The organism is Qipengyuania sp. (assembly GCF_048550555.1).
Taxonomy (GTDB): domain Bacteria; phylum Pseudomonadota; class Alphaproteobacteria; order Sphingomonadales; family Sphingomonadaceae; genus Qipengyuania.
The window spans coordinates 1-56489 of sequence record NZ_JBLYYF010000028.1 but is presented as its reverse complement, the minus strand read 5'-3'; the positions used below and the strand labels follow the sequence as shown (position 1 = coordinate 56489).

55 protein-coding genes and 1 tRNA gene (1 of these 56 running past the window's edge) are annotated in these 56489 nt (G+C 65.7%); 22 read left to right on the top strand and 34 right to left on the bottom strand.

Annotation, left to right across the window (positions count from 1 at the left end):
* On the top strand, positions 1–272 hold the final stretch of the coding sequence (locus tag ACN4E0_RS07065; RefSeq protein ID WP_419566809.1) for a carbonic anhydrase. The gene continues 367 nt to the left of window position 1, outside the view; 272 of the gene's 639 nt are visible here — the last part of the coding sequence; its start codon lies beyond the left edge, outside the window; it ends in the stop codon at positions 270–272.
* Positions 273–308: 36 nt separating this feature from the next.
* Positions 309–1028 (top strand): NYN domain-containing protein, encoded by a 720-nt coding sequence (locus ACN4E0_RS07060; protein WP_419566808.1) that lies wholly within the window; start codon positions 309–311, stop codon positions 1026–1028.
* Positions 1029–1091: 63 nt separating this feature from the next.
* On the opposite strand, the gene ACN4E0_RS07055 is transcribed toward ACN4E0_RS07060, so the two are convergent.
* Entirely contained in the window at positions 1092–2390 is a 1299-nt protein-coding gene (locus ACN4E0_RS07055) for a hypothetical protein (RefSeq protein WP_419566807.1), read from the bottom strand.
* A gap of 304 nt (positions 2391–2694) precedes the next feature.
* On the opposite strand from ACN4E0_RS07055, the gene gyrA reads away from it, so the two are divergent.
* Together gyrA and ACN4E0_RS07045 are read left to right on the top strand one after the other, a co-directional pair.
* Positions 2695–5529, top strand: coding sequence for a DNA gyrase subunit A (gene gyrA, locus ACN4E0_RS07050; RefSeq protein ID WP_419566806.1), 2835 nt, complete (start codon positions 2695–2697; stop codon positions 5527–5529).
* A complete protein-coding gene (locus tag ACN4E0_RS07045; RefSeq protein WP_419566805.1) occupies positions 5526–6368 on the top strand; it encodes a TauD/TfdA dioxygenase family protein in 843 nt (280 codons plus the stop codon). The genes gyrA and ACN4E0_RS07045 overlap by 4 nt, the downstream gene beginning before the upstream one ends.
* Here ACN4E0_RS07045 and ACN4E0_RS07040 read toward each other — a convergent pair.
* Positions 6365–7033, bottom strand: coding sequence for a lysoplasmalogenase family protein (locus ACN4E0_RS07040; RefSeq protein ID WP_419566804.1), 669 nt, complete (start codon positions 7031–7033; stop codon positions 6365–6367). The genes ACN4E0_RS07045 and ACN4E0_RS07040 overlap by 4 nt on opposite strands.
* A gap of 53 nt (positions 7034–7086) precedes the next feature.
* Here ACN4E0_RS07040 and trmFO point away from each other — a divergent pair, with 53 nt between their 5' ends.
* Positions 7087–8454, top strand: a complete 1368-nt coding sequence (gene trmFO, locus ACN4E0_RS07035) for a methylenetetrahydrofolate--tRNA-(uracil(54)-C(5))-methyltransferase (FADH(2)-oxidizing) TrmFO (protein WP_419566803.1) — start codon at positions 7087–7089, stop codon at positions 8452–8454.
* Here trmFO and ACN4E0_RS07030 read toward each other — a convergent pair.
* The 7 genes from ACN4E0_RS07030 to ACN4E0_RS07000 form a co-directional block, all read right to left on the bottom strand.
* Complete coding sequence (locus ACN4E0_RS07030; protein WP_419566802.1) at positions 8451–8909, bottom strand: hypothetical protein; 459 nt, start codon at positions 8907–8909, stop codon at positions 8451–8453. The two genes, trmFO and ACN4E0_RS07030, sit on opposite strands and share 4 nt — an antisense overlap.
* A gap of 23 nt (positions 8910–8932) precedes the next feature.
* Positions 8933–9595, bottom strand: a complete 663-nt coding sequence (locus ACN4E0_RS07025; protein WP_419566801.1) for a hypothetical protein — start codon at positions 9593–9595, stop codon at positions 8933–8935.
* A gap of 16 nt (positions 9596–9611) precedes the next feature.
* Positions 9612–10997 (bottom strand): pyruvate dehydrogenase complex E1 component subunit beta, encoded by a 1386-nt coding sequence (locus ACN4E0_RS07020; RefSeq protein WP_419566800.1) that lies wholly within the window; start codon positions 10995–10997, stop codon positions 9612–9614.
* Between the two features lie 3 nt (positions 10998–11000).
* Complete coding sequence (gene pdhA, locus ACN4E0_RS07015; protein WP_419566799.1) at positions 11001–12077, bottom strand: pyruvate dehydrogenase (acetyl-transferring) E1 component subunit alpha; 1077 nt, start codon at positions 12075–12077, stop codon at positions 11001–11003.
* Positions 12078–12217: 140 nt separating this feature from the next.
* A complete protein-coding gene (locus ACN4E0_RS07010; RefSeq protein ID WP_419566798.1) occupies positions 12218–12532 on the bottom strand; it encodes an FtsB family cell division protein in 315 nt (104 codons plus the stop codon).
* Between the two features lie 63 nt (positions 12533–12595).
* Positions 12596–13225: a carboxymuconolactone decarboxylase family protein gene (locus tag ACN4E0_RS07005; RefSeq protein WP_419566797.1), complete on the bottom strand. Its 630-nt coding sequence runs from the start codon at positions 13223–13225 to the stop codon at positions 12596–12598.
* Positions 13225–13749: a VOC family protein gene (locus tag ACN4E0_RS07000; protein WP_419566796.1), complete on the bottom strand. Its 525-nt coding sequence runs from the start codon at positions 13747–13749 to the stop codon at positions 13225–13227. Before ACN4E0_RS07000 ends, ACN4E0_RS07005 begins: the two co-directional genes overlap by 1 nt.
* 152 nt (positions 13750–13901) lie before the next feature.
* Between ACN4E0_RS07000 and hppD the strand changes: the two genes are divergently transcribed.
* The 4 genes from hppD (at position 13902) to ACN4E0_RS06980 (ending at position 17789) form a co-directional block, all read left to right on the top strand.
* On the top strand, positions 13902–15023 hold the full coding sequence (gene hppD / locus ACN4E0_RS06995) for a 4-hydroxyphenylpyruvate dioxygenase (RefSeq protein ID WP_419566795.1): 1122 nt from the start codon (positions 13902–13904) through the stop codon (positions 15021–15023).
* The gene (locus tag ACN4E0_RS06990) at positions 15020–15592 is read left to right on the top strand and encodes a VOC family protein (RefSeq protein ID WP_419566794.1); all 573 of its coding nucleotides are present in this window, start codon (positions 15020–15022) and stop codon (positions 15590–15592) included. The genes hppD and ACN4E0_RS06990 overlap by 4 nt, the downstream gene beginning before the upstream one ends.
* Before the next feature lie 64 nt (positions 15593–15656).
* Complete coding sequence (locus ACN4E0_RS06985; protein WP_419566793.1) at positions 15657–16535, top strand: mechanosensitive ion channel family protein; 879 nt, start codon at positions 15657–15659, stop codon at positions 16533–16535.
* Between the two features lie 75 nt (positions 16536–16610).
* Positions 16611–17789 carry an MFS transporter gene (locus ACN4E0_RS06980; protein ID WP_419566792.1) on the top strand — a complete coding sequence of 393 codons (1179 nt, stop codon included), beginning with the start codon at positions 16611–16613 and terminating at the stop codon, positions 17787–17789.
* Positions 17790–17908: 119 nt separating this feature from the next.
* Here ACN4E0_RS06980 and ACN4E0_RS06975 read toward each other — a convergent pair.
* The 4 genes from ACN4E0_RS06975 to grxC all read right to left on the bottom strand — a co-directional run bounded on the left by ACN4E0_RS06975 (position 17909) and on the right by grxC (position 19575).
* Positions 17909–17985: transfer RNA gene (locus tag ACN4E0_RS06975), tRNA-Arg, on the bottom strand.
* 38 nt (positions 17986–18023) lie between these two features.
* On the bottom strand, positions 18024–18485 hold the full coding sequence (locus ACN4E0_RS06970; RefSeq protein ID WP_419566791.1) for a DUF1178 family protein: 462 nt from the start codon (positions 18483–18485) through the stop codon (positions 18024–18026).
* 8 nt (positions 18486–18493) lie between these two features.
* The gene (locus tag ACN4E0_RS06965; protein WP_419566790.1) at positions 18494–19312 is read right to left on the bottom strand and encodes a carbon-nitrogen hydrolase family protein; all 819 of its coding nucleotides are present in this window, start codon (positions 19310–19312) and stop codon (positions 18494–18496) included.
* Positions 19312–19575, bottom strand: a complete 264-nt coding sequence (grxC, locus tag ACN4E0_RS06960; protein WP_419566789.1) for a glutaredoxin 3 — start codon at positions 19573–19575, stop codon at positions 19312–19314. The genes ACN4E0_RS06965 and grxC overlap by 1 nt, the downstream gene beginning before the upstream one ends.
* A gap of 165 nt (positions 19576–19740) precedes the next feature.
* Between grxC and ACN4E0_RS06955 the strand changes: the two genes are divergently transcribed.
* Positions 19741–20217, top strand: a complete 477-nt coding sequence (locus ACN4E0_RS06955) for an Hsp20 family protein (RefSeq protein WP_419566788.1) — start codon at positions 19741–19743, stop codon at positions 20215–20217.
* A gap of 328 nt (positions 20218–20545) precedes the next feature.
* Here the strand turns inward: ACN4E0_RS06955 and ACN4E0_RS06950 are convergent, their stop codons facing one another.
* The 3 genes from ACN4E0_RS06950 to tpiA all read right to left on the bottom strand — a co-directional run bounded on the left by ACN4E0_RS06950 (position 20546) and on the right by tpiA (position 23481).
* Positions 20546–22180: a CTP synthase gene (locus ACN4E0_RS06950; RefSeq protein ID WP_419566787.1), complete on the bottom strand. Its 1635-nt coding sequence runs from the start codon at positions 22178–22180 to the stop codon at positions 20546–20548.
* Between the two features lie 104 nt (positions 22181–22284).
* Positions 22285–22641 carry a preprotein translocase subunit SecG gene (gene secG / locus ACN4E0_RS06945; protein WP_419566786.1) on the bottom strand — a complete coding sequence of 119 codons (357 nt, stop codon included), beginning with the start codon at positions 22639–22641 and terminating at the stop codon, positions 22285–22287.
* Positions 22642–22719: 78 nt separating this feature from the next.
* Positions 22720–23481 (bottom strand): triose-phosphate isomerase, encoded by a 762-nt coding sequence (gene tpiA / locus ACN4E0_RS06940; RefSeq protein ID WP_419566785.1) that lies wholly within the window; start codon positions 23479–23481, stop codon positions 22720–22722.
* Between the two features lie 195 nt (positions 23482–23676).
* Between tpiA and ACN4E0_RS06935 the strand changes: the two genes are divergently transcribed.
* From ACN4E0_RS06935 to lexA, 8 genes are all read left to right on the top strand, one after another.
* Positions 23677–25611 carry a SurA N-terminal domain-containing protein gene (locus ACN4E0_RS06935; protein ID WP_419566784.1) on the top strand — a complete coding sequence of 645 codons (1935 nt, stop codon included), beginning with the start codon at positions 23677–23679 and terminating at the stop codon, positions 25609–25611.
* 7 nt (positions 25612–25618) lie between these two features.
* Positions 25619–27118, top strand: coding sequence for an anthranilate synthase component I (gene trpE, locus ACN4E0_RS06930; RefSeq protein WP_419566783.1), 1500 nt, complete (start codon positions 25619–25621; stop codon positions 27116–27118).
* Positions 27115–27951, top strand: coding sequence for a phosphodiester glycosidase family protein (locus ACN4E0_RS06925; RefSeq protein WP_419566782.1), 837 nt, complete (start codon positions 27115–27117; stop codon positions 27949–27951). Before trpE ends, ACN4E0_RS06925 begins: the two co-directional genes overlap by 4 nt.
* Entirely contained in the window at positions 27948–28910 is a 963-nt protein-coding gene (gene pip, locus ACN4E0_RS06920; protein WP_419566781.1) for a prolyl aminopeptidase, read from the top strand. Before ACN4E0_RS06925 ends, pip begins: the two co-directional genes overlap by 4 nt.
* Before the next feature lie 76 nt (positions 28911–28986).
* Entirely contained in the window at positions 28987–29601 is a 615-nt protein-coding gene (locus ACN4E0_RS06915; RefSeq protein ID WP_419566780.1) for an anthranilate synthase component II, read from the top strand.
* Positions 29598–30590, top strand: coding sequence for an anthranilate phosphoribosyltransferase (trpD, locus tag ACN4E0_RS06910; protein WP_419566779.1), 993 nt, complete (start codon positions 29598–29600; stop codon positions 30588–30590). The genes ACN4E0_RS06915 and trpD overlap by 4 nt, the downstream gene beginning before the upstream one ends.
* Position 30591: 1 nt before the next feature.
* Positions 30592–31377, top strand: coding sequence for an indole-3-glycerol phosphate synthase TrpC (gene trpC, locus ACN4E0_RS06905; RefSeq protein ID WP_419566778.1), 786 nt, complete (start codon positions 30592–30594; stop codon positions 31375–31377).
* 143 nt (positions 31378–31520) lie between these two features.
* Positions 31521–32210, top strand: a complete 690-nt coding sequence (lexA, locus tag ACN4E0_RS06900) for a transcriptional repressor LexA (RefSeq protein ID WP_419566777.1) — start codon at positions 31521–31523, stop codon at positions 32208–32210.
* A 15-nt stretch (positions 32211–32225) separates the two neighbouring features.
* On the opposite strand, the gene ACN4E0_RS06895 is transcribed toward lexA, so the two are convergent.
* Positions 32226–34409, bottom strand: coding sequence for a ComEC/Rec2 family competence protein (locus tag ACN4E0_RS06895; protein WP_419566776.1), 2184 nt, complete (start codon positions 34407–34409; stop codon positions 32226–32228).
* A gap of 28 nt (positions 34410–34437) precedes the next feature.
* Here ACN4E0_RS06895 and gltX point away from each other — a divergent pair, with 28 nt between their 5' ends.
* From gltX to ACN4E0_RS06880, 3 genes are read left to right on the top strand one after another with little or no spacing between them, the layout of a single operon-like run.
* Positions 34438–35886, top strand: a complete 1449-nt coding sequence (gltX, locus tag ACN4E0_RS06890) for a glutamate--tRNA ligase (protein WP_419566775.1) — start codon at positions 34438–34440, stop codon at positions 35884–35886.
* A gap of 10 nt (positions 35887–35896) precedes the next feature.
* Complete coding sequence (locus ACN4E0_RS06885; protein WP_419566774.1) at positions 35897–37183, top strand: citrate synthase; 1287 nt, start codon at positions 35897–35899, stop codon at positions 37181–37183.
* Between the two features lies 1 nt (position 37184).
* On the top strand, positions 37185–37376 hold the full coding sequence (locus ACN4E0_RS06880) for a hypothetical protein (RefSeq protein ID WP_221603984.1): 192 nt from the start codon (positions 37185–37187) through the stop codon (positions 37374–37376).
* On the opposite strand, the gene ACN4E0_RS06875 is transcribed toward ACN4E0_RS06880, so the two are convergent.
* From ACN4E0_RS06875 to ACN4E0_RS06860, 4 genes are all read right to left on the bottom strand, one after another.
* Positions 37377–38777, bottom strand: coding sequence for a sensor histidine kinase (locus ACN4E0_RS06875; protein WP_419566773.1), 1401 nt, complete (start codon positions 38775–38777; stop codon positions 37377–37379).
* A gap of 2 nt (positions 38778–38779) precedes the next feature.
* Positions 38780–39742 (bottom strand): hypothetical protein, encoded by a 963-nt coding sequence (locus tag ACN4E0_RS06870; RefSeq protein WP_419566772.1) that lies wholly within the window; start codon positions 39740–39742, stop codon positions 38780–38782.
* 35 nt (positions 39743–39777) lie between these two features.
* On the bottom strand, positions 39778–40956 hold the full coding sequence (locus ACN4E0_RS06865; protein ID WP_419566771.1) for a hypothetical protein: 1179 nt from the start codon (positions 40954–40956) through the stop codon (positions 39778–39780).
* Positions 40957–41043: 87 nt separating this feature from the next.
* Positions 41044–41340 (bottom strand): Hpt domain-containing protein, encoded by a 297-nt coding sequence (locus ACN4E0_RS06860; protein WP_419566770.1) that lies wholly within the window; start codon positions 41338–41340, stop codon positions 41044–41046.
* Positions 41341–41410: 70 nt separating this feature from the next.
* Here ACN4E0_RS06860 and ACN4E0_RS06855 point away from each other — a divergent pair, with 70 nt between their 5' ends.
* On the top strand, positions 41411–44035 hold the full coding sequence (locus ACN4E0_RS06855; RefSeq protein WP_419566769.1) for an ATPase: 2625 nt from the start codon (positions 41411–41413) through the stop codon (positions 44033–44035).
* On the opposite strand, the gene ACN4E0_RS06850 is transcribed toward ACN4E0_RS06855, so the two are convergent.
* From ACN4E0_RS06850 to ACN4E0_RS06790, 13 genes are all read right to left on the bottom strand, one after another.
* The gene (locus ACN4E0_RS06850; RefSeq protein WP_419566768.1) at positions 44036–44308 is read right to left on the bottom strand and encodes a DUF1467 family protein; all 273 of its coding nucleotides are present in this window, start codon (positions 44306–44308) and stop codon (positions 44036–44038) included.
* Positions 44309–44319: 11 nt separating this feature from the next.
* Positions 44320–45969 (bottom strand): ribonuclease J, encoded by a 1650-nt coding sequence (locus ACN4E0_RS06845; RefSeq protein ID WP_419566767.1) that lies wholly within the window; start codon positions 45967–45969, stop codon positions 44320–44322.
* Positions 45966–46739 (bottom strand): type III pantothenate kinase, encoded by a 774-nt coding sequence (locus tag ACN4E0_RS06840; protein ID WP_419566766.1) that lies wholly within the window; start codon positions 46737–46739, stop codon positions 45966–45968. The genes ACN4E0_RS06845 and ACN4E0_RS06840 overlap by 4 nt, the downstream gene beginning before the upstream one ends.
* Before the next feature lie 3 nt (positions 46740–46742).
* Positions 46743–47465, bottom strand: coding sequence for a biotin--[acetyl-CoA-carboxylase] ligase (locus tag ACN4E0_RS06835; RefSeq protein WP_419566831.1), 723 nt, complete (start codon positions 47463–47465; stop codon positions 46743–46745).
* Entirely contained in the window at positions 47462–48925 is a 1464-nt protein-coding gene (nuoN, locus tag ACN4E0_RS06830; RefSeq protein WP_419566765.1) for an NADH-quinone oxidoreductase subunit NuoN, read from the bottom strand. The genes ACN4E0_RS06835 and nuoN overlap by 4 nt, the downstream gene beginning before the upstream one ends.
* On the bottom strand, positions 48925–50481 hold the full coding sequence (locus ACN4E0_RS06825; RefSeq protein ID WP_419566764.1) for an NADH-quinone oxidoreductase subunit M: 1557 nt from the start codon (positions 50479–50481) through the stop codon (positions 48925–48927). Before ACN4E0_RS06825 ends, nuoN begins: the two co-directional genes overlap by 1 nt.
* Positions 50481–52541, bottom strand: a complete 2061-nt coding sequence (nuoL, locus tag ACN4E0_RS06820; RefSeq protein WP_419566763.1) for an NADH-quinone oxidoreductase subunit L — start codon at positions 52539–52541, stop codon at positions 50481–50483. The genes ACN4E0_RS06825 and nuoL overlap by 1 nt, the downstream gene beginning before the upstream one ends.
* 6 nt (positions 52542–52547) lie before the next feature.
* A complete protein-coding gene (nuoK, locus tag ACN4E0_RS06815; RefSeq protein ID WP_221603997.1) occupies positions 52548–52853 on the bottom strand; it encodes an NADH-quinone oxidoreductase subunit NuoK in 306 nt (101 codons plus the stop codon).
* Positions 52850–53473 (bottom strand): NADH-quinone oxidoreductase subunit J, encoded by a 624-nt coding sequence (locus tag ACN4E0_RS06810; RefSeq protein WP_419566762.1) that lies wholly within the window; start codon positions 53471–53473, stop codon positions 52850–52852. Before ACN4E0_RS06810 ends, nuoK begins: the two co-directional genes overlap by 4 nt.
* Positions 53474–53499: 26 nt before the next feature.
* Positions 53500–53988 carry an NADH-quinone oxidoreductase subunit NuoI gene (nuoI, locus tag ACN4E0_RS06805; protein WP_419566761.1) on the bottom strand — a complete coding sequence of 163 codons (489 nt, stop codon included), beginning with the start codon at positions 53986–53988 and terminating at the stop codon, positions 53500–53502.
* Positions 53985–55049: an NADH-quinone oxidoreductase subunit NuoH gene (nuoH, locus tag ACN4E0_RS06800; RefSeq protein ID WP_419566760.1), complete on the bottom strand. Its 1065-nt coding sequence runs from the start codon at positions 55047–55049 to the stop codon at positions 53985–53987. Before nuoH ends, nuoI begins: the two co-directional genes overlap by 4 nt.
* Entirely contained in the window at positions 55046–55210 is a 165-nt protein-coding gene (locus tag ACN4E0_RS06795; RefSeq protein ID WP_419566759.1) for a hypothetical protein, read from the bottom strand. The genes nuoH and ACN4E0_RS06795 overlap by 4 nt, the downstream gene beginning before the upstream one ends.
* Positions 55210–56489 (bottom strand): molybdopterin-dependent oxidoreductase (locus ACN4E0_RS06790; RefSeq protein WP_419566758.1); only part of this gene is annotated, 1280 nt, incomplete at its 5' end. The genes ACN4E0_RS06790 and ACN4E0_RS06795, both read right to left, overlap by 1 nt.

Sequence of the window (56489 nt, the reverse complement as noted above, 5' to 3'; positions counted from 1 at the left end):
GCGACGGCGGCTTCGTCGCGCACTGGATCGACATGCTCGACGAGGTGCGCGATCCGATCGCCGCGGACATGGGCACGAGCGGGCGCGAGGCCGAGCGCGCGATGGAGCTGGCAGCCGTCAAGGTGAGCCTGGCCAATCTGCGGACCTTTCCCTGCGTGCAGGAAAAGGAAAAGCGCGGCAGCCTCAATCTGCGCGGCGCCTATTTCGCAATTTCGGACGGCATTCTGCACTTGCTCGACGAAGACAGCGGGGAGTTCCTGCCCGTCTCGTGACTTGCGCGCGCTACGCCATGCCGCCATGGGGGGCGCATGTCGGAATTTGAACAGCGCAACATCGCCCTTTTGATCGACTCGGACAATGCGAGCCCCTCGGGGATCGACCCTGTCCTGACGGTTCTCGCCGAGCTCGGGCAGGTGAACATCCGGCGTGCCTACGGCAATTGGCGCAAGACCAGCCTCAAGGGCTGGGTCGATCTCATGCATCGCTACGGCATCGAGCCGCAGCAGCAGTTCGACCTGACCAAGGGGAAGAACGCCACCGACATGAAGATGACCATCGACGCGATGGACCTGCTCTATCGCGGGCGAGTGCACGGCTTCGGGATCATGAGCTCCGACAGCGATTTCATGCCGCTCGCCATGCGCTTGCGGCAGGATGGCCTGCCGGTTTACGGGTTCGGCGGGGCCAAGACGCCCGAGGCGTTCCGCCAGGCCTGTACGCGTTTCATCGACGTCAACGCGCTGATCAGGGCGGAGAAGGAAACGCGCAAGGAAGGTGGGCCGAGCAGCGAGTCCAACGTACTCGACCAGGAATTGCTCGACCTCCTGTTCGACGCCTATGCCGCGAGCAAACGCGACGAGAAAGGCTTCGCCCGCCTCTCCGAGGTGGGCCAGCGGGCCGGCAATCGCTCCAGCTTCGACACCCGCAACTACGGCTTCGCCCGGTTGACCGACCTGATCGAGACGATTCCCAATTTCGCCGTCGAGCGCCGCGCCAACGGGCAGAGTTTCGTCAAGCGGCTCCGCTGACGAACACGAAAAAGGGCGCGAACCGAAATTCGCGCCCTTCCCGATTTTCAGGATGTTTCCCGCTTACATCGCGGCGCCGTCCGCCTGCTGGGCAGCGTAGATGGCCCAGAGGTTGGCGATCGCCTTGCGGGCGCCTTCGACCTTGTTGAAGGTCGCTTCGGACTCGGCATACTTGCCCTGATCGAACTGCGCGATACCCAGGCGGGTCAACACCATCGGCGTATTCGCGCTCGGCATGCTAAGGGCCTTGGCATAGAAGGGTTCGGCATCCGCTGGGCGGCCCTGGCCGAGCAGAGTATCTCCGGCCGCCAGGACGGTTGCCAGCGTCGCACCCGACTTGTTGGCATCGGCTATGAGCTTGTCGATATCCGCACGGTCGGTCGCGGCACGCTCCGCCGCCTGGCGGCGTGTATCGGTGACGTAGGGGTCGGACTTGTCGAGCTTGCCAGCGGCATAGCCTTCGTCGATCACCGAAACCACCTCGGCGGGCAGACGACGATAGTCCGCGGCATCGACATATTCGAGATAGAGCTTGCCGTCGCGCAGCACGCCGACCCGCTTGCCGAGACGCAGAAGGTCGAGGATTTCGGGATTCTGGTAGCCGCCCGTGTTGAGCAGGATGGCAACGGCGTCGCCCCAGCTGTCCTCGCCCGGATACTGCTTGACGTACCAGCTCGAGTACTTGTTCGCTTCGGCGTTCAGATTGTTGTTGTACGCCTGTGCCAGACCGCGCTTGAGCCAAGCTTCATCTACGGTTTCACCGGCAGCCATCTTGGCGTTGATGAGGTCGCTGAGATAGGTCAGGCCCTGCTGCGCCTGGTCTTCGGCGAAATAGCTTTCCGCGACGAAGATCAGCGGGTCGTTGTCGGTATAACCGGCATCGGCAGCCGCCTGGAAATAGGGTCGGGCCTTGGCATAGTCGTTGGCCGCATAGGCCAGCTGGCCGGCGACGAAATTGAACTGGCCGACATTTTCCGCCGGAACCTTGCCGCTCTTCAGCATCATCTCCATGCCCTGAAGTGCCGTCGCCTGGTCCTGCTGCTTGGCAGCGTTCGCATAGATGAAGCTACCTGCAGCATAGCGATCGTCGTCGTTCTCGAGCGCTGCCAGCAGCGTCGGGAAACCCGCCTTGAGCGCGGCGTAATCGACCGGCTCGGCCTTCGCGAGCTCCTCGAGCGGCTTGTAGGCCGCAACGAAGGCCTTCGAATAGGACGGCTTTGCCGCCTTTTCTTTTTCTTTCTTCGCAGCATGTGCCGGCGTGTCGAGCACGGTCGCACCGACGACGCCGCCGGCGGTCAGAGCCAGGGCAAGAGCGAGGGTCGAGGCCGCACCATTCTTGCGGGCAAGACGGGTGAAAATCATGTGATAAGCTCCCAAGAGTGGAAAGGGGTCTGAGCGCACCGTGCGCCGGTTGAATTCGGGCTGGGCGGCACATGCCGCGTGTGGGCTCTCATTGCAAATTCTTCTACCGAAATGCGGCTGAACGCGCTTTGAATGCGCCTCCGCCCAACCGTTCATGGTTCCCATCGCAGGCGACAGTACCCATATGTGGAAAAAGCGCACGAAACCGGGCTTTGGTTCCCTGCGCGAGTGGCGCTTTGCCCCCCCATCGCCTAGGCTCCACGCAATCACGACATAAGCAGTTCGCAGTACGGAAACACACGTTTTGTCCGACGATACCGATATTCTGGATACCCCCGCCCCCGGCGGTCACGATTACGCGCGCATCGACATCGTCGATGAGATGAAGACGAGCTACCTCGATTACGCCATGAGCGTGATCGTCAGCCGTGCGCTGCCCGACGTGCGCGACGGCTTGAAGCCGGTTCACCGCCGCATCCTTTTCGCCAGCCAGGAAGGCGGTTTCGTCGCCGGGCGGCCCTACCGCAAGAGCGCCAAGATCGTCGGCGACGTGATGGGCAACTACCACCCGCACGGCGACGCCGCGATCTACGATGCGCTCGCGCGGATGACGCAGGACTGGTCGCTGCGCGTGCCGCTGGTCGACGGTCAGGGCAACTTCGGCTCGATGGACCCCGACCCGCCGGCGTCGATGCGCTACACCGAAGCACGCCTCGCCCGCGTGGCCAATTCGCTGCTCGACGATCTCGACAAGGACACGGTGGATTTCACCGACAACTACGACGGATCTCGGCGCGAGCCGACGGTTCTTCCGGCGCGCTTCCCCAACCTGCTCGTCAATGGCGCGGGCGGCATCGCGGTGGGCATGGCCACCAACATCCCGCCGCACAATCTCGGCGAAGTGATCGATGGCTGCCTCGCCTTCATCGAAAACCCGGCGATCACCAGCGAAGACCTCTTCGAAATCATCCCCGGACCCGATTTTCCGACTGCACCGCTGATCCTCGGAAAGTCGGGTGCGCGCGCAGCCTATACCACCGGCCGCGGCTCGGTCCTGATGCGTGCCCGGCACGAGGTCGAGACCAAGGGCAATCGCCAGTCCATCGTACTCACCTCGATCCCCTACCAGGTCGGCAAGAGCGGCCTGGTCGAAAAGATCGCCGAAGCGGCCAAGGAAAAGCGGATCGAGGGTATTTCCGACATCCGCGACGAATCGAGCCGCGAAGGCGTCCGCGTCGTCGTCGATCTGAAGCGAGATGCCTCGCCCGAAGTCGTGCTCAACCAGATCTGGCGCTACAGCCCCGCGCAGGCGAGCTTCCCGGCCAACATGCTGGCGATCCGCGGCGGCCGCCCCGAAGTCCTGACCTTGCGGGATTTCATCCAGGCTTTCATCGCCTTCCGCGAAGAAGTCATAACGCGTCGCACCAAGTTCGAGCTGAACAAGGCGCGCGAACGGGCGCATATCTTGCTCGGCCTGGTGGTCGCAGTCTCGAACCTCGATGAGGTCGTGGCGATGATCCGCAGTTCGTCGAACCCGGCCGATGCCCGCGCCAAGCTGCTCACCAAGGACTGGCCGATCGGCGACATCGCGCAATATATCGCGCTGGTCGAGGCGATCGAGCCGACCGACGAACAGAGCGGCGGGACCTATCGCCTGTCCGAACGGCAGGTGAAGGCGATCCTCGACCTGCGGCTTCACCGCCTGACCGCGCTCGGTCGCGACGAGATCGGCGACGAGCTCAAGGAATTGAGCATCGCGATCGAGGAGTATCTCTCGATCCTCGCCGACCGCGTGAAGCTCTATGGGGTGATGCGCGAGGAACTCGAGGAGATCCGCAACACCTACGCCACCCCGCGCATCAGCGAGATCGCCCCCGCCTGGGACGGGATCGAGGATGAGGACCTGATCGAGCGCGAGGAGATGGTCGTCACCGTCACCCACGGCGGCTACATCAAGCGCACCCCGCTCGATGCCTTCCGCGCGCAGAACCGTGGCGGCAAGGGCCGCAGCGGCATGGCGACCAAGGACGAGGATGCGGTGGTCGAGATGTTCGTCACCTCGACGCACAATCCGGTGCTGTTCTTCACCAACACCGGCCGCGTCTATCGCATGAAGGTGTGGAAGCTGCCCGAAGGCGGCCCGCAGACCAAGGGCCGGCCGATGGTCAACCTCCTGCCGCTGGGCGACGAGGAGCGCGTGACAAACGTGCTGCCGCTGCCCGAGGACGAGAACGAGTGGTCCAAGCTCAACATCGTCTTCGCCACCGAGCAGGGCATGGTGCGCCGCAATTCGATGGATGCCTTCACAAACGTGCCGAGCAACGGCAAGTATGCGATGGGCTTCGTCGATGGAAGCGGCGATCGGCTGATCGGCGTGCGGCTGCTGACCGAGGACCAGGAAATCTTCCTCGCCTCGGATGCCGGCAAGGCGATCCGCTTCTCCGCCACCGATGCGCGCGAAACGAAGAGCCGCACCGGCATCGGCGTGCGCGGGATGAAGCTCAAGGACGGCCAGAAGGTCGTTTCGATGGCCGTGCTCGACGGCGGCGAATGGACTACCGAGGACCGCGATGCCTATCTGCGCGCGGCGCCGTGGAAGGACAATGACGCCGAGCCCACGCTCGCAGCCGAGACCGTCGGCGAGATGGCCGAGGCGGAGGAATTCGTCCTCACGCTGACCGCCAACGGATACGGCAAGATCTCCTCGGCCTACGAATACCGCACCATCGGGCGCGGCGGACAGGGCCTCACCAATATCGGCACGCCCGAAAGCAATCCCGACCGCAACGGGCCGGTGGTTGCCAGCTTCCCCGTGCGTCATGGGTCGCAGCTCATGCTCGTCACAGACCAGGCAAAGCTGATCCGCATGCCGATCGACTTCCGCCACCTGCTCGAAGGCGAGGATCCCGGCGGATTCCGCATCATCGGGCGCGGATCGGCGGGCGTACGCATCTTCAACGTCGCCAAGGGCGAGCAAGTCGTCGGCGCAGCGCTGATCGACGAGACCGAAGAGCCGGAAAACGAGGCCGAAGAAGCGGTGGCGGACGAAATCGCCGCGCATGGCGGCAGCCTCAATCCGACCACGCCGCACACCACGGCGCATTCGGACAAGAACATCGATGGGGAACCGGGCGGATGAGCCTGACGGTCGAGCAGAGCGGACGGGCGTGCGGCGCACGCGTGACCGGGCTCGACCTTTCCCAACCGGTGTCGCCCGACCTCGCGCGGCAAATCCGTGCGATCTGGCTCGAGCACAAGGTCCTCGCCTTTCCCGACCAGCACCTCGACGACGATGCGCTCGAAGCCTTCACGCTCGCCATGGGCGGGTTCGGCGAGGATCCGTTCTTCGCGCCGATCGAGGGGCGTGACCATGTCGCCGCGATCCTGCGCGAGGCGGACGAGGACACGCCGCTTTTCGCCGAGAACTGGCACAGCGACTGGAGCTTCCTCGAGCACCCCCCGGCAGGGACCTGCCTGATGGCGATCGATATCCCGCCGACGGGGGGCGACACGCTGTTCGCCGATCAGGCCGCCGCCTTCGCGGCGCTACCCGACGAGCGCAAGGCCTCCTTGCGCGGCCTGACCTCCATCCACAGCGCCAAGCTCGCCTATGCGCCCGACGGCACCTATGGCGCGCGCGACAAGGGCCGCACGATGGCGATCAGGCCGAACGAAAGCGCCCGGGCCACACAGCCCCATCCGCTGGTCCAGCGCCACCCTGAGACGGGCGTCGAGTGCCTCTATTCGACCATCGGCTACATCGTCGGCATCGAGGGGATGGAGCAGGCCGAGGCAATCGCCCTGCTGGCCGAACTGTCGCAGTGGCAGGCACGCGAGGAGTTCGTCTATCGCCACCGATGGGAGCCGGGCATGCTGGTGATGTGGGACAACCGCTCGGTGCTCCACAAGGCGACCGGAGGCTACGAGGGTCACCGCCGCGAATTGCACCGCACGACCATTACAGCCTGGCGGGCCTAGGCTGCGGAACGCTGCGCGGCTTTGCGCAACGCCTGCACGACGCCCACTGCGATCAGGAACTGCGCCCCATAGTAGAGCGGCCAAATGAGCCACGGGGTGATTGCGTCGGGGACGACCGATGCCTCGCGCGCAAAGATCAGCAGGTCGCTGACGACGAACATCACCGCCCCGATGCCGACCCGATAGCGCGGAAAGCAACTGGTCCATGCCGCAGCGGCCATGGCACCGACGATCGCCGAGTAGACGGTCGCGACGATCCAGTTGTCCAAGCCGTAGGTCATCGTGCCCGCGATCACCGGCGTGAGGAATAGCAGCGCTGCACCGGCAAGCACCTGGCTCAGCGTCGCCTTCTCGCGCGGATTGCGCAGGTAAAGCGCGATGGCGAGGACATGACCGATGGCGAACAGGCTGCCCCCGACGAGAAAGCTGATCTCGAGCGCGATGTCGCCGGCCGCGCCGAATGCCATCACCAGGGCTATCAGAAGCCCGTCGAACCCGCGCGTCCGGAATGCCGCATAGACGGCCAGGCAGGCGACCCCGGCTCCCTTCCACAGCATGAGCCATGTGCCGCCGATGGGATCGTCGGACACGAAGAAGTAGCTGATGCCCGCAATCAGGCTTGCAAGCAGCCAGGGACGATGTTTGGCGAGGGCGCGGCTAGGCATTGCGCGACGCTAGGCCTTGTCGAAGCCCCCATGCAAGCACTAGGGCGCGCGCGATGACCCACGATATCCACATCATTGGCGGCGGCCTCGCCGGCAGCGAGGCAGCCTGGCAGCTCGCGCAACGCGGCTTCAAGGTACGCCTCTCGGAAATGCGCGGCAGCGGCGAGACGACCCCGGCGCATCAGACCGACGGCCTCGCCGAACTGGTCTGCTCGAACAGCTTCCGTTCGGACGACGACACCAAGAATGCGGTCGGCCTGCTGCATCACGAAATGCGCCGTCTCGACAGCCTGGTGATGCGCGCGGGCGAAGTCGCGCGCGTCCCCGCGGGGTCGGCCATGGCGGTCGACCGCGATGTCTTCTCGGCCGAGGTCCAGCGCAACCTCGAAGAGCACCCCAACGTGACCGTGGTCCGCGAGCGGGTCGATGCCCTGCCCGCCTCCGGCCCGACCATTGTCGCCACCGGCCCGCTGACCGCACAGACGCTGGCCGACAGCATCGTCGCCGCAACCGGGCAGGACCGGCTCGCCTTCTTCGACGCCATCGCGCCGATCGTCCACCACGACAGCATCGACATGTCGAAGTGCTGGATCCAGAGCCGCTGGAACAAGCGCACCGAGGCCTCGAACGAAGACGGCGACTACATCAACTGCCCGATGACCAAGGAGCAGTACCTGGCCTTCCACCAGGGGCTGATGGACGGCGAGAAGACCGAGTTCCGCGAATGGGAGGCCGACACGCCCTATTTCGACGGCTGCATGCCGATCGAGGTCATGGCTGCGCGCGGCGTCGAGACGCTCCGGTATGGGCCGATGAAGGGCGTCGGGCTCGACAACCCATTCGACACCTCGGAAGAATTCCCGCAGGGGCGCTGGCCTTATGCGGTGGTCCAGCTACGGCAGGACAACAAACTCGGCACGCTGTGGAACATGGTCGGCTTCCAGACCAAGCTCAAATACGGCGCGCAGATCGAGCTTTTCCGCACGATTCCGGGGCTCGAGAATGCCGAATTCGCGCGGCTCGGCGGGCTGCATCGCAACACCTTCATCAATTCGCCGCTGGTACTCGACCGGCAGCTGCGCCTGAAGGGCGGCGAGCATGTCCGCTTCGCGGGCCAGATCACCGGATGCGAGGGTTATGTCGAAAGCTCCGCGGTGGGGTTGATGGCCGGCTTGATGGCGGCAGCGGAACTGGGTGGTCGCGATTGGGCCCCGCCACCGCGGACGAGCGCTTTCGGGGCGCTGCTCTCGCACATCACCGGAGATGCGGAGGCCGACACCTTCCAGCCCATGAACGTCAATTTCGGCCTCTTCCCGCCGTTGCACGAGGTCGGCAAGAAGGTCCGCAAGGAAGCCTATACCAACCGCGCCAAGGCCGATTTCGGCGAATGGCTGGCCGGGGCCGAACTCACCGCCGCCTAACAGGCGCAGCGGGTCTTCTTGGTCGGCTTGGGTGCGGTCGCGGCGAACTCGCCCGGGGTCAGCTGGTTGTCGCCATCGGCATCGGCGCTTTCGAATTTCTCGACCGTGGCCACCGCCCACTCCTCGAAATCAAGCAAGTTGTTGCCGTCCTTGTCGAGCTTGCGGAAGCCGTCGCTTCGGGTCGAGAGCATTTCGGTACGCGTGATGCGCCAGTCGCGGTTGCGATCGTAGCGGAAGAAGCGGCGCTGCTCCTTGGTGAGTTCGGTCGCTTCCGGTGGCGCGGGGCCGACGGCATCGCCCGCATCGGAAGCGGGAATTTCGGCGTCGGCGGCAGGCGCCTCCACAGGCTGCGGGGGCGGCGCACCGCGTTCGATCTCGGCCCGGCCCTGCCACCAGAATGCGCCCAGCCCCGCCAGCGCCAGTGCAATCACCGCTCCGAGCACGATCCGGTTCATGGGCCACCCTCCCTCGCCAGCATCTAGCGCCCGAAGAGACCCAATCGCAAGGCAATGAATGGGCTGACGCGATCGCCCAGAAACGGACGACCTCCGGAGTTCAGCGAACGGCGGGCCAGTCCACCGATGACCGACAGGGGCCGCAGTGTGCGCGGCAGGCGCAGACTCTGGTGAGCAATCTCGGCCGCGCGATCGAGCGCTGCGCTGCGTTCGCCGGCCTCCTGCGCGTGGATGGCGAGGTCGGCAAGCCCCCAAAGCGTGCCGGCGCGCTTGGCTTCGCTCACGGCGGCGGGGCTTCCGACGCTTTCGGCCAGAGCCCGCGCGAGGCTCGCTCGCCCAGCCACGAAGGAGGCGCAATCGGCTTCGCTCAAGGGTCGCGGAGAAAGCAAGGCCTCCCACCCGTCGACGAGTTCGCAAAGCGCCCGCTCGCGGCCCTCCCAGCTCCGGCCGATGAGATCGAGCAGCGGATCGCCTTCAGGACGCGTGGCGACGGACTGGCCGAACTGGTCACGCCACCAGGCAAGCCGTATCTGGCCGAGCATAGGCTCGGTCGCGCCAAGCACCATCCGGCCGATGCGACCGTCGAGCGCGAAGGCTGCGAGCCACAGATCGCGGTGCCGCCCCGCGCTCGCCAGGGCGATTCGCGCGACCTCGGGGCATTCGTCGATCAGTTCGGCACGCTCCATCGCAGCGCCCTCCCCATCAGTCGCGATAGCAGACCTTCTTCGCCGCCGCGACGATGCGCGGGGTGTCGATCAGCGCCAGCTTTTCGAGATTGGCGGCGTAGGGCAGTGGCACGTCCTCGTCGCACACACGAGTGACCGGTGCGTCGAGATGGTCGAAACCTTCCTCCATGCAGATCGCGATCACTTCCGCAGCGATCGAGCAGGTCGGCCAACCTTCCTCCGCGATCACCAGACGGTTGGTCTTGGCGAGCGACGTGAGGATCGCTTCCTTGTCGAGCGGGCGCAGCGTGCGCAGGTCGATGACTTCGGCATCGATCCCTTCGCCCGCCAGCTCCTCGGCCGCCTCGAGCGCGAGGCCAACCGCGATCGAATAGGCGACGATGGTCACGTCGGAGCCTTCACGCATGATCCGCGCCTTGCCGATCGGCAGGACGTAATCCTCAATGTCGGGGACGTCGAAGCTACGTCCATAGACGAGTTCGTTCTCAAGGAAGACCACCGGGTCCTCGCAGCGGATCGCCGCCTTCATCAGCCCCTTGGCATCGGCCGCGTCATAGGGCGCAATGACGATCAGGCCGGGGACGCTGGCGTACCACGGGCCGTAGTTCTGGCTGTGCTGGGCGCCGACGCGGCTCGCCGCGCCATTGGGGCCGCGGAAGACGACCGGGCAGCGCATCTGGCCGCCCGACATATAGTTGGTCTTGGCCGCCGAGTTGATGATGTGGTCGATCGCCTGCATGGCGAAGTTGAAGGTCATGAACTCGACGATCGGGCGCAGGCCGCCCATCGCCGCGCCCGTGCCGATGCCGGCGAAGCCGTATTCGGTGATCGGCGTATCGATCACCCGCTTGGGTCCGAATTCGTCGAGCAGGCCCTGCGTGACCTTGTAGGCGCCCTGGTACTGGGCAACTTCCTCGCCCATCACGAAGACGCGTTCGTCCTTGCGCATTTCCTCGGCCATGCCGTCGCGGAGCGCTTCGCGGACGCTGGTCGAGGTGAAGCTGGTGCCTTCGGGCACGTCCGGGTCCTTCACATCGGTCTTGCGCGCGGGCTTGGTGATCTCGGCCTCGCTCGGCTCGCGGCCGACGTCCTTGCCCTCGCCCGGAACGTCTTCGGCGGGCGCGGACTGCGCGGGGGCCGCGACATCGGCGGCATCTTCGCCCTCACCCGCAATCATGGCGATCACGGTCCCGACTTTCACGCCCTCGGTGCCTTCCTCGACGAGGATTTTGCCGAGCGTGCCTTCGTCGACCGCCTCGAATTCCATCGTCGCCTTGTCGGTCTCGATCTCGGCGATGATGTCGCCGGCGACGATCTCGTCACCTTCGGACTTGAGCCATTTGGCGAGCGTGCCCTCTTCCATGGTGGGCGACAGCGCGGGCATCTTGAGTTCGATAGCCATGGCTCAATACTCCCCGACCAGAACGTCGGTGTAGAGTTCGGACGCCTCGGGCTCGGGCGAATTCTCGGCGAAGTCTGCGGCTTCGGTCACGGTCTTGCGAATGTCCTTGTCGATGGCCTTGAGGTCGTCCTCGCTGCTGCCGTTTTCGATCAGCAGCTTCTTGATGCCCTCGATCGGGTCCTTGTGCTCGCGCACGTCCTGCACTTCCTCGCGCGTGCGGTATTTCGCCGGGTCGGACATGGAGTGGCCGCGATAGCGGTAGGTGTTGCATTCCATCAGCACCGGGCCCTTGCCCTCGCGAACATGCGCGAAGGCGATCTCGGCGGCCTGGCGCACTTCGAGCACGTCCATCCCGTTCACATCCATGCCGGGGATACGGAAGGCGGTACCGCGACGGTGGAATTCGGTCTCGGCCGAGCTGCGGCCGACCGCGGTGCCCATGGCATACTGGTTGTTCTCGACGACGAAGACGATCGGCAGCTTCCACAGCGCCGCCATGTTCATCGTCTCGTAGACCTGGCCCTGGTTGGCCGCGCCGTCGCCGAAATAGGCGAGGCACAACCCGCCGTCGTCATTGTACTGGTGCGCGAGCGCGAGGCCGCCGCCGAGCGCGACCTGCGCACCGACGATGCCGTGGCCGCCGTAGAACTTGTGCTCGGTCGAGAACATGTGCATCGACCCGCCCTTGCCCTTCGAAATGCCCGCCTCGCGGCCTGTCAGCTCGGCCATGATGACCTTGGGATCGATGCCGTAGGCGAGCATGTGGCCATGGTCGCGATAGCCGGTGATCACGCTGTCCTTGTCGCCGTCGAGCGCGGACTGGAGGCCGATTGCGACCGCTTCCTGGCCGATGTAGAGGTGGCAGAAGCCGCCGATCAGGCCGAGGCCGTAGAGCTGGCCCGCGCGCTCCTCGAAGCGGCGGATCAGGAGCATCTGCTCGTAGAAATGGAGCATCTGCTCATTGCTCGCCTTGAACTGGCGATCCTTCTCGAGCCGGTCCTGCAGCGAGTGAAGGATGAAGTCTGTATCCTCTACGGGCGACTTCGTGGCGGTCTTCTTGCTCCGGGGGGCTTTGGCCAAGACTTTTGTCCTTGTTCTTCCGGGGAGGAATATCGGTTGCGCCTATAGGCACAGGCGCACGGCCCGCGCAACGGGGCAGCGCATGTGCATACGAAAACCCTTACGGCAAGCTGTGGTTTCCGCCCGGCCTTCGCGCGGCGTCACTCTTCGAGCTTGATGACCACTTCGTCGGGATGGACGACGTTGAGCTGGCTGCGCAGCAGTTCGCCGACCATGTCCGGATCGGCGTGGTCGGGATCGAGCAGCGCCACGCGGTTTTCCAGCGCGATGCGTTCGGCCTCGAGCTCGGTCAGCTGGGCCTTGCGCTGGTCGAGCAGGCGCAGGTTCTCGCTCCATGCGAGCAGGCCCGAGGGGCCCGCAATGGCGAGCCCGCCCATGATCAGAAGCGCCGCCAACGCAGCATGCTGCGTGACTTTCGCCTTGTGAATCAGGGCCGTGGATTTCCTGCGGTGCATCACCATACAGAATCACAGTTAACCCCGCCGCGCAAGCGCAAACTGCGAGGGATTCCGGGCGCTTCAGCTATTTGCGAAGGCCTGCGGCGAAAAGTCCTCAGGGGCATCGACTTCGGTGACCGGCTCGTCGCGATCGTCGTATTCGGTCCGCAGCGCACGGCTCATCACGCCATGCATGAAGTAGAGACAGGTGATGTAGGTGAGCTCGAGGATCTCCTCGTCGGTGAAGGCCTCGCGCAGCTCCGCGAACAGCGCCTCGGGAACGCGGCCGTGATGCATCACCAGGCGATCGGCATAGGCCAGCACCAGGCGCTCGCGCGCGTCGAACAGCTCGCTCGCCTGCCAGTGCGGCAAGGCGGCGATCTTGTCCTCCGGCGCCCTCAGCCCTCTCAGCGACTTGCAATGCTGCGAGAAGACGAACCGGCTGCCGCAGGCCCAGCCCGCCCAGGCCTGTCCGAGTTCACGCAGCACCGGATCGATCTTGCGCTCGGGGCTGCGGTAATAGGCAAAGCCCTGCGCCGCGTGTTTCAGCGTGGCGGGCGAATTGGCGAACACCGTCCACCAGTCCCCAGACGTGCCGGTCGAGGTGCCGGGTTCCGCCACCGGGTCGCGCTCGCCGAAGAGGAAATCGTAGAGCGGCAGCGTGACCTCGGCATCGGCTTCCGCCCGCGGGACTTCGCGCAGCCGCGGCATCAAAGGTCCATCGTGGCGGGTTCGTGCCGCACGTCCCCGGGCGTGAATTTCCGCGTGAAGGCGGCGAATTCCATCATGATGCCGTTGGGATCGGTGAAATAGACGGAGCGGACGAAGACGCCATCGTGCATGTCCCGCGCGACGCCCGCCTGGCTGTCGTCGTGATTGACCACGGCATGCGTGTGCGGGACCCCGGCGGCTTCGAGCTTGTCGAGCGCCGCTTCGAGCTCTGTCTCGACCATATTGAAGGCGATGTGGTTCATCGACCCCACCGCTGTCTTGGCATCGTATGGGAAATTCTTCACCGATGCGATCCCCGGGGCCATCGGCGGTGCGTCCTTCCACCAGAAGAAGGCGACGCTCGCGCCGCCGCCGCAATCGAAGAAGAAGTGCTGTCCGCCGTCGGGCAGTTGGACGGTCTTGACCAGCGGCATGCCGAGCACGCCGGTGTAGAAATCGACCGTCTGCTTCATGTCGCGGCAGACCAGCGCGATGTGGTTGATGCCCTTGTTCGTCTCGAACATGCCCGCTCTCCTCCGGGCCGGAGGATGCCAAGCATCGTGCCGTCGCGCAATCGGAACCATGCGTCCCGTGGGGCGGAGGCCGACCTTGACACAAGGCGGTATCAAGTGTAACTATTTTCGCAGGTCAGCCACAATAATTCCAGAGGATTGCAATGCCCGATCTCTTCGAAAACCCCATCGGTCTCGACGGCTTCGAATTCGTCGAATTCTGCGCCCCCGAAAAGGGAGTGGTCGAACCGGTTTTCAAGGCGATGGGCTTCACCCATGTCGCGACGCATCGATCGAAGGACGTCGATTTGTGGCGCCAGGGCCAGATCAATCTGATCCTCAACTACGAACCCAGGAGCGCCGCGTGGTTCTTCGCCCGCGAACACGGCCCCTCGGCCTGTGGCATGGGTTTCCGTGTCCGTGACGCGCGCAAGGCCTATGCAGAGCTCCTCGAACGCGGCGCCGAACCGGTCGCGGTCCAGACCGGCCCGATGGAACTGCACATCCCCGCGATCCGCGGGATCGGCGGCGCGATCGTCTATCTGATCGACCGCTATGAAGACACCGAGGGCAACGGCCTGTCGATCTACGACATCGACTTCGAATATCTGCCGGGCGTCGAGAAGCACCCTGTCGGCGCCGGCTTCAACGTGATCGATCACCTGACGCACAACGTCTACAACGGGCGCATGAAGTACTGGGCGGACTATTACGAGACGCTGTTCAACTTCCGCGAGATCCGCTTCTTCGACATCAAGGGCGAATATACCGGCCTGACCTCGAAGGCGCTGACCGCTCCCGACGGCAAGATCCGCATTCCGCTCAATGAGGAAGGCGAAGGCGGCAAGGGCCAGATCGAGGAGTTCCTCAAGGAATTCAACGGCGAAGGCATCCAGCACATCGCACTGATCTGCGACGATCTCGTCGCCTGCTGGGACAATCTCCAGAAGCTCGGCGTGCCCTTCATGACCGCGCCGCCCGAAACCTATTACGAGATGCTGCCCGAACGCCTCCCGGATCACGGCGAACCGGTCGACGAATTGAAGGCGCGCGGCATCCTGCTCGACGGCACGACCGAAGGCGGCCAGCCCCGCCTGCTGCTGCAGATCTTCGCCGAGGCGCAGGTCGGCCCGGTGTTCTTCGAATTCATCCAGCGCAAGGGTGACGAAGGCTTCGGCGAAGGCAATTTCAAGGCGCTGTTCGAAAGCATGGAGCGCGACCAGATCAAGCGCGGCGTTCTGAGCGTCGAAGAGGCCAAGTCGGTCGAAGCGGAGCCGGCGGAATGAGCGACGTCGCCAACCATCCCGTGAAGCTCGGCGGCGTCCACCACGCCGCCTACCGCTGCAAGGACGCCAAAGAGACCGTCGAATGGTACGGCAAGGTCCTCGGCATGGACTACACCACTGCCTTTGCCGAAGATCACGTGCCCTCGACCGGGGACTACGATCCCTACATGCACGTCTTCCTCGACGCGGGGAACGGCAACATTCTCGCCTTCTTCGAACTGCCCAACCAGAAAGACATGGGCCGTGACGAAAACACGCCTGCGTGGGTCCAGCACCTGGCCTTCAAGGTCGGCAGCGAAGAGGAACTGGTGGCGGCAAAGGAACATGTCGAAAGCCTCGGGATCGACGTGCTCGGCCCGACGCATCACGGCATCTTCAAGTCGATCTACTTCTTCGACCCCAATGGCCACCGCGTCGAGCTGGCGGCCGACATTGGCACCGACGAGCAATATGCCGAGCTGAAGCGGGTCGCCCCGCTGATGCTCGACGAATGGAGCCAGACCAAGAAGGCGCCCCGCCACGCCGACTGGCTACACGAACTCGCGCGCAAGGAGCACGGCCAGAGCTGAGCGCCGCGCGCGGAGGAACCTCACCCTTTGCGTTGCGTTGCAGCGCAAAGGGAGTTTCGCACACGTGAATTACATCGGTACGCTGCGCGAACAGCTGCGCGAAATGGGCGAGGGTTTCGTCGCCAGCCTTCCCAGCCTCGCAATTGCCTTTTTCATTATCCTGCTGACTTGGATCGTCGCGCGCTTCGCGGTGCGCATTTCCGACATGATCGTCGGACGGACCGAAATCAGGGCCAGCCTCAAGAACCTGATCGACACGCTGGTCAGGCTCGGCATCTGGCTGTTCGGCCTGTTCGTCGCGGCGATCGTGGTGATGCCCGATCTGACCCCCTCGAGCCTGCTCGCGGGTCTCGGTATCGGCGCGGTGGCGATCGGCTTCGCCTTCCAGGACATTTTCGAGAACTTCCTCGCCGGCGTGCTCATCATGCTGCGCGAGAAGATGCGGATCGGCGACGTCATCGAGTGCGAGGGGATCGCCGGCAAGGTCGAGCACATCACGCTGCGCGAAACGCATGTACGCAAGCTGTCGGGCGAGCTGACCGTCGTGCCCAATTCGATCCTTTTCAAGAACCCGGTGGAAATCCTCACCGATGTCGACGAGCGCCGCCACGAAGTGGTGGTCGGCGTGTCCTACGACACCCAGCTCGACCACGCCGCCGAGGTGATCCGCCGCGCGGTGGAGGATGTCGACGACGTGCTCGCCAGCAAGGGCATCGACATTTTCGCGCAGGAATTCAATTCGAGCTCGGTCGACTTCCTCGTGCGCTGGTGGGCCGGCTCCGCGCCCCGCGCCGGATGGGAAAGCAGGGACAAGGTCGTTCGCGCGATCAAGGCTGCGCTGGACGAAGCAGGAATCGAAATCCCCTTCCCCTATGTGACCCATACCTTCAAGGAGACCGTCCCGGTCAGCCTGCTGGGTGACACGCGCCGCAAGACCCCTTAAGGTTTCGAATCGAGACGGGATTTCCCCGATCTTTCACCGGGAACCCGTCATGCTGAAACCGCTCGGACATTTGGCTTGAACGACACTGCGCGACTGACCGGCGCGCAGGAAACCTCGCTCGCCATCGCTGCAGCGGTGGTGACGGCCAACGCCTATTACATCCACCCGATCATCGGCGAGGTGGCCGACCATTTCGGCGTCAGCCATGCGCGCATCGGGCTGGTCCCCGCGCTCAACCAGCTCGCCCTGGCGCTCGGCATCTTCATGCTGCTGCCGCTGGGCGACCGGTTCTCCAACCGTCGGCTGACCATCTTCTTTGCCGCAGGGCAGACTGCGTCGCTGGCACTCATGACCCTCGCGCAGGGCTTCACGCTCTTCGTCATTGGCTCGACCCTGCTCGGTTACTTCACCATCGCCCCCTATTTGCTGCCCGCCTATGCCTCGAAGCGGGTGGTGCCCGAACGCCTCGGGCAGGTCACCGCCAAGCTCGCCGCCGGGGTCATCCTCGGCATCCTTGTCGCCCGCGTCGGCGCGGGGGTCATGGCCGAACATTTCGGCTGGCGTTCGGTCTACTGGCTGGCCACCGCCCTGATGCTGGCGGTGACGCTGGCCCTGCCGCGGCTGATGGAAGGCGGCGAGCGTTCGTCGAGCGACGCGCAATCCTATCCCGCGCTGCTGATGTCGGTCTTCCCGCTCATCGCCCGGCACCGGGAGATCGTGATTTCCGGCGCCATCCAGGCGCTGAACTTCGGCCAGTTCATCGCGGTGTGGCTCGGCCTCGCGCTCTATCTCACCTCCCCGCAGATGGGCTATGGCACCGATGCCGTCGGCTATCTCGCCGGGCTGGCTGCAGTGAGCATCGTTTCGACCCCGAGGCTGGGCCGGTGGGCGGACCATGTCGGACCGCGTCAGGCGCGCGTGATCTTCGCGCTCATCCAGCTGGCGGGGATCGCCCTCCTCTACCCGCTGAGCGGATCGCTCTGGACATTGCTCCTGCCGCTGTTCGTCACCAATCTCGTCGGCCCGGGCATCGACGTCACCGGAAGAATGACCTTCCTCGCGCTCGATCCCGCGGTCCGGACCCGGCTGACCACGGTTTATATCGTCATCATGTTCATTGGCGGCGGGATCGGCAGTTTCGCCGGCACCACGGTATACGACGCCTTCGGCTGGGTGGGGACATGCGCCTTGATGGGCCTGTGCTCGCTGCTGCTTACCGCGCTGGCAGCGATGGCCCGCATCTATGGCAGATAGTAGTGCGCCCGACAGGATTGGCGCCTGCGGCGCCGTCTCCGCTCCGCTTCGACTCCGAACGAGGTTCGATCCTGAGGCGCCGAACCACAACAGGCGGCCCTTCCCAGGACCGCCTGTTGTGGTGCGCCCGACAGGATTCGAACCTGTGGCCCCCAGATTAGGAATCTGATGCTCTATCCTACTGAGCTACGGGCGCATCCGGGCCCCGTATAGCGGCTCGCCGTCGCGAGGCAATCAGTTGAGTTCGTCGGGCGGTGCGACCGGTACGAGCAGCGGGGCGACGGCAATCCCCTCGGCCGAAAGTTCCTCGGCCTCGTCGCGCGTGGTGCGGCCGTGGATCGGTGCATCGTCGGTCTCGCCATAATGCATTTCGCGGGCCTTCTCGGCGAAACGGTCGCCCACCCAGGTGCTGTTTTCGAGCGCCTTGGCTTGCGCCTTGGCGAGCTTTTCCAGCGCCTTCCGGACGGCCTGCGGCATGTCGCCGGTGGTCATCTGCCGCGTATCGTCGCCTGCGTCGGAGCGCGCATTGCCCTTGGCCGGCACCGATGGCGCCATCGGCGCCTTGCCCACATCGTCGCAGCCGCAAGTCGGGCATTCGATCAATCCGCCCGCCTTCTGGTCGGCGAAGTCGTCGGACGAGCCGAACCAACCCTCGAACCGGTGGCCCTGACTGCAGGAGAGGTCGAACACGATCATTGCGCGGCCTATTTGGCGATTTCGCGGCGATTGGCAAGGCTCGGCACCTGCGCGCGTACCTCGGTGATCCGCGCGAGATCGATGTCGCAGAAGGCAAGGCCGGGCTCCTCGCCGCCCATGTCGAGCAGGACCTCGCCCCAAGGATCGACCACGAGGCTGTGGCCATATGTGCGGCGCCCGTCCGCATGCTCCCCGACCTGCGCCGCCGCGACCACGAAGGCGCTCGCCTCGATCGCGCGGGCGCGCTGGAGCACGTGCCAATGGGCTGCGCCGGTCGGGACGGTGAAGGCAGCGGGAATGGCGATGACATCGCAGCCCTCTCGGCCGAGCGCGTCGAACAGCGCCGGAAAGCGGATGTCGTAGCAGATCGTCAGCCCGAGCGTGCCGACCGGGGTTTGGGGCACGGCGACGAGCTCTGAACCCGGCTGGTAGGCGTTCGACTCACGCCAACTTTCGCCACTGTCGAGGTCGACATCGAACATGTGGATCTTGTCGTACCGGGCCACGATCGCGCCTGCGGCATCTATCACGAAAGCGCGATTGGCCCACCGTCCGGCGCCGGCATCGAGTGCGAGCGAACCGAGCGAAACCCAGAGCGCATGGGCATGCGCGGCGTCGCGGACCTTTGCCAGCACCGGCGAATCTTCCTCGCGCATGATCGACGAGGCCGCGCGCTTGCGGTCGCGATCGAGCATCCCCGACATCTCGGGAGTGAAGAGCATGGTCGCGCCGCCCTGGGCAGCCTGTGCGACCGCTTCGGCCAGCACCTGCGCATTGTCCGCCGGGTCGATCCCGGCGGTCATCTGGAGGATGGCGATGCGGGGCATCAGCCGCCTAGCAGCGCGTCGAGCCTGCCCTCGCGCTCGAGCGCGGCAAGATCGTCGGACCCGCCGACATGTGTGTCGCCGATGAAAATCTGCGGCACGGTCATCGCATTGGGCGCCCTCTCGAGCATCTCGGCGCGCTTCGGACCTCCCATGGTGATGTCGAACTCGGTATAGTCGATCCCCTTCTCGTCGAGCAGGCGCTTGGCGCGAAAACAGTATCCGCAACCGAATTTCGTGTAGATGTCGACCTGGGGCTGGCTCATCGAATTCCTCATGTATTCAGGCGCTAAACTAACGCGCGCGACGGGTACTTGAAAGCCCAAACGGTGCGCCTATCTCGAACGTGTCGCCACGATCAACGTGGGGACGACGGGGTGCCGAATGCGGGCCCCGCCCTGATAGAATCGCTCACAAGAGGATTTGTTTCGATGAACCGTATGGACCTTACCCCCTTCCGTCGTTCCACCGTCGGCTTCGACCGCGTGTTCGACCTGATGGAACGCCAGGCGCGCGGCGCCGGCGGCGACAACTATCCCCCCTTCAACATCGAGCGTCGCGGCGATGACGAATACCGCATCACGCTGGCCGTGGCCGGCTTCCGCAAGGGAGACCTCGACATCGTCGCGCAGCAGAACCTGCTCGTGGTCACCGGTCGGAAGCGCGACGAAGTCGCCGAAGGTGAAATGCTGCATGTCGGCATCGCCAATCGCGGGTTCGAGCGCCGGTTCGAACTGGCCGACTACGTCCGGGTCGCCAATGCCGACCTCGCCGATGGCCTGCTGGTGATCGACCTGGTGCGCGAAGTGCCCGAGGCCATGAAGCCGAAGAAGATCGCGATCGGCGGCCAGCAGCCGCTCGAAGTGGTCAAGGATGACGAGGACGACGGCAACACCAAGGCTGCCTGACCCCTCTCACCCTCTTGCATGACTGGAAACGAATAGGGGGCGGAACTTGGGTTCCGCCCCCGCGACGCATGACGCCGCCTAACCTCGAAATCGACCGTCCGGGTCGCAGAAGACGATCGTCATCGAGGCAAGCCCCACCGCTTGCGCGCGAAGCGTTGTCTCGTGAATTCACGCCTTTGGAGCGGGAATGCGGTGCATCCTGCATCAGATATAACAAAAGATAAACCCGCCAGCGCAGCGTACGCGGATTTTGTCGCATGGTTACAAGCACCCGTGACTCTCTCGCCAAGAAAATCAGCGACTTAGGAAAAGCCGCTGACAACTCGGCTCAGACGAGGCGGGCTTGATCGAGCGCCGCGCCGACGAAACCTGCGAACAGCGGATGAGGATCGAAGGGCTTGGACTTGAGCTCGGGATGGAACTGCACGCCGATGAACCAAGGATGGTCGGGCCGCTCGACGATTTCGGGCAGCAGGCCGTCGGGCGACATGCCTGAGAAGATCAGGCCCTGCTTTTCGAGCGGGTCGACATAGGCGCCGTTGACCTCGTAGCGATGGCGATGGCGTTCGGAAATCGTCGTCGCGCCGCCATAGATGCTCGACACATGGCTGTTGGCCGCCAGCGTCGCGTCGTAAGCGCCGAGCCGCATCGTGCCGCCGAGATCGCCCCCGGCCTCGCGCGTCTGCAACCCCTCTTCGGTCATCCATTCGGTGATGATCCCGACCACCGGTTCCTCGGTCTCCCCGAATTCGGTCGAGGAGGCCCTGGCGAATCCCGCCGAACGGGCCGCCTCGATGCAGGCCATCTGCATGCCGAGACATATCCCGAGGAAGGGCACCTTGCGTTCGCGGGCGAAGCGGACCGCGGCGATCTTGCCCTCGCTGCCGCGTTCGCCGAAACCGCCGGGGACGAGGATCGCGTGCATCGGTTCGAGCCGCGCGGCGATCTCGCTATCGTCGCCTTCGAAGACCTCGGCGTCGATCCACTTGATGTTCACCTTGACCCGGTGGGCCATGCCGCCGTGGACCAGCGCCTCGTTGAGCGACTTGTACGCATCCTGCAGGCCGACATACTTGCCGACCACGCCGATCGTCACCTCGCCCTCGGGATTCGAATGGCGGTCGACCACGTCGTACCAGCGCGACAGGTCTGGGTCAGGCGCATCGGTGATGCCGAAGGCGCGCAGGACCTCGGTATCGAGACCTTCGCCATGATACTGCAGCGGAACCGAATAGATCGAGGGTGCATCGAGCGCGGGAATGACCGCTTCCTTGCGAACGTTGCAGAAATTGGCGATCTTCTGGCGTTCGCTATCGGGGATCGGATGCTCGGCGCGGCACAGCAGCACGTCGGGCTTGATCCCGAGACTGGCGAGTTCGCGCACCGAGTGCTGCGTCGGCTTGGTCTTCAGCTCGCCCGCCGCCGCGATATAGGGCACCAACGTGACGTGGACGCTGAGCGTCTGCCACGGTTCGAGATCGTTCCGCAGCTGGCGGATCGCCTCCATGAAGGGCAGGCCCTCGATGTCGCCGACCGTCCCGCCGATCTCGCAGAGGATGAAATCATGGTCGTCCTGCCCGGCGAGCGCGAAGGCCTTGATCTCGTCGGTGACGTGCGGGACCACCTGGACGGTGGCGCCGAGATAGTCGCCGCGGCGCTCCTTGGCGATGATGTCCTGATAGATCCGGCCCGAGGTGATGTTGTCGCCCTGGTGTGCCGAAACGCCGGTGAAGCGCTCGTAATGACCGAGGTCGAGATCGGTCTCGGCCCCGTCGTCGGTGACGTAGACCTCGCCGTGCTGATAGGGGGACATCGTCCCCGGATCGACGTTGAGATAGGGGTCGAATTTCCGGATGCGGACCTTGTAGCCACGCGCCTGAAGGAGGGCAGCGAGCGATGCTGCCATGAGACCTTTGCCAAGCGAGGAGACCACGCCGCCGGTGATAAAGATATACCGCGCCATGGGAGTCGGGCCTTAAGCTGAAGGGTTGAGTCGGGGCAAGCACAAACAGGTGCAAATCGCGCCGCGAGCGCGACGCAATCCACAGGCCTGCACCTAGAATTCGGTTATTCGGCTACGTCGGCCAGCGGATCGTCGCCGGCCGGGGTACCCTCGCCCGTCGTCGCCGGGCCGAGCGGGTCGGCCGGTGCCGCCGGAGCCACCGTCCGGTCGAGCGTCGATTCGATGGCGTCGCTGCCGGTGGTTTCGACCGCGACCGCGGCGAGCGCGATCGACAGGACGACGAAGGCCACCGCGAGCCATTTGGTCGAACGGGTCAGGAAGTCAGCTGCACCGCGCGCGCTCAGCATGCCCGAGGGGCTGCCGCCGACACCGAGGCCGCCCCCTTCGGAGCGCTGCATCAGGATGACACCGACAAGCGCGGCTGCGACGATCGCCTGGACGACGGTGAGAAACAGGAACATGCGGATACTCTTGGAACTGCGATAGCGGGGGTCACGCGCATTTAGGCACGTGCGGGGCAAACGGCAAGCGTGGCGGGATCAGACCTCTTCGGTCTCCGAGGCGCCGACCACGATGCCGAGAAAGTTCTCGGCCGAAAGGCTGGCGCCGCCGACCAGCGCGCCGCCGACTTCGGGCGTCGCGAGGATTTCGCGCGCATTGTCCGGCTTGACCGAACCGCCGTAGAGAATGCGCACCTGCGCCGAGGCTTCCGCACCGTAGGTCTCGTCGAGCAAGCCGCGGATCGCTCCATGCATGGCGGCGATATCGTCGGTGGTCGCGGTCCGTCCGGTGCCGATCGCCCAGATCGGCTCATAGGCGATCGTCAGCCGGTCGGCGGGATCCTGGAATGCGGGCAGCGCCGCCTTGAGCTGCGCCAGCACGAAGGCTTCCGTCTCGCCCGCATCGCGCGTTTCGAGCGTTTCGCCGCAGCACAGGATCACCCGCAGGCCGGCATCGAGCGCCGATTCGATCTTGGCATTGATCAGTTCGTCGGTTTCGCCATGGTCCTGGCGCCGCTCGCTATGGCCGAGGATGACGAATTTCGCGCCCGCATCGGCGATCATCGAGGCGTTGATGTCGCCGGTGTGCGCGCCTTCCGCTCCGGGGTAGCAGTCCTGCGCGCCGACGCCGATCTGCTCGGCTTCCTTGTGGACCGCGTGAATCAGCGTGTAGGGCGGGGCCACAGCCACCTCCACCTTCATGTAGCGCTGCGCGGCACGGTCGATGGCGCGTGCTTCGGAAAGCATCGCGCGCGTGCCGTTCATTTTCCAGTTTCCGACGATATAGGGCCGTTCGGCCATGGGTAAGTCCTGCGAATTATCTGAATCTGTCGCCCGCTATACGGGCCGGGGGATTGGCTCCGCTAGCCAAGGTTTGATCGCACGTCAAAACCCTTTGCAACCTGTTGCCGGGAGGTCGCAGGGCGGATAAAGCGCCCCAACCCAACCAGGCCCCGCCTGATCGACAGCCGCCAGATACGGGATAGCCCGCACGTCATGTTCCAGTTCTTTCGCAACTTCTTCAAGACCAAGCTCGGCCTCGCGATCTCGCTGGCCTTCCTCGGTCTGATCGCCCTCGCCTTTGCCAGCGCCGATGTTTCCGGCAGCGGCGCATTCGGCGGAATTGCTGGCGGCGATCGCGTGGCCGTCGTCGGAGACGAGAAGATATCCACCGCCGATCTGGTTCGCGGGGCGAATAACGGCCACGAGAGGCTGCGGCAGGAACAGCCGACCGCGACGATGCAGGCTTTCCTGCGCGAAGGCGGTCTCGATAGCGCGCTCGATTCCCTGATCGGCCGCGCCGCGCTCAAGGAATACGCCGAAGAGCATGGCATCCGCGTCGGCGACAATCTCATCAACAGCGAAATCCGCATGATCCCGGCCTTCCGCGGCCCCGACGGCAATTTCAGCGAGGACATCTACCGTCAGACCCTCTCGCAGCAGCGCCTGACCGACGCGCAGGTCCGCGACGATCTCGGTGTCGGCCTGCTGTCTCAGCAATTGCTGATCCCGGCCGGCTTCGGCGCAACCGTCCCCGACAAGCTCGCCTATCGCTATGCGCAGCTTTTCAAGGAACGCCGCAAGGGCGAGGTCGCGCTGCTCCCGGCGGCGACCTATGCACCGGCTGGCAAGGCCGACCCCAAGGTTCTGCGCGCCTATTACCAGAAGAACCGCGATGCCTTCGTCCGCCCCGAGCGCCGGACGATCCGCTTCGCCACTTTCGATTCGAACGCGCTGGGAGATCGCATCGAGCCGACCGATGCAGAGATCGCCGCACGCTACAAGCGCGACGCCAAGCAATATGCCGCCAGCGAGACGCGGGACGTGACCCAGGTCATCGTGCCGACGGAAGCCGCTGCCGATGCCATCCGCAAGCGCGTGGTCGCCGGCGAGTCCTTCGAAGCCGTCGCACGCGAGGCCGGCCTGCGCGCCGCGCCGGTGGTCGACGTGCTGCGCGAAGGCCTCTCGGCACAGGCCTCGCCTGCCGTGGCCGCCGCCTATTTCACTGCAACGCGCGGTTCGATGACCAAGCCGGCGCGTAGCCCGCTCGGCTGGCACATCGCGCGCATCGATGCCGTCGACTCGACTCCGGCGCGGACGCTGGCCCAAGCCCGCGACGAGATCTCCACCGCACTGCGCGAGGAAAAGCGCGTTCATGGCCTGGCCGATCTCGCCAGCGAAATCGAGGAACAGCTCGACGACGGCGCGACGCTGGCCGAAGTCGCCAAGGATCTCGATCTCGATCTCCAAAGCACCGAGCCGGCGGTCGCCGACGGCCGCATCTTCGCGTCGCCCGACCAGTCGGTGCCCGAAGTGCTGCGTCCCGCGCTCGCCACCGCCTTCCAGATGGAGGTGGAAGAGCCCGAGATCGCGCCGGTGGAAAGCGGCCAGACCTACCTCGTCTACGAAGTCAGCGACATCGTTCCTGCCGCGGCGGCTCCCTATGACGAGATCGCAAAGCTCGTCGAGGCGCGCTGGCGCGCGAGCGAGGGGATGAAAGCCGCCCAGGCGGCCGCCGACCGCGTGATGGCGCGCGTCCGTGGAGGCAAGTCCATGGCCGAGGCGCTGGCCGCCGAGGACCGCCGCGTGCCCCCCGCGCAGAAGATCGACATGACCCGCGAAGACCTCGCCCGCCAGCGCGAGCGCCGCATCCCGCCCCCGATCGCCCTGCTGTTCAGCATGGCCGAAGGGACGACCAAGAAACTCGACGCGGGCGGGAATGCCGGCTTCTTCGTGATCAAGGTCGACGACATCGCGATGGACGATATCGCCAGGGACGATCCGCTGATCGAGCAGGCGCACCGGCAGATGGGCCCGCTCCTCGGCGACGAATATGCCCAGCAGTTCGGCAAGGCGATGCGCGAAGAACTGGGCGTTTCGCGCAATCCGACGGCGATCGAGGCCGTGCGCAAGCAGCTGACCGGAAACTGAGGCGCGTTTGAATAGCGGCCTGAAAGGCGTCGGACGGGCACGGGCGGCACTGGCGAGAGGCAAGCCGGCGCTGGTCTGGCGCGAGATCGTCGCCGATACCGAGACCCCGGTTGGCGCAGCGCTCAAGCTGTTCGAACCGGGACGCGGCGACTTCCTGCTCGAATCGGTCGAAGGCGGCGAGATCCGAGGGCGCTACAGCCTCCTGGGTCTCGACCCCGACCTCATCTTCCGCGCCACGGGCGAAAGTGGCGAGATCAATGCCAGATGGGGGCAGACGCGAGATGCCTTCGTCGCTTGCGAACAGGGCACGCTGGATAGCCTGAGGGCCCTGGTCGAATCCTGTCGCTGCGAAGTGCCCGAGGAATTGCCCCCTGCCCTCGCCTGCCTCGTCGGCCATTTCGGCTACGAGACCATCGGCTTGGTCGAAAAGCTTCCGCGCCCTTCCGCGGACCCGCTCGAAGTGCCCGACATGCTGTTCGTGCGGCCCACGGTGCTGCTGGTGTTCGACCGACTGAGCGACGCGTTGTTCTGCATCGCACCGGTATGGCAAGACGCTTCGATCGAGCAGGCGGGCGAGCGGATCGACGAAGTACTGCGGCGGCTGGTGCGTGCCACACCGGAAGATCGCCTGGACGCCGCGCAGCATCCCGAACCCGCGCTCGCCCCGACCATGCCGGCACAGGACTATGCGGCGATGGTGGCGCGCGCGAAGGAGTACATCGAGGCGGGCGACATCTTCCAGGTGGTGCTGTCGCAGCGCTTCACCTCGCCCTTCGCGTTGCCGCCGATGGCGCTCTATCGCGCGCTACGCCGGGTCAATCCCTCGCCCTTCCTCTATTTCCTCGACATGCCCGGCTTCGCCATAGTCGGTTCGAGCCCCGAAATCCTCGTGCGCGTGCGCGACGGCGAGGTCACGATCCGACCCATCGCCGGAACCCGTCCGCGCGGCGCGACGCAGGCCGCCGATCGGCTCGCCGAGCAGGAACTGCTGTCCGACCCGAAAGAGCGCGCCGAGCACTTGATGCTGCTCGACCTGGGACGCAACGACGTCGGCCGCGTCGCGCGATGCGGCAGCGTCACCGTCACCGAGAGCTTCACCGTCGAACGCTACAGCCACGTCATGCACATCGTCAGCAATGTCACAGGCAAGCTCGACCCGGCGAAGGATGCGATCGATGCGCTCTTCGCGGGCTTCCCCGCAGGCACCGTAAGCGGTGCGCCCAAGGTGCGCGCGTGCGAGATCATCGCCGAGCTCGAGCCCGCCACGCGGGGCCCCTATGCCGGCGGCGTGGGCTATTTCGCGCCCGACGGATCGGTCGACAGCTGCATCGTGCTGCGCACCGCGGTGGTCAAGGACGGCACGATGCACGTCCAGGCCGGCGCGGGGATAGTCGCGGACAGCGATCCCGCCTATGAACAGAGAGAATGCGAAGCGAAGGCGAGCGCGCTGCTCGCCGCGGCGAAGGAAGCCGTCCGCCTCGCGAAGGAGCCCGGATTCGGCCAATGAAGATTGCTATCGCCGCGCTGGCGCTGCTGGCGCTGACTGCCTGTGAAGCCCAGCCCGAGGGCGAGCCCGTCGCCCGCGCACGGATCGACGGCAAGGCGCAGGATGCCGCGCCCTCGCCCGAGCCGAGTCCCAGCGAAACGCTTGCCAGCCAGGTCGAGAGCGCCTGTCGCTCGATCATTTTCGAAGACACCCCGCTGACCCATTGCCTTGCCGTGCCCGAGCGCAACACGATCGAAATGGCGCTCGGCTCGAACGGCAAGCCCTATCGCAGCCTCAAGGACTTCGCCGCCGCCAGCGACGGCGAGACGATCGCCTTCGCGATGAACGCCGGGATCTTCGATTCCGAGGGCACCCCGGTCGGTTATTACGTCGAGAATGCCGAGCGGCGTCAGACGCTCGACACCGGCACGGGGTCGGGCAATTTCTACATGAAGCCGAACGGCGTCTTCTATGGCAGCGACGGCAAGTGGATGGTGCGCGAAACCGACTGGTTCCTCGCCAATGTCACCGACCGCCCGCAATTCGGCACGCAATCAGGCCCGATGCTGGTGGTCGATGGCAAGATCCACCCGCAGATCACGCATGACGGCCCCTCGCGGCTGGTACGCAATGCCGTGGGTGTGGACGACGAAGGGCGCGCCCATTTCGTCATCTCGAATGCACCGATCTCGTTCGGCAAGCTCGCCCGTTTCTACCGGAACGAACTCGAGGTGAAGAACGCTCTGTTCCTGGACGACACGGTTTCGCTGCTGTGGAACCCCTCGACCGGGCGCCTCGATACGGGCGCGCCGATCGGCCCCATCGTCGTCGTCAGGAAGAAGGCCAGCGAATGACCCAGGACCGCCGCGCGCTGTACCCCGAAATCGAACCCTACGAGACCGGCATGCTCGATGTCGGCGAGGGCCATTCGCTCTATTGGGAGCGTGTCGGCACCCCCGGCGCCAGGCCCGCGGTCTTCCTCCATGGCGGCCCCGGCGGAGGCATGGCGCCCGACCATCGCCGACAGTGGGACCCGGCGCTCTACGACGTCCTGCTGTTCGACCAGCGCGGCTGCGGCAAGTCGCTCCCCTTCGCCGAGATCGAGCACAACGACACTTGGCGGATCGTCGACGACATCGAGCGCCTGCGCGAAATGTGCGGTCACGAAAAGTGGCAGGCCTTCGGCGGCAGCTGGGGCTCGACGCTCGCGCTCGCCTATGCGCAGAAATATCCCGAGCGCGTGAGCGAACTGGTGCTGCGCGGCGTCTTCCTCGCGCGTCAGCAGGAAAAGACCTGGCTCTACAGCTATGGCGCGAGCGAGGTGATGGCCGAGCAATGGGACCAGTTCACCGGGCTCATCCCCGAGGACGAGCGCGGCGATCTCGTTCGCGCCTATTACGAGCGCCTGACCAGCGATGACGAGGCAACGCGCCTCGCCGCTGCGCGCGAATGGTCGCTGTGGGAGGGCAATGTCGCCACGCTGCTGCCGAATGCAGAACTGCTCGAAAGCTTCGGCGATCCGGCCAAGGCAGTCCCCTTCGCCCGCATCTGCGCGCGCTTCTTCCTCGAGGACTTCTTCCTTAAGGAAAACGAACTGCTGGAAAATGTCGACAAGCTCGCCGGCATTCCCGGGATCATCGTCCAGGGCAGGCACGACATCTGCACCCCGCCGAGTGCAGCATGGGCGCTCAAAAAGGCCTGGCCCGAAGCCGAATTGTGGATCGTCCCCGATGCCGGCCACAGCGCCGGCGAGCCGGGCATCGTCGACGGCCTCGTCCGAGCGACCGATCAGCTGGCCGGCAAAACGGCGTGACGTCATATCGACGTTTCGCGTCTCGCAGCTTTCCTTGCTTGAAAGGCTAGCGTCACCGCCCCATTGACGCCGGAACATGACCGACAGACGTTCCATTCTCGTAATCGACAATTACGACAGCTTCACCTTCAACCTCGTCCATTACCTGATGGAGCTGGGTGCAGGCGTGGAGGTGGTGCGCAATGACGCCATTTCGGCGGGGCAGGCGCTGTCGAGCGGCGCGGCGGGGTTCCTGATCTCGCCCGGTCCCTGCACGCCGAACGAGGCGGGGGTCAGCCTAGACCTCGTGGCGGCATGCGCCGAGGCGGGCAAGCCGCTGCTCGGCGTCTGCCTCGGCCACCAGGCGATCGGCCAGCATTTCGGCGGACGCGTGCTGCGTGGCGGGCTGATGCATGGCAAGACCTCGCCCGTCACGCATGACGGCAGCGGCATCTTCGCCGGGCTGCCCTCGCCCTATATTGCGACGCGCTACCACTCGCTCGTCGTCGAGGACATTCCCGACTGCCTGGTGGTCAATGCGACCAGCGAGACCCCCGGGCTCGACGGCAGCAGCGTGATGGGCTTCCGCCATCGCGAGCTGCCGATCCACGGCGTCCAGTTCCACCCCGAAAGCATCGCCACCGAGCACGGCCATGCGCTGCTCGCCAATTTCCTCGAAATCTGCGGCATCGCCGCGAAGGTCCCCGCATGAAGAGCCTCCCCGACGCCAGGCAGCATCTCGGCGAGGCGGAGGCCGAGGAGATCTTCGGCTGGATCCTCGACGGCGAGACATCCGACGAAGAGATCGCGCGCTTCCTCGTCGACATGTCCGCGCGCAGCGAGACCTCGGACGAGATCGCCGGGGCCGCGCGGGCGCTGAGGGCGCGGCTTATCCCGGTCGATGCCCCCGAGGGCACGGTCGACTGCTGCGGTACCGGCGGCGACGGCCATCACACGCTCAACGTCTCGACCGCCGTCAGCCTCGTCGTGGCGGCCTGCGGCGTGCCCGTGGCCAAGCACGGCAACCGCGCGGCGAGCAGCAAGGCGGGCGCGGCCGATACGCTCGAAGCGCTCGGCCTCGACATGGAAGCGGCGGGAAGAAGCGCCGAGAAGACACTGGCGGAACTGGGAATTTGCTTCCTATTCGCCAAGAACCATCATCCCGCCATGGGCCGCATCCAGCCCATCCGCCAGACGCTCGGCGTGCGCACCATCTTCAATCTGATGGGGCCGCTGTCGAACCCCGCCGGCGTGCGGCGCCAGCTGATCGGGATCGCGCGGCCCGCCTATGTCCCGATCTATGCTGCGGCCAAGGCCAAACTGGGCACCGAACGCACCTTCATCGCCTCGGGCGACGAGGGACTCGACGAGCTCAGTCTCGCCGGCGGCAACGAACTCGCCGACGTGATCGATCACGATTTCGAAATGCGCCGCGTGGTCGCGGTGCAGGCGAACCTGCCGCATGCGCCGGTCGAGGCGATCCGGGGCGGCGATCCGCAGCATAATGCGCGGGCGCTGCAGGCGCTGCTGATGGGCGCGCCCGGCCCCTATCGCGACGCGGTGCTGTTCAACGCCGCCGCGACGCTGATCGTCGCCGGACGCACCGACGACTGGACCGAGGGTGCCGAGATCGCTGCAGAAGCGCTCGATTCGGGCAAGGCCAAGGAATTGCTCGAACGCTGGATCGAAATGGCAGCCTGACATGAACAAGCTCGACGAAATCTGCGCGACGAAGCGCGAAGAATTGGCGACGCGCAAGGCGGCCCGGTCGCTCGCCGAACTGGAAGCGCTCGCCGCCGGCCAATCCGCGCCGCGAGGGTTCCGCGCCGCGCTGGCTCGCGCGCAGCAGAACGGCTTCGGGCTGATCGCCGAAGTCAAGAAAGCATCGCCCTCCAAGGGCCTGATTCGCGAAGACTTTCACCCGGCGCACCATGCCCGTTCCTATGCCGAGGGCGGCGCCGCCTGTCTCTCGGTGCTGACCGACGCCCCCTATTTCCAGGGTCACGAGGACTACCTGGTCGAAGCGCGCGCCGCCTGCGAACTGCCCGTGCTGCGCAAGGACTTCATGGTCGATCCCTGGCAGGTGCTCGAAGCCCGTGCGATCGGCGCCGATGCGATCCTGATCATCGTCGCCGCGCTCGACGACGCGCTGATGGCCGAAATCGAGGCCGCCGCCTTCGACCAGAGTATGGACGTGCTGGTCGAGGTCCATGACGAGGCCGAAATGGAACGCGCTTCGCGGCTGCGCTCGCGCCTGATCGGGGTCAACAACCGCGATTTGCGGACCTTCACCACCGACCTCGCGACGACCGAAAGGCTCGCCCGGCTCGCGCCCGAAGACGCATTGCTGGTGGGAGAGAGCGGCATCGCGACGCATTCGGATTGCCAGCGACTCGCGCGAAGCGGCGTCCGCTCCTTCCTCGTCGGCGAAAGCCTGATGCGGCAAGCCGATGTCGCGCAGGCGACGCGGGCCCTGCTGGAAGGCTGACGTCGCAAGGGGCAAAGCGTGAACGCCTGTTCCACGCGCCATCGCTGAAAAATGGCGCGATTGCTTGACTTGACGAATCGAGTTGCTTACTTGTTCCGCATTCGTTCACAGCTTTGTGAACAGGCGTAACGGGAGTTCGCACCATGCTGACCGCCAAGCAGCACGAGTTGATCCGTTTCATCCAGCAGCGGCTGGAAGAGACCGGGATCTCGCCGAGTTTCGAGGAAATGAAGGAAGCGCTCGATCTCAAGAGCAAGTCGGGCGTGCACCGCCTGATCTCCGCGCTCGAGGAACGCGGCTTCATCCGCCGCCTGCCCAACCGTGCGCGCGCACTCGAAGTGGTCAAACTGCCCGAAGACGCGGTGATGGGGTCTCCCAAGCCCGCGGCGGCCAATGACGCGGTCGACGCAGCGATGCCGACCAGGACGGTCGCTCCCGAACCCGCCAACGACATCATCGACGTGCCCCTGCACGGTCGGATCGCCGCCGGCGCCCCGATCGAGGCGATCGAAGGCCAGTCCTCGATGCCCGTGCCCGCCGCCCTGCTAGGTCCTGGCGAACATTACGCGCTCGAGGTTTCGGGCGACTCGATGATCGAGGCAGGCATTTTTGACGGCGACTTCGCGCTGGTGAAGCGCACAGACAGCGCGCGCGACGGCGAAATCGTGGTCGCACTGGTCGACAATGAGGAAGCGACGCTCAAATACCTGCGCCGCGACGCGGGCCGCATCCGACTCGATCCCGCCAACGGCGCCTACGAGCCGCAGATCTACGAAGCCCACCGGGTCCAGGTCCAGGGCAAGCTCGCGGGGCTCCTGCGCCGCTATCACTGAGTGCTCGGTGCGCGCTCACCGATTGGGCGCGCGCCACCATCCATGGGCACCCTGCTCTTGGCCCACCGTGTCGATTCGCTGGCTAGCGAGATAGATCGCCGTGCCGCCCTCGCGTTCGAGAAACCGGCGATCGGCCTTGAGCCAGCGCGGACGGCAGCTGCGCGGCAGGAAGCGCGCCGCGACGACGATATCGGCCTTCGCGCAAGCCGCGGCGAGCGCGCGCTCCTCGACCAGATCGCGATTGCGCGCGACGAGGACCGCCCAGTCGCGTCCTCCCCGTCTCAGCGACAGTACGCAGAATTCGGCGCTGCAGCGGCTCCCCGGCCATTGCTCCAGCAGTAACGGTTCGCGCATACTGCCCGCGAGTTCGAGCAGATTGTCGAGCGCATAGCCTCCCTCGCCCTCCCGCAGCACCAGCAGACGCTCGCTCTCGTTCGCCACGCCGATATCGCGCCCGTCGCGCGTGATCAGGATATCGGGCACCGGGGCCAGCGCGATCAGCAGGACCGCAACCGCGATCGTTGCCAGTCCCCACATGCGATGCCGTCCGTGCCATAGCGCCAGCCACAGCGCGCCCGCCGCATAGAGCACGACCGTGCCCGTCGGGATGCGCGGCGCCAGCTTCACCGATCCGGGTTGGTCGGCGAAAAAGTGCGCGATTCCGAGCAGCGCCTCGAGCGACTGGCCGACCAGCCACCAGACCGGCCCGCCCGCCCCGACGAGGTCGAGCACAAGCGCCAGCGCCACTAACGGCATGGCAAGGAAGGTCACCAGCGGGATGGCGAGGAGATTGGCCGCCGCGCCATAGACCCCTGCCCTGTGGAAGTGGAACAGCACGATCGGCATCAGCGCCAATTCGATGACGAGGCCGGTCAGGAACAGCACCGCGGTTCGCCGGCCGGCGCGCCGCAGCCAGCTCTCCTCGCGCGGGGCCAGGAAAGTGCGAATCGCCGTCGCATTGTGCAGGGCGACGATCGCGATTACCGCCGCGAAGCTCATCTGGAAGCTCGGGCCGACAAGCGCCTCGGGCCACAGCGCGAGGACCGCGCCCGCCGCGACCGCCACCATCCGCAGCGAGAGGGGTTCGCGCCCCATCGCCAGCGCGATCAGCACCAGCAGCGCGCCGATGCAGCTGCGAACCGTGGGCACCTCGGCCCCGGTAAGCAACGTATAGCCGATCCCCGCCGCGGCAGCCGCGCCGGTTGCGACCAAGGGCAGGCGCACCCGCAGCGCGAGCCACGGCGACAGCGCCAGCAGCCTGAGCGCAAAGACATAGACGGCGGCAATGATCGCGCTGACATGCAGCCCGCTGATCGAGAGCAGGTGCGTGAGCCCCGCATCGCGCATCGCCTCCTCGTCGGCTTCGGGAATGGCGCCGCGATCCCCGCTCGCCAGCGTCGCGGCGATGGCACCGGGCGTCCCGCCGAGACTCCCCCGCACATGCGCCGACAAGCGACGCTGGATCGAAGCCAAGGACAGTCCGCTCCCAGCGGCCGGTTCGACCAGTTCGATTTCGCCGACCAGGCTCCCGGTGGCGCTGAGCCCGTCGAACCAGGCCCGGCGGGCGAAATTGTAAGCTCCCGGAACGATCGGCGGCGACGGCGGCATCAGTCGCGCCGCAAGCCGCACCCTGGCGCCCTCGCGCAGGCCCGGCCGGTCCTCGGTCAGCGGCACGTTGATCCGATAGGCCAGTGCCCGCCCGCTGGCGGGATCACGTGCCGCCAGCACCAGCCTGACGCGATCCTCGGCTGGCTGCTCCGCGCGCTCGAGGATGCGTCCGTCGATCCGCTCGAAGCGCGGCTGTTCGATCGGCTCCGCGCCGACCAGCGCCGAACGGGTCCAGACCAGTGCAATGCCGATCGCCAGCGCGAGAGCGAGCGTGACCAGCGCTGCCAGAACATGACCGCGCCCGTCTTGCCCGCGCCACGCCAGCGCCGCCGCCGTCGCGCTGGCAAGCGCGACGGAAACGGCTGCCAGCCAGTATCCGGCACCGGGAAGTGCGAACCACAGCCCGATCCCCGCCGCGAAGGCCACCACCAGCCAGGGACCGCGATCGAATTCGGCGCGTTCGAGGAACGCGTCGATCTGTGCGGGGAAACTGGACAATCCGGCGCGCATGCGCCAAGGGCGCGGCACTGTATCGCGGGCCCCCTCGTCCGCCTCCCCCATCGGTATCGAAGGCGTCCCCGGCGTCGCCATGCACAGAGTTGAAAGGAAGCGAGAGACAATGGCAAGCGATAGTGGCAGCAAGGCCCCTCCGGTCGTCACCCGCTTCGCCCCCTCGCCCACCGGCTATCTCCATATCGGCGGCGCGCGCACCGCGCTGTTCAACTGGCTCTATGCGCGCCATCATGGCGGGCGCGTGCTGCTCCGCATCGAGGATACCGACCGCAAGCGCAGCACGCAGGACGCGATCGACAAGATCATCGAGGGGCTCGACTGGCTCGGTCTCGATTTCGACGAGCCGCCGCTGTTCCAGTCCGACCGCGCCGAACGCCATGCCGAGGTCGCGCGCAAACTGCTCGAAGCCGGGCACGCCTACAAATGCTACGCCACGCCCGAGGAACTTGAGGCGATGCGTGCCGAGCAGCGCGCCAACAAGCAGCCGATGCGCTACGACCGTCGCTGGCGCGATCGCGATGAAAGCGACGCCCCCGAAGGCGCGCCCTATGTCATCCGGTTGAAGGTCCCGACCGAGGGCGAGACCACGATCGCCGACGAGGTCCAGGGCAAGGTCACCGTCCGCAATGCCGAGATCGACGATTACGTCCTGCTGCGCGCCGACGGCACCCCGACCTACATGCTCGCAGTGGTGGTCGACGACCACGACATGGGCGTCACGCATATCATTCGCGGCGACGATCACCTCAACAACGCCTTTCGCCAGTTGCCGATCATCCGCGCGATGGACGCGATCGAGGGTGGTTGGCCCGATCCGGTCTATGCGCATGTCCCGCTGATCCACGGGCCCGACGGGGCGAAGATGTCGAAGCGCCATGGCGCGGTCGGCGTCGAGGCCTATCGCGACGATGAGGGCGTGCTGCCCGAGGCTCTGTTCAACTATCTCCTGCGTCTCGGCTGGGGTCATGGCGACCGCGAAGAGATCACCAAGTCCGAGGCGGTCGAACTGTTCGACCTCGACGGCGTGGGCAAGGGTCCCGCACGCTTCGACATCAAGAAGCTGCAGAACCTCAACGGGCATTACATCCGCGCTGCGGACGATGCCCGCCTCGCCGCGATCGTCGCCGAGCGGATGGGCCAGGACGCCGATGTAGCACTGCTGACCAAGGCCATGCCCGTGCTCAAAACGCGTGCGAAGTCGATCAACGAACTCGTTGAAGGATCGGCATTTCTATTCGCCACACGCCCGCTGGAGATGACCGAAAAGGCAGCCGCGCTGATCGATGCGGAAGCGCGCGAACGGCTCGCCGGCTTGTCCAAAATGCTGCATGTGCAAAATGACTGGACAATCGAGGCGCTGGAAGCCACTACGAAATCGTATGCGGAGGCCCTCGAACTGGGTCTCGGCAAGCTCGCGCAGCCCATGCGCGCGGCGCTGACGGGCACGACGACGTCGCCCGGCATTTTCGATGTGCTGGTCCTGTTGGGCAAGGAAGAATCGCTCGCGCGTATCGATGCGCAGGCCTTTCCCGCAGGCACCGATGAGAACGAGTGAGGAGACACGCGTGGCCGACAAGCAGGCAACCCTCGATCTGGGCGATCAGACCCAGGAATTCCCCGTGCTGCAGGGCAGCGTCGGGCCCGACGTCATCGACATCCGCAAGCTCTACGGCTCGACCGGCAAGTTCACCTACGATCCGGGCTACAAGTCGACCGCCAGCTGCGAAAGCGCGCTGACCTATATCGACGGCGAAGAAGGCGTCCTGCTCCACCGCGGTTACCCGATCGGCCAGCTCGCCGAAGGGTCCTCCTTCATGGAAGTCAGCTACCTGCTGCTGAACGGCGAACTGCCGAGCCAGGAAGAACTCGACGACTTCACCTACACGATCACGCGCCACACGATGGTGCACGACCAATTGCGTCAATTCTACCAGGGTTTCCGCCGCGATGCGCACCCGATGGCGATCATGTGCGGTGTCGTCGGCGCGCTGTCGGCCTTCTATCACGACAGCACCGACATCTCCGACCCCGAGCAGCGCAAGATCGCCAGCCACCGGCTGATCGCCAAGATGCCGACGATCGCGGCGATGGCGTACAAATATTCGGTCGGCCAGCCCTTCATGCAGCCGAAGAACGAGCTCAGCTACACGGGCAACTTCCTGCGCATGACCTTCGGCGTTCCGGCCGAGGAATATGAGATCCATCCCGCGATCGAACGCGCGATGGACCGCATCTTCATCCTCCATGCCGATCACGAGCAGAACGCCTCGACCTCGACCGTGCGCCTCGCCGGTTCGTCGGGTGCCAATCCCTTCGCCTGCATCGCGGCCGGCATCGCCTGCCTGTGGGGCCCCGCGCATGGCGGCGCCAACGAGGCGGCGCTCAACATGCTGCAGGAAATCGGTTCGCCCGATCGCATCCCGCACTATATCGAGCGCGCCAAGGACAAGAACGACCCGTTCCGCCTGATGGGCTTCGGCCACCGCGTCTACAAGAACTACGATCCGCGCGCGACCGTGATGCAGCAGACGCTGCGCGAGGTATTCGACGCGCTGAACGTCAACGACCCGGTGTTCGAGACCGCGCTGAAGCTCGAGGAGCTCGCGCTCAACGACGATTACTTCAAGGAAAAGAAGCTTTTCCCGAACGTCGACTTCTACTCGGGCATCATCCTCAACGCGATCGGTTTCCCGACCACGATGTTCACCGCGCTCTTCGCCCTCGCCCGTACCGTCGGCTGGGTGGCGCAGTGGAACGAGATGATCTCCGACCCCGCGCAGGTCATCGGCCGTCCGCGCCAGCTCTACACCGGCCCGACCGAACGCGACTACGTTCCGATCGGGCAGCGCTGAGATGCGCTTCGTCCTCATGGTCTTCGGAGTGGCGCTCATGCTCTCCGGAGGCCTGTGGGCGCTTCAGGGCCTCGGCCTGGTCATGTGGCCGGCCGAGAGCTTCATGCTCGCCGAGCGCCAGTGGGCGCTCTACGGCGCGATCACCTTCCTCATCGGAGCCTTGCTGTTCTGGCGCGGTTCGCGCCGCCGCTGATCAGCGCGGCTTCTGCCGCAAATCGTCGGCCGCCGGCACCGAAAGGGTGAAGCGTGCGCCCTGCCCCGGCGCGCTTTCCACTGTCAGATCGCCGTCCATAGCGCGCGCGATTCGGCGCGAGATGTAGAGGCCGAGGCCCGAGCCGCCGTCGCCGCTGCGCCCGAGCCGCTCGAATTTCTCGAACACCCGTTCCTGCTGCTGCTCGTCGAGCCCGTGGCCTTGGTCGGCGACGGTGATCAGCGCGCGGCTGCCGATGCGGTCCAGCCGGATCCACACCTGGCTCTCGTCGGGCGAATAGCGGATCGCGTTGGCGACGAGGTTGAGCAGGATCTGCAGCACGCGGCGGAATTCGGCGATCGCGAGCTGGCTTTCGCCTTCGGGCGGGGCGACCAGCGTGATGCCCTTCTCTCGCGCCCGCACGCCGAGGATGCCGCAGGCGCGCCGGGCGACATCGGCCAGCTCGATCCGATCGGGTGCGGTCACGAAATCCTCCGATTCGACCACTTCGAGATCGGACAAATCGTCGATCAGCGCGAGCAAGTGCTGCGCGGCGGTGGCGATGTCGGCGGCATAGGAACTGTATTCGTCGGCCAGCGGACCGGCGAGCTTGGTGCGGATCGTCTCGGCATTGGCGATGATGCGGTTGATCGGCTGACGCAGGACGGGGGTCAGGTCGCGCCCGAACGAAGGCCCTTCGCTCGTTTCCGCCGCCTCACCCGCGTCGGCATTCGCCAGGGGACGATCGGCGCTCAGGTAGAGCACGAAACCCGCACTGCCCGGTTGCGGTTGCCCCAGCGGTTCGAGATGTGCGGTCCAGCTGCGCTGCGAGCCATCGATCTCGCACCGCGCCCCGTCGAGCAGGCGCCAGTGCAACGGCTGCCGGTGCGCATTGCCGGGCAGGTCGACGAAATCGGTCCAGGGCTTGCCGACATTGGCGAGCGCCTTCTGCGAGAAATCGGCGAGATCGGGCGCTTCGGTTTCCACCGACAGCAGCCGCTGGCCCGAATCGAGCCGCGCGGTGCAGTCGGCCAAATGGCGGTTGATCTCGATCCGCCGCCGCGCCGCCGCGATATCGTTCTCGGGCGGCAGGTCCTCGCTCTGCCAGCTGACCACATCGATCGTGCAGCCCGCGGCCTCGCCCGCCTCGTTTGTCAGCGGAGCGATTTCCACCCAGGCCGTAATCCGGTGCTCGCCGTCGACCGCCTCGAACTGACGCGCGAGCCTCAGGCCGAAGCGCTGGGTCTTTTCGACCAGCGCGAGGAGTTCGGGGATGGCAACCCGCGTGCCGACAGCGCCGCCGCAGGCCACCTGAAGCTGCGCGAGCGGCTCCTCGGCCTCGACGAGCCTGCCCTCGGTATCGGTCCGGGCATGCGCAAGATATCGTGTTCCGACAGTTGCCATGATCACTCGATTCCAGAAATTGATGTTTCGGCGAGCAAGCGGCGCGCCTCTTCTACCGCAAATGCGGCGACGGCCCGCTGTGGCTCGGCCTGCGGATCGAGGCGCAGCACCTGTCGCTCGACATCGCCGCTATCGAGCCCGGCGGCGCGCAAGCCCAGTGCAAGGCGAGCCGTCTGCCGGTGATTGGTCGACAGCACCGTCGCGACGCGCGACTGCCCCGAACGGGTAGCGAGCGCGGAGAGGAACAGCGCCGCCCCGGCCCGATCGATGTCGAGCGCTCGCAGACCTTCGCTGCCCATGCCCGTGACCACGCGTGCGAGGAGCGATATCCGCCCCGCCCCCTCGTCGAACGCTTCGCGCAGCTTGCTCTCGGCGCGGATCATGGCGTCGGACCGGACCTGCCCGGCATATTCGCGCCAGCCCATCAGCAGGTCGTGGAACAGATCGCCCGGCAATTCGCTGAGCGGAAGCTCCATCCGCCGCTGGCTCTGCGCGAAGCGCGCCTGGGCGGTAAGCGAGGCCATCGCCGCGCTCGCAAGGCTGGCGTCTTCATCGGCGATCAGCTCCTGCACCAGCGGCGAAAGGACCGGGTCGATGCCATATTGCACTTCCAGCTTTTCGGTCAGCTGCCATTCGATCGCCAGGGCATGGCAATGCGCCACCAGCGCCGGACTGCCGAAGAAATATTCGGCAAGGGCTGCGCCATGTCGCTCGGCAAAGGCTTCGCGCCCCGCCTGCCCCGCCGCTTCCGCCTGCGCGCGCAGCACCTGCCAGGCCAGATGCTGGCACATGCCCCGAATCCGCGCGACGATCTCGTCGCTGAACAGCGAATGGTCCGGCGTGGCCAGCAGATGCGACAGGATCGGGGCGATACGCTGGAGCGCGGCATCACCCGCCGCGAGCGCCTCGCGCAGGGTCTCCTGGTCCGAAGCGACCTCGGGGGATGCGGCATCAGGCATCGTCATGGTCCGGAAATAGCATCGCCATGGTTAATTGCGCGTTATGTCTGCGGCCCGGAAGCCAGGAACAGCGACAGCAGCACCCCCAGCGCCAGCACCCCGGCCACGGGCTGCATGATACCGAGTACGGCCGCGGGGACCAGCAGGACGGTGAGCAGCACCCGGTCGCCATAGCTGCGCCGCCAGCGTCGCGCGGCAATCCGCTCGCCCAGATGCAGCAGACCGAACAGGACCGCCGGCACGAACAGTCTCAGCCATTCGGAATCTTCGGGCGATGCGCGGGCGATCAGAATGACGAGCAGGGGATCGAGCAGGACGGTCAGGGCGCGGACGAGGAGTGGAACCTGCGGGCGCAACTGGCCGGCATGGGCGACCCTCCGAACCACTTCTTCCATCGCGAAGAACAACGCCGCCAACACGGCGAAACCGAACCCCGGGACCATCCATCCGGCGATGGCGGAGGACAAGGCGAGCAGGCCCGCGATCGCCGAGCTCAACGCGAGAATACGCGGGAGATTGCCGCCCATCGTATCCTGCGCGAGCCGCACGCCGAGGCGCTCGGCAATCGCCAATCCGGGTGCGGTGAAGGGCGCGACATCGGCATGCCCGGCTACCCAGCTGCGCTCGCGCGTCGCCAGTTCCTCGGGAGAGGGATCGCGCAGCCAGCCATGCTCGTCGAGCAGCCGCGTCTCGAGCGGGTAAGTCCGCGTACCCGACTGCAGGGCGATGCGCAGGAGCGCGGAGGGCGCATCCACGTCACCCGGCAGATGCGCCAGCTGTTCGACCGCACTCCCGCGCACCAGCAAGGCTCCCGCCCAGGCGAAATGCGCATCGATCCGCTCGTAGCCCCTTGCGATCGCCGGGTCTTCGGGAAACACGAGAACACCGGGTTTCGCCAGGTGACGCAGGACCGCCTCTTCCTCGGGCAGGACCCCAGCCTCGATGACCAGCAATTCGTCCTGGGCGGCGACGATCCCCGACAGTTTGTGCGGATCGCGCAAGGCGATGAACCGCGCCCCTGCGGCTTCAGCGCGGTGCTGCAGCGCGATCACCTCGCGCCCCACGGTCCCGGCAAGACAGGCGACCGTTTCGCAGCCTGCCGCCAGCGCGATATCGAGCTGACGATCCACGAGCCGCGCGCCTGCCAGCTTGCGGTACGGCGCGGGAACCGCGCGCGGATCGGCGGGCCGGTGGAGCACGGACAGCAGGGCGATGCGCACGCTTTACTCCGGATTGCGAGCGGGTGGTCGAAGTCTGCTTCTAGGGATGCCCTGCCCCGCTCGCCAAGGGGGCTGTGCCGGTTTCCCTCAGCCGAGAGCGCCGATAAAGGCGTCGATCCGGCGGATGACACTCGGATCGCCGGGCGCTCCCGAGCGCGCCTCGTCGGCCAGCCCCATCAGTTCGACCGCATGGAAACTCGCGGCGATGGCATGAAGGCGCTCGGCCGCGACTTCCCAGTTCGCATCGCAGCGCGCCCTGCGCAGCAGGTCGAGCTGGCGCGCCGTGCTGTCGACGAAACCGGCGCGCAACTCGTTCCTGAGAGCGAGATCGTCGCCGGCTGCGCTCGCCAGGGCGGCATCGAATGCAATGGAGTGATACGCCATCGCCACAGCCTGCACCCAATCGGTTAATGGTGGTTTAAGCCTGCCACCTTTGGTGATAGTTTCGACAGCGATGAGAAAGCGCTCGCTGATCCAGGCCGTCGAACAGTCGGCCGATGAAAGCCCTTCGGAAGCATTGGTTTCCGAAGAGGTTGTCGAAGAAAGCTCGAACATGGAAGAGGACGTGTTCGAGGGAGAATGGGTCGAGGAGCCGGAGCTCCCGCGCGATTACGGATGGGTCCTTCCCGCGCTTGCCTTCGTGGTGGTCGCGGGCTGGACGGGCTTCTTCCTCTGGGCGCGGCAGGCCAAGATCCTGGCCCCCCCCACCGCTGGCGAAGCGATCGACCTGGTCACCCAATGGGCTATCCCGGTGCTGCTGGTAGTCTCGCTCTGGTTGCTCGCCATGCGCCATTCGACCCGCGAGGCGCGGCGGTTTTCGGACGTTGCGCACAGTCTTTCGCTCCATTCTGCGGAGCTCGAAACGCGATTGGCTCGGGTCAACCGCGAGCTGAGCCTGGCGCGGGAGTTCCTCTCTAGCCAGAGCCGCGAACTCGACTATCTCGGCCGCACCGCGACGGAGCGCCTGTCCGAGCATGCCGATCGCCTGCAGGCCTTGGTCGGGGAAAATGGCGAGCGGGTCGAATCGATTGCTAGTGTCAGCGCTACAGCGCTTGAAAACATGGATAAATTGCGCGACAACCTGCCGGTTATCGCGAACTCCGCGAAGGATGTCTCCAACCAGATCGGTGGCGCCGGCCGCACGGCGCAGGCGCAGCTCGACGAACTCGTCGAAGGGTTCGAGCGGCTCAACGAATTCGGCGCGGCGAGCGAGCGCCAGGTGACTTCGCTGCGCGAGCGTGTCGATGCTGCACTCGAGGCCTTCACCGAACAGGCCGATCAGCTGGGAAGGATCACCGACCAACGCTTTGCCGAACTGCGCGAGCGAAGCGAGAGTTTCCGCGGCGAGCTCGATAGCCGCGAAGTGGACGCGCTCGCCGCCATCCGCTCGCGCTTCGAGACCCTGCGGAGCGAGCTAGCCGAAACCGATGCCGCCGCGGAGGTGGAGCGCGACGCGGCGATCGGCAGCCTGAGCGATCGGCTCGCGGCCCTGCGCGACGAAGCGGCACAGGCCGGCGCAACCATCCGCGACGCCGAGGCCCATGCGCTCACCGCCTGGCGGAGCCAGATCGAGGCGCTGCAGAAGCGGCTGCGCGACGCGGTGGCCGAAGTCGAGCGGATCGACGAGGCCGCACTCGCCGCTGCCAACGCCAAGCTGGCCGCGCTCGCGGCCGAGGCCGAGACGGTCGATGCCCGGGTTGCCGAGCGGAACCGCGCCTTCGCAGCGGAGACCGAGCGTCGCCAGAGCGCCTTTGCCCAGGCCGAGGAGGAGGCCGAAACGCGCCTCTCCGAGCGCCTGGCCGCGCTCGACGAAGCGATCGCCGAGCGCCGCGCGGCCCAGGCCGAGCAACTCTCGATCATGGCCGCCGAGGGCGAGGAGCTCGGCGAGCGCATCGAGGCGCTCGGAGCGATCTTCCAGACCATCTCCGAACAGGGACGCAGCGCGAGGACGAATCTTTCGAATGCAATTTCCGCACTCACCGCCAAGCTCGCCGAGAGCCGCGAGGCGCTCGACGGGACCGATTCGGCGGTGGCATCGCTGACCGACGCCAGCGTACGGCTGCTCGAACTGATCCAGGCCAGCGCCAAGCACAGCCGCCAGGATCTGCCCGAGGCGATGGAAGCCAGCGAGGTGCGCCTTGCCGGCATCGAACACCGCGCCGAAGAGGTCAAAGCCCTCCTCGATCAGGCCCGGGCGGCGGGCGAGGCGCTCACCGCAAGCATGGAGGCCGCCGAGAGCCGGAGTCGCGAAGCGATCGACGGTGTGGAGGCCTTCCAGTCGCGCTTCGGCCAAACGAGTGCGGACCATGCCGACGGCATCGACGGCCTGCGCGCGAGCCTCGCCGCGCTGGGCGAGGAAAGCGCCGCCCTGTCGGACAAAGCGCAGGGCGAATTGCGCGACGCCATCGCCGCTCTCGAAGAGAGCGCCCGCAAGGCATTGGCCGCGATCGAGGACGAGCAGGCCGAGCGCATCGCGCGGATCGCCGAGCGGGTCGGCGAACAGAGCGCGGCTGCCATCGACCGCGCCCTGCGCGTGCACACCGCCGAGGCGATCACGACACTCGACAAGGCAACCGGGCGCTCGGCCGAGGCCGGGCGCGAGGTGACCCGCCAGCTGCGCGACCAGCTGGCCAAGGTCAACGAACTCACCGGCAATCTCGAGAACCGGATCGCCCATGCCCGCGAACGCGCCACTGAGGAGGTCGACAACGACTTCTCGCGCCGCGTCGCGCTGATCACCGAGAGCCTCAATTCGAACGCCATCGACATCGCCAAGGCGATCTCGACCGAAGTGACCGACACCGCCTGGGCGAGCTATCTGCGGGGCGATCGCGGCATCTTCACTCGCCGTGCGGTGCGCCTGGTCGACAACACCGAAGCACGCGAGATCGCCGAACTCTACGATGCCGATCACGACTTCCGCGAGCACGTCAGCCGCTACATCCACGATTTCGAGGCGATGCTGCGCACCATGCTGTCGACGCGCGACGGCCATGCCGTCAGCGTGACGCTGCTCAGCAGCGACATGGGCAAGCTCTATGTCGTGCTGGCCCAGGCGCTCGAACGCCTGCGGCAATGATCAATTGGCGTCGGGGCCCCAGAAGATGAGGTCCTCGACCTCGATCCACCCGTAGATATAGTTCAGGACGAACAGCGCCGTCACGACTGCGGCGAGCGCGGCCGCGCGCAGCAGCAGCCTGCCGGGGCGGAATTCGACCGGCGCGCTGTCGGCCTGACCGGGGATCTTCTCCAGCCCCGCCTCGTCATGCGTGCGCACGCCGAACGGCAACAGCAGGAAGGCGCTGAAGACGAAGAACAGGAAATAGATCGCGAGGACGCTGGTCCACTGCATCGCTGCGTCTCCTAGAGGTTCGGTACGATCACGCGCACCTGCGGGCGCTTGCCCGACCAGCGCTGCGCCGCCCTCCGCGCGGCGAGACGTGCCGCTTCGTGGACACTGCTCTCGTTGCGCCGATCCGCGCCGCGCAGCTTGCCGATGGCATCGCGGATGTCCTTGGTCGCTTCGGCGACGAAGTCCTCGTAATCCTCGTCCAGAGGGAGGCCGAGGCTGTCGAGCCGCGGGTTGAGATCGCCGTCGAGCGCGACGATCACGACGCCTTCGCGCATGATCCGCCGCCGCATGGCGATCGCTTCGCCATCGGCGGGGACGATGATGTCGCCATCGAGCACGAGCCGTCCGGCGCGCACTTCTGCCACCTTGCCGGGAGCCCCGGGCGCGAGCCGCACCAGATCGCCGTTCTGCTGAACCACCTGATCGGGGATGCCGCAGGCCTGGCCGAGCCGTGCCTGTTCCTGCATGTGCCGCATCTCGCCATGAACTGGCAGCAGGATGTCGGGGCGCAGCCAGCCATAGAGCGCTTCGAGCTCTGGACGTCCCGGATGGCCCGAGACATGAATCATGCTCTGCCGGTCGGTGACCATGGTGATGCCGCGCGCGGCAAGCCGGTTCTGGACCGCGCCGATAGCGATCTCGTTGCCGGGGATCTGGCGGCTGGAGAACAGCACCACATCGCCGCGCACGAGTTCGAGCGGATGGTTTTCCTCGGAGATTCGCGAGAGCGCGGCGCGGGGCTCGCCCTGCCCGCCGGTCGCGAGGATCAGCAGTTCGCCGCGCGGCAGGCCCATCGCCGTGTCGAAATCCACCGGCTCGGGAAAGTCCTCGAGATAGCCATTGTCCTGCGCCACCTCGATGATCCGGTCGAGCGAGCGCCCGGCGACGCAGACCTGCCGCCCGGTCTCGCGCGCGACGTCACCGAGCGTCTGCAGTCGCGCGACATTGCTGGCGAAAGTGGTGACCAGCACGCGCTTTCCGGCATGCCGCTGGACCTCTTCGAGCAGGCCCTTGTGCACCGCGCCTTCGGATCCGCTAGCCGCGGGATTGAAGACATTGGTGCTGTCGCAGACCAGCGCGAGCACGCCCCCGTCGCCGATCTCGACCAGCTCATCCTCGGTGGTCGGCTCGCCGATGATCGGATCCTCGTCGAGCTTCCAATCGCCCGTGTGGAAGATGCGGCCATGCGGCGTCTCGATCAGCAGCGCATTGCCCTCGGCAATCGAATGCGCGAGCGGGAGATAGGTGACTTCGAACGGGCCGACGGCGAAACTACCGTGATCGTCGGCGATCACATGGACCTCGACCTGGTCGAGCAATCCCGCTTCCTCGAGCTTGCGGCGCACCAGATCGGCCGTGAACGGCGTGGCATAGATCGGCACGCCGAGATCGGCGGCGAAGTAGGGCACTGCGCCGATGTGGTCTTCATGCGCGTGCGTGAGCACGATCGCATCGAGCTTGTCCGCACGGTCCTCGATGAATTCGAGATCGGCGAAGACCAGGTCGACACCGGGATACTGGTCGCCCGAGAAGGTCATGCCGAGGTCGACCATCAGCCACCGGCCCTGGCAGCCGTAGAGATTGACGTTCATGCCGATTTCGCCCGATCCGCCGAGCGCGAGGAAGAGCAGTTCGTCTTCGGGGGTGAAGTCCTTCTTCATCGCGCGCGCTCCGCCACGATCGCGAGGCCTTCGAGCGTGAGGTCGGAATCGACCGCGTCGAACAGCTCGGTATGCTCGTCGAAGAGGATCGCGAGACCGCCGGTCGCGACCACCTTGGCCGGGCGGCCGATTTCGGCCTTCATCCGCGCGATCAGACCTTCGATCAGCGCGACATAGCCCCAGAACACGCCGATCAGCATCTGGTCCTCGGTGTTGCGGCCGATCACGCTGTTGCTCTCGGGCCGCTCGATCGCGATGCGCGGCAGCTTGGCGGTGTTGCCGACCAGCGCATCGAGCGACAGATTGATTCCCGGTGCGATGATCCCGCCCTTATAGGCGCCCGTGAAATCGACCACGTCGAAGGTCGTCGCGGTGCCGAAATCGATCACGATAAGGTCGCCTTCGTATTTTGCATGCGCGGCTATCGTGTTGAGCGCCCGATCGGCGCCGAGCGAACTGGGCTGTTCGATGTCGAGCTCGATTCCCCACTGACCTGCCCCCTGCCCCGCGATCAGCGGGGTGATGCCGAGATATTTCTCCGACAGGACAGTGAGGTTGTGGATCGCGCGCGGGACCACCGAGCCTATGATGACCTGGTCGATATCGCCGCTGTCGAAGCCCTGGAACTCGGCGAGCTGGAGCAGCCACACCGCATATTCGTCGCCCGTGCGGCGCGGGTCGGAGGCGATGCGCCAGCGCGCCTTGATCTCGCGCCCCTCGATCAGGGCGAAGACGACATTGGTATTTCCGACATCGGCGGCGAGCAGCATGGCTCAGCTCTCCTCGTTCACGAGCATCACGTCACCCGCGTGGATGGCACGGGTCGAGCCGTCCGCCAAGCGCAGCGAGAGCGCGCCCTCGCCGGTCAGCCCGGCAAAGCTGCCCGCGATCTGCTCCTCGCCCGGCGGCCGGACCGTCAGCGGCGTCCCCTGCGGATGCGCCACGCTCTCCCAGCGGCGTACGAGCGGTTCGAGGCCGTAGGTCCGCCAGCGTTCGAGCTCGCGGTCGAAGGCGGTGGCCAGCGCGCTCGCGAAGAGGTCGCGATCGGGCGCGGGGCCCAGTGCGGTCAGCGCGACGGTCCTGCGATCGGGCAGGTCGGGCGCGGCGACGAGATTGATCCCCATGCCGACCACGATCGCATTGCCTTCGCGCTCGAGCAGGATGCCCGCGAGCTTGGCTTCGCCGAGCATCAAATCGTTGGGCCATTTGAGCCGCAGGCGGCTCGGATCGGCAAGGATAGCGGAAACTGCCTCGTAGGCGGCGACTCCCGCCACCAGCGCCAGCGTCGCTGGCGACGGATCGCGCGGCGCGCAATGGACCACGGTCGAGCCCATGAAATTGCCGCTGCCGTCGAACCAGGCGCGGCCCTGCCGCCCGCGACCCGCGACCTGGCGGTCGGCGACCAGCCATTCGCCCTCGGGCACGGACTCGCCCGCACGCAAGCACGCGGCGAGATCGGAATTGGTCGAACCGGTTTCGGTGACGAAGCGGATCACATCGCCGCGACGAAGGAGGCGGCCGCCTGCGCGGTCCATTCACCCAGCGGGATGGTCAGCAGGTAGCCCAGCGGCGAGATCACCGCCACGCAGATCGCCAGCACCGCCCAGTGGCTCACCGGGCTGCTCGCTTCGACCTCGCGCAGCGGCTCGTCGAAGAACATCACCTTGATGAACTTGAGGTAGTAGAAGGCACCGATGACGCTCGCCGCGATACCGATCGCCGCCAATGCGACGAGATCGGCCTGCACCGCGGCCTGGAAGACCACGAACTTGCCCCAGAAGCCGAACAGCGGCGGAATGCCCGCGAGGCTGAACATGAGCGCGAGCAGCGACCATGCCAGCGCCGGACGCCGGGTCGAGAGGCCCGAAATGTCGGCGAAGGTCTCGAGATTGTTGCCTGCCGGATCGCGCAGCATCAGCAGCGCGGTGAAGCTGCCGACGACCATCGCGACATAGATCGCAAGATAGGTCAGCGCTCCGGCAATTCCCGCCGGCGTCGCCGCGGCGAGCCCGATGAGGATGAAGCCGACATTGTTGATCGAGGAATAGGCGAGCAGGCGCTTGAGGTTCTGCTGTCCGATGGCTCCCAGCGCGCCGACCACGATCGAGGCGAGCGCGGCGAAGATCACGATCTGGCGCCAGGCATCGACTTCGCCCGCGAAGGGATCCATCGCCATGCGCAGCAGCATGCCCATCGCGGCGACCTTGGGCGCGCTGGCGAAGAAGGCGGTGACCGGCGTCGGCGCGCCCTCGTAGACGTCGGGGGTCCACATGTGGAACGGCACCGCGCTGACCTTGAAGGCGAGGCCTGCAAGGACGAACACCACGCCGAACAGCGCTCCGGTGGAGAAATTGGTGGCGAAGGCGGCGCGGATGCCTTCGTAATTGGTCGAGCCGGTGAAGCCGTAGACCAGGCTGATGCCGTAGAGGATGATCCCCGAAGCGAGCGCGCCGAGCACGAAATACTTGAGGCCCGCCTCGCTCGAGCGGTCGTCCTGCTTGAGGAAGCTGGCGAGGACGTAGCTCGACAGGCTCGACATCTCGAGACCGATATAGAGCGTCATCAGGTCGGTCGCCGAGACCATCATGCCCATGCCGACCGCGTTGAACACCATCAGCACCGGATATTCGGCGCGATAGCTGCCCGACTGCGCGAAGAAGCGCGGGGTCACCACCAGCACCGCCGAAGCGGCGAGATAGATCAGCACCTTGGCGAAGCTGCCGAAGGCATCGGCGCGATAGAGGTCGCCGAAAGCGCGGCCGGCGAGTTCGCTGCCGGCACGGTCGAACAGGCCGACGCTGAAAATCGCGGCGCCGATCAGCCCGGCGACGCTGAGGATCGTCACCAGGCGCGCGGACCTGGTTCCGCCCCAGGCGGCGACCAGCAGCAGCACGAGACCGGTCAGCGACAGGCCGACTTCGGCCCCGGTAAGGTAGAGCGAGGTTGCGTAGGACATCAGTGCGCTCCCTCCGCGCCGTGCTCTTCGCCATGCGCGGCGGCGACATAGTTCGCATTATGCTCGCGCGGGGTACCGATCACATTGTCGGCATCGAAGTCGGGAGCGGCGCGCGCGATGCGTGCCTCGAGTGCGGCAATGTCCTGACGCATGGGGGCAAGGAAGCTTTCCGGATAGACGCCCATCCACAGCACGGCGGCTGCGATCGGGGCGAGCATGGCCCATTCGCGGGCGTTGAGGTCGGGCATGGCCGCGGCGTCGGCGTTCTTCTGCTCGCCGAAGGCCACGCGGCGGTAGAGATAGAGCATGTAGGCCGCGCCGAGGATGATGCCCGTGGTGCAGACCAGCGTCACGAAGGTCGAGACCTGGTAGATTCCGGCCAGCGCGAGGAATTCGCCGACGAAGTTGCTCGTTCCCGGCAGGCCGACCGAGGCCATGGTGAAGAGCATGAAGAACAGCGCATATTTGGGCATGTTGATGGCAAGCCCGCCGTAACGTGCGATCTCGCGCGTGTGCAGCCGGTCGTAGATCACGCCGACGCAGAGGAACAGCGCGCCCGAGACGAGGCCGTGGCCGAGCATGACCATCATCGCACCCTCGATGCCCTGCGCGTTGAAGGCGAACAGGCCGACCGTGACGATCGCCATGTGCGCGACCGAGGAATAGGCGATCAGCTTCTTCATGTCGTGCTGCACCAGCGCGACCAGCGAGGTGTAGACCACCGCAACCATCGACAGGATGAAGACCAGCCAGGCAAACTGCTCGCTCGCTTCGGGGAACATCGGCAGGCTGAAGCGGATGAAGCCGTAGCCGCCGAGCTTGAGCAGGACGCCGGCGAGGATCACCGAGCCCGCAGTCGGCGCCTGGACGTGTGCGTCGGGCAGCCAGGTGTGCACGGGCCACATCGGCATCTTCACCGCGAAGCTGGCGAAGAAGGCGAGCCACAACCAGGTCTGCGCAGCCGGCGGGAAGTCGTAATTGAGCAGCGTCGGGATGTCGGTGGTCCCGGCCTCGTTCACCATCCACATCATCGCGATCAGCATCAGCACCGAGCCGAGCAGCGTGTAGAGGAAGAATTTATACGAGGCGTAGATGCGGTTGTCGCCGCCCCACACGCCGATGATCAGATACATCGGGATGAGGCCGGCTTCAAAGAAGATGTAGAACAGGAACATGTCCTGCGCGGCGAACACGCCGATCATCAGCACTTCCATCAGCAGGAAGGCGCTCATGTATTCCCCGACGCGCTTCTCGATCGCATCCCAGCTGGCGAGGATGCAGATCGGCATCAGGAAGACGCTGAGCATGATCAGCATCAGCGCGATGCCATCGATGCCGAGGGCGTAGCTGAAGCCCGCGAAGATTTCCGCCCGCTCGACGAACTGCCACTGCGCGCCGCCGATATCGTAGTTGAGCCACAGCACGATGCCGAGCGCGAGGTTCGCCAGCGTGGCGATCAGCGCGGTCATGCGCGCGCTCTGCGCTCCGAGGAACAGGCAGGCGATGGCCCCGACGAGCGGGACGGCGAGCATCAGCGAAAGGATGGGGAACTCCATCAGAACAGCACCCAGGTGATCGCTGCAACGAGCCCGAGGAGCATCACCAGCGCATAGCTATAGAGATATCCGGTCTGGAACTTGCGGGCGCCGACCGAGCCCTTCTCGACAACCCAGGCGACGCCGTTGGGGCCGAAACGGTCGATCGTGCCGATATCGCCCAGTTTCCAGAACTGGCGGCCGAGCCAGAAGGCCGGGACCACGAAGAGATAGTGGTAGAGTTCGTCGAAATACCACTTGTTGTAGAGGAAGCGATAGACCGGCCCGAGCTGTTCGGCGGCCTTGGCCGGGACGCTGGTATCCTTGATATAGGCATACCAGGCGACGAGCAGGCCGAGCACCATGACGATCGTCGCGGCATATTTCACCGGTCCGGGAACGCCGTGCATCGCATGGATCAGCGCTTCGTTGTAGTAGATCGATCCGCCCCAGAATGCCTCGCTGTCGAGGAACTGGTGGTTGAAGAAGAAACCGGCGAACACCGCGCCGAGACTGAGCACCCCCAGCGGGATCAGCATGGTGAGCGGGCTTTCATGCGGATGGTAACCCGCCGTACCCGCTTCATAGTCTTCCGAGGGAACTGCATGATGCGCATCGTGACCCGCATCTTCCTGCGAGGGCGGATTGTGGTGCTCGGGTTCGGCATGGCCATGATGCACGGCATGCTGGATATGCTCGCTCTCGGCCCAGCGGGGCTTGCCCCAGAAGGTGAGGAACATCAGGCGCCAGCTGTAGAAGCTGGTCAGCAGCGCGGCGAGCGTGCCCATCCAGAAGGCGAACTTGCCGAGCTCGGTGCCGCGCGCGAAGGCGACCTCGATGATCGCGTCCTTCGAATGGAAGCCGGCAAAGCCCGCATGCAGCATGACCACGCCGACGCCGGTGATCGCGAGCGTGCCGGCCATCATCGCCCAGAAGGTCAGCGGGATGTGCTTCCGCAGGTTACCGTAGTAGCGCATGTCCTGTTCGTGGTGCATCGCGTGGATCACCGAGCCCGCACCGAGGAACAGCAGCGCCTTGAAGAAGGCGTGCGTAAACAGGTGGAACATCGCCGCGCCATAGGCGCCAACGCCGGCGGCGAAGAACATGTAGCCGAGCTGCGAACAGGTCGAATAGGCGATGACCCGCTTGATGTCCCACTGCGTCGTGCCGACGGTCGCGGCGAAGATACAGGTGGCGGCGCCGACAAAGGTGACCATGGATAGCGCGATGGGCGCGGTCTCGAACATGGGCGACAGGCGGCAGACCATGAACACACCCGCGGTCACCATGGTGGCGGCGTGGATCAGCGCGGAAACCGGGGTCGGGCCTTCCATCGCGTCGGGCAGCCAGGTGTGCAGGCCGAGCTGCGCCGACTTGCCCATCGCGCCGATGAACAGGAGGATGCACAGCAGGTCCATCGTATGGACGCTGTAGCCGAGGAAGCCGATCGTCGCGCCGCTCATGCCGGGGGCGGCAGCGAGGATCTCGTTGATCGAGACCGTATCGAAAACGAGGTAGGTGCCGAAGATGCCCATCATGAAGCCGAGGTCGCCGACGCGGTTGACCACGAAGGCCTTGATCGCGGCGGCATTGGCGCTCGGCTTCCTGAACCAGAAGCCGATCAGCAGGTAGGAGGCGAGGCCGACCCCTTCCCATCCGAAGAACATCTGGACGAGGTTGTCGGCGGTCACCAGCATCAGCATGGCGAAGGTGAACAGCGAGAGGTAAGCGAAGAACCGCTGCTGGTCCGGGTCTTCCTCCATATAGCCCCAGCTATAGAGGTGGACGAGTGCCGAGACGGTGGTGATCACCACCAGCATCACCGCGGTCAGCGTGTCGACGCGCAGCGCCCAGTCGAAACTTAGCGTGCCCGAATGGAGCCAGGTCAGCACCGGAACCACGGTCGGCTCGTAGGTCCCGCCCACGAAGCCGAGGAAGATGGGCCAGCTCAGCGCGGCGCTGATGAACAGCGCGCCGGTCGTGATCGACTTGGCGAAGACGCTCGGCGCGGCCTTGTTGGTCAGGCCGGCGACGATTGCCGCGAGCAGCGGCAGGAAGACGATAAGGAGGATCGGATGCACCGGAGCTTATCCCTTCAGCCGGTCGACGTCGTCGACCGCGATCGTGCCGCGGCCACGGAAATAGATGACGAGAATGGCGAGCCCGACGGCGGCCTCGCCCGCAGCCACGGTCAGCACGAACATGGCGAAGACCTGGCCGACCATGTCGCCGAGGAACGAGCTGAAGGCGACGAGGTTGATGTTCACGCTCAGCAGGATGAGCTCGATTGCCATCAGGATGACGATGATGTTCTTCCGGTTGAGGAAGATGCCGAGCACGCCGAGCACGAAGAGGATCGCGCTCACGACGATATAGTGTTCGATGCCGATCACAGCTCGACCCCCTCGCCCACGCCGGGCTGCTTCATGACGGTGGCCTCGTCCGGCTTGCGGCGGACCTGCTTGGAAATGTTCTGCTGGCCGCGCGCGCCATCGGGGCGCTGCCGGTGGGTCAGCACGATCGCGCCGACCATGGCGACGAGCAGGATTACGCCTGCCGCCTCGAACAGGAACAGATAGTCGCGATAGAGCACCGCGCCGAGGCTGGCGGTGTTCGAGGCATCGAGGATCGGCGCTGCAGCCCCGCTCGCAACGCCGAGGTCGAGGCGACCCGCCTGGTAGGCGCCGATGCCGAAGATCAGCTCGGCCGCGAGCACGAGCGCGATCAGGATGCCGAGCGGGAAGTTCTTCACGAAACCCGCGCGCATCTCCGAGAAATCGATGTCGAGCATCATCACGACGAAGAGGAACAGCACCGCGACCGCGCCGACATAGACGATCACCAGCAGTGCGGCGATGAATTCGGCGCCGGTGAGGACCATCAGGCCCGCGGCGTTGAAGAAGGCGAGGATCAGCCACAGCACCGAATGCACCGGGTTGCGCGCCATGATGACCATGACGGCGCTGGCGATGACGAGCGCGGCGAAGAGGTAGAAGGCGAGCGTCTGGATCACGATGTCATATCCCTTGGCGCGGGCCCCTATCGATACGGCGCATCGGCTTCAAGGTTCGCGGCGATCGCCCGCTCCCACTTGTCCCCGTTCGCCAGCAGCTTGGCCTTGTCGTAGAGCAGTTCCTCGCGCGTTTCGGTCGCGTATTCGAAGTTCGGCCCCTCGACGATGGCATCCACCGGGCAGGCTTCCTGGCAGAAGCCGCAATAGATGCACTTGGTCATGTCGATGTCGTAGCGCGTGGTGCGGCGGCTGCCGTCCTCGCGCGGTTCGGCCTCGATCGTGATCGCCTGCGCCGGGCATATCGCCTCGCACAGCTTGCAGGCGATGCAGCGCTCTTCCCCGTTGGGATAGCGACGCAGCGCGTGTTCGCCGCGGAAACGCGGGCTGATCGGGTTCTTCTCGAACGGATAGTTGATCGTCACCTTGGGCTTGAAGAAATACTTCAGCGTGAGGGCATGCGCCTTCACGAACTCCCACAGGGTGAACGACTTGATGAGATGCGCGACGGTGCTCATGCGAAATGCCCCGTGGCCATGAGATAGCCGGAAATGAGTACGACGAAGAACAGGCTGAGCGGGAGGAACACCTTCCACCCCAGGCGCATCAACTGGTCATAGCGATAGCGCGGGACGGTGGCCTTCACCCAGCTGAAGATGAAGAAGAAGAACAGGATCTTCATCACCAGCCAGAAGAACGCGGTCAGGCCCGGTCCGAACAGGAAGGTGTAGAGGATCGGGATGTCGAGCGGCGGCAGCCAGCCACCCCAGAACAGGATCGCGTTGAGCGCGCACATCAGCAGCACGTTGGCGTATTCGCCGAGCCAGAACAGCGCAAAGCTCATCGAGGAATATTCGGTCTGGTAGCCGGCGACGAGCTCTGATTCCGCTTCGGTGAGGTCGAAAGGTGCGCGCGCGGTTTCGGCCAGCGCCGAGATCAGGAACATGACCCACAGCGGGAACAGCAGCGGGTTGAACACGAAGCCGTTGATCACCCCGAAGATGTGCCCCTTCTGCGCGAGGATGATCGCATTCATGTTGGTCGTGCCCGCCCACAGGATCACGCAGACCAGGATGAAGCCGATCGAGACCTCATAGGAGATCATCTGCGCGGCGGCGCGCATGGCCGAGAAAAACGGGTATTTCGAGTTCGACGCCCACCCGCTCATCACCACGCCGTAGACGCCGAGCGAGCTGATCGCGAGGATGTAGAGCAAGCCGATGTTGATGTCCGACAGCACGGCGACGGGGCCGAAGGGGATTACCGCCCAGGCCATGAGTGCGACCGTGAAGGTGATGATCGGCGCGATCAGGAAGATGCCCTTGTTCGCCGCCGTCGGGATGATGGTTTCCTGCAGGAACACCTTCAGGCCGTCGGCAAAGCTCTGCAGCAGGCCCCAGGGCCCCACCACGTTGGGGCCCTTGCGCAGCGCCATCGCGGCCCAGATCTTGCGGTCGGCGTAGATGATCATCGCCACCGCCAGCATCAGCGGCAGCGCGATGAGCAGGATGCCCGCGATCGTCGCGACGCCCCACGCCCACTCGTAGGTCATGCCGAGCGATTGGAAGAATTCGGTCATTTCGCCTTCCTGTCCTTCGCGGTCTCTTCACGCGCCGAGAAGGCTTCATTGCGCCAGCCATTGGCGGCGTTCGACTTGTGCTTGCGATCGGTGCGGAAGCCGCGCCACACGGCATAGCCGCCGGCACCCACCAGCGTCAGGGGAATGATCGGTACGGCCATTATTCCGCCGCCTCCGCCAGTTCGCCGCCGTGGAGCAGTTCCGCCGAACAGCGCTGCATCACCGCGCTTGCGCGGGCGATCGGGTTGGTGAGGTAGAAGTCCTTGATCGGATATTCGGAAATCGTGCCTTCGGCCTTCGCCTTGGCGCCGGCCTTGGGCAGCGCGCCGTAATCGGCCAGGCCTTCCTCGCCCAGCGCGGGCACCTCGGCGATCATCGCCGCCTGGAGCTGCGCGAAGCTGTCGAAGCCGACCGAAACGCCCAGCGCATCGGCCAGCGCGCGCAGGATGGTCCAATCCTCGCGCGCATCGCCCGGCGCGAAGACCGCCTTCTCGGCGAACTGCACGCGGCCTTCGGTGTTGACGTAGGTCCCGTCCTTCTCGGCATAGCTCGCACCCGGCAGGATGATGTCGGCCGCATGCGCGCCCTTGTCGCCGTGATGGCCGATATAGACCTTGAGCGCATCGGCGAAGGGTTCGAAATCCATCTCGTCGGCGCCGAGGCTGATGACAACCTTGGGCTTGGCCGCGACGATGTCCTTCATGCCGCCTTTCTGCGCATAGCCGAGCATCAGACCACCCATGCGCGCGGCGCTGAAGTGGAGGACGTTGAAGCCGTTCCAGCCATCACGCACGAGCTTGAACTGCTCGGCGAAGGCAAGACCCGCACCGAGCGCGCCCCTGGCCAGCGCCGCGCCGCCCATGATAATTGCGGGACGCCCGGCCTGGGCGAAGGCTTCGGCCACTTCCTCAGGCAGGTCGCCGAGGACCGCCAGGTCGTCGCCGAGGAAATGCGCCGGATAGGTGGTGTCCCAGAAGGCGCCGATCACGAACACCTTGGCACCGCGCTTCACCGCCTTGCGCAGGCGGACGTTCACCAGCGGGGCTTCCCAGCGGATGTGGCTACCGACGATGAGGATCGCATCGGCGGTCTCGATCCCGGCGAAGGTGGAATTGAAATTGACCGCCGCGAGGTTCGATACGTCGTAGTCCATGCCGGTCTGGCGGCCTTCGATCAGGGTCGAGCCGCAGGCCTTGAGCAGCGCCTTGGCGGCGAACATCGTTTCGCAATCGACCATGTCGCCGGCGATGGCGGCAATGTCCTTGCCCGGCTTGGCCCTGGCAATGGCCTTGAAGGCCTCGTCCCAGCTGGCGGGCTTGAGGCCACCCCTCGTGCGCATGAAGACCTTGTCGAGGCGGCGCTTCGACAGGCCATCGACCTGGTAGCGCGCCTTGTCCGAGATCCATTCCTCGTTGACGTCGTCATTGATGCGCGGAAGCG

Bases quoted from the DNA above. Each gene is read 5' to 3' on its own strand.
- ACN4E0_RS06845 (WP_419566767.1), bottom strand. From the start codon at position 45,969: ATGAAGAAGGACTTCACCCCCGAAGACGAACTGCTCTTCCTCGCGCTC.
- ACN4E0_RS07020 (WP_419566800.1), bottom strand. From the start codon at position 10,997: ATGGCTATCGAACTCAAGATGCCCGCGCTGTCGCCCACCATGGAAGAG.
- ACN4E0_RS06955 (WP_419566788.1), top strand. From the start codon at position 19,741: ATGAACCGTATGGACCTTACCCCCTTCCGTCGTTCCACCGTCGGCTTC.
- ACN4E0_RS06970 (WP_419566791.1), bottom strand. From the start codon at position 18,485: ATGATCGTGTTCGACCTCTCCTGCAGTCAGGGCCACCGGTTCGAGGGT.
- gltX (WP_419566775.1), top strand. From the start codon at position 34,438: ATGGCAAGCGATAGTGGCAGCAAGGCCCCTCCGGTCGTCACCCGCTTC.
- ACN4E0_RS06935 (WP_419566784.1), top strand. From the start codon at position 23,677: ATGTTCCAGTTCTTTCGCAACTTCTTCAAGACCAAGCTCGGCCTCGCG.
- ACN4E0_RS06950 (WP_419566787.1), bottom strand. From the start codon at position 22,180: ATGGCGCGGTATATCTTTATCACCGGCGGCGTGGTCTCCTCGCTTGGC.
- grxC (WP_419566789.1), bottom strand. From the start codon at position 19,575: ATGAGCCAGCCCCAGGTCGACATCTACACGAAATTCGGTTGCGGATAC.
- ACN4E0_RS07060 (WP_419566808.1), top strand. From the start codon at position 309: ATGTCGGAATTTGAACAGCGCAACATCGCCCTTTTGATCGACTCGGAC.
- nuoI (WP_419566761.1), bottom strand. From the start codon at position 53,988: ATGAGCACCGTCGCGCATCTCATCAAGTCGTTCACCCTGTGGGAGTTC.
- hppD (WP_419566795.1), top strand. From the start codon at position 13,902: ATGCCCGATCTCTTCGAAAACCCCATCGGTCTCGACGGCTTCGAATTC.
- trpC (WP_419566778.1), top strand. From the start codon at position 30,592: ATGAACAAGCTCGACGAAATCTGCGCGACGAAGCGCGAAGAATTGGCG.
- lexA (WP_419566777.1), top strand. From the start codon at position 31,521: ATGCTGACCGCCAAGCAGCACGAGTTGATCCGTTTCATCCAGCAGCGG.
- ACN4E0_RS06840 (WP_419566766.1), bottom strand. From the start codon at position 46,739: ATGCTGCTCGCCGCCGATGTCGGAAATACCAATGTCGTCTTCGCCCTG.
- ACN4E0_RS06990 (WP_419566794.1), top strand. From the start codon at position 15,020: ATGAGCGACGTCGCCAACCATCCCGTGAAGCTCGGCGGCGTCCACCAC.
- ACN4E0_RS06860 (WP_419566770.1), bottom strand. From the start codon at position 41,340: ATGGCGTATCACTCCATTGCATTCGATGCCGCCCTGGCGAGCGCAGCC.
- ACN4E0_RS06925 (WP_419566782.1), top strand. From the start codon at position 27,115: ATGAAGATTGCTATCGCCGCGCTGGCGCTGCTGGCGCTGACTGCCTGT.
- ACN4E0_RS06895 (WP_419566776.1), bottom strand. From the start codon at position 34,409: ATGGCGACGCCGGGGACGCCTTCGATACCGATGGGGGAGGCGGACGAG.
- ACN4E0_RS06825 (WP_419566764.1), bottom strand. From the start codon at position 50,481: ATGGAGTTCCCCATCCTTTCGCTGATGCTCGCCGTCCCGCTCGTCGGG.
- nuoH (WP_419566760.1), bottom strand. From the start codon at position 55,049: ATGACCGAATTCTTCCAATCGCTCGGCATGACCTACGAGTGGGCGTGG.
- ACN4E0_RS06850 (WP_419566768.1), bottom strand. From the start codon at position 44,308: ATGCAGTGGACCAGCGTCCTCGCGATCTATTTCCTGTTCTTCGTCTTC.
- ACN4E0_RS07010 (WP_419566798.1), bottom strand. From the start codon at position 12,532: ATGCACCGCAGGAAATCCACGGCCCTGATTCACAAGGCGAAAGTCACG.
- secG (WP_419566786.1), bottom strand. From the start codon at position 22,641: ATGTTCCTGTTTCTCACCGTCGTCCAGGCGATCGTCGCAGCCGCGCTT.
- ACN4E0_RS07000 (WP_419566796.1), bottom strand. From the start codon at position 13,749: ATGTTCGAGACGAACAAGGGCATCAACCACATCGCGCTGGTCTGCCGC.
- ACN4E0_RS07025 (WP_419566801.1), bottom strand. From the start codon at position 9,595: ATGGAGCGTGCCGAACTGATCGACGAATGCCCCGAGGTCGCGCGAATC.
- ACN4E0_RS06870 (WP_419566772.1), bottom strand. From the start codon at position 39,742: ATGACGATGCCTGATGCCGCATCCCCCGAGGTCGCTTCGGACCAGGAG.
- nuoN (WP_419566765.1), bottom strand. From the start codon at position 48,925: ATGTCCTACGCAACCTCGCTCTACCTTACCGGGGCCGAAGTCGGCCTG.
- ACN4E0_RS07030 (WP_419566802.1), bottom strand. From the start codon at position 8,909: ATGAACCGGATCGTGCTCGGAGCGGTGATTGCACTGGCGCTGGCGGGG.
- ACN4E0_RS06880 (WP_221603984.1), top strand. From the start codon at position 37,185: ATGCGCTTCGTCCTCATGGTCTTCGGAGTGGCGCTCATGCTCTCCGGA.
- trmFO (WP_419566803.1), top strand. From the start codon at position 7,087: ATGACCCACGATATCCACATCATTGGCGGCGGCCTCGCCGGCAGCGAG.
- pip (WP_419566781.1), top strand. From the start codon at position 27,948: ATGACCCAGGACCGCCGCGCGCTGTACCCCGAAATCGAACCCTACGAG.
- ACN4E0_RS06965 (WP_419566790.1), bottom strand. From the start codon at position 19,312: ATGCCCCGCATCGCCATCCTCCAGATGACCGCCGGGATCGACCCGGCG.
- ACN4E0_RS06795 (WP_419566759.1), bottom strand. From the start codon at position 55,210: ATGGCCGTACCGATCATTCCCCTGACGCTGGTGGGTGCCGGCGGCTAT.
- ACN4E0_RS07040 (WP_419566804.1), bottom strand. From the start codon at position 7,033: ATGCCTAGCCGCGCCCTCGCCAAACATCGTCCCTGGCTGCTTGCAAGC.
- tpiA (WP_419566785.1), bottom strand. From the start codon at position 23,481: ATGGCCGAACGGCCCTATATCGTCGGAAACTGGAAAATGAACGGCACG.
- ACN4E0_RS06855 (WP_419566769.1), top strand. From the start codon at position 41,411: ATGAGAAAGCGCTCGCTGATCCAGGCCGTCGAACAGTCGGCCGATGAA.
- ACN4E0_RS06875 (WP_419566773.1), bottom strand. From the start codon at position 38,777: ATGGCAACTGTCGGAACACGATATCTTGCGCATGCCCGGACCGATACC.
- ACN4E0_RS06915 (WP_419566780.1), top strand. From the start codon at position 28,987: ATGACCGACAGACGTTCCATTCTCGTAATCGACAATTACGACAGCTTC.
- trpD (WP_419566779.1), top strand. From the start codon at position 29,598: ATGAAGAGCCTCCCCGACGCCAGGCAGCATCTCGGCGAGGCGGAGGCC.
- ACN4E0_RS07005 (WP_419566797.1), bottom strand. From the start codon at position 13,225: ATGCCGCGGCTGCGCGAAGTCCCGCGGGCGGAAGCCGATGCCGAGGTC.
- ACN4E0_RS07055 (WP_419566807.1), bottom strand. From the start codon at position 2,390: ATGATTTTCACCCGTCTTGCCCGCAAGAATGGTGCGGCCTCGACCCTC.
- ACN4E0_RS07045 (WP_419566805.1), top strand. From the start codon at position 5,526: ATGAGCCTGACGGTCGAGCAGAGCGGACGGGCGTGCGGCGCACGCGTG.